This window comes from Exiguobacterium sp. UBA7533 (assembly GCF_002479335.1).
Lineage (GTDB): Bacteria > Bacillota > Bacilli > Exiguobacteriales > Exiguobacteriaceae > Exiguobacterium_A.
The window spans coordinates 57672-115342 of record NZ_DLMP01000011.1; the positions used below are offsets into that span (position 1 = coordinate 57672).

At 45.4% G+C, this 57671-nt stretch carries 59 protein-coding genes, 1 tRNA gene and 1 other annotated feature (2 of these 61 cut by a window edge); of the genes, 20 read left to right on the plus strand and 40 right to left on the minus strand.

Translation table 11 applies throughout. The features are described from left to right. On the plus strand, positions 1-537 hold the 3' portion of the coding sequence (gene pflA, locus B2U10_RS11815) for a pyruvate formate-lyase-activating protein (protein WP_290787922.1). It extends 183 nt beyond the left edge of the window; the window shows 537 of its 720 coding nt (coding positions 184-720); its start codon lies beyond the left edge, outside the window; its stop codon occupies positions 535-537. Positions 538-811: 274 nt separating this feature from the next. Continuing rightward, positions 812-2512 carry a ribosomal protection-like ABC-F family protein gene (gene abc-f / locus B2U10_RS11820; RefSeq protein ID WP_290787925.1) on the plus strand — a complete coding sequence of 567 codons (1701 nt, stop codon included), beginning with the start codon at positions 812-814 and terminating at the stop codon, positions 2510-2512. Between the two features lie 70 nt (positions 2513-2582). Here abc-f and rsgA read toward each other — a convergent pair whose 3' ends face one another. Further along, on the minus strand, positions 2583-3599 hold the full coding sequence (gene rsgA, locus B2U10_RS11825) for a ribosome small subunit-dependent GTPase A (protein ID WP_414655326.1): 1017 nt from the start codon (positions 3597-3599) through the stop codon (positions 2583-2585). Between the two features lie 306 nt (positions 3600-3905). Here rsgA and B2U10_RS11830 point away from each other — a divergent pair, with 306 nt between their 5' ends. Genes B2U10_RS11830 through B2U10_RS11850 form a run of 5 tightly spaced genes read left to right on the plus strand, consistent with a single transcriptional unit; the run spans position 3906 to position 7378 of the window. Beyond that, positions 3906-4283 (plus strand): hypothetical protein, encoded by a 378-nt coding sequence (locus tag B2U10_RS11830; RefSeq protein WP_290753948.1) that lies wholly within the window; start codon positions 3906-3908, stop codon positions 4281-4283. A gap of 50 nt (positions 4284-4333) precedes the next feature. After that, positions 4334-4951, plus strand: a complete 618-nt coding sequence (locus tag B2U10_RS11835) for a hypothetical protein (protein WP_023467259.1) — start codon at positions 4334-4336, stop codon at positions 4949-4951. A 59-nt stretch (positions 4952-5010) separates the two neighbouring features. Then, complete coding sequence (liaF, locus tag B2U10_RS11840; RefSeq protein ID WP_029340864.1) at positions 5011-5730, plus strand: cell wall-active antibiotics response protein LiaF; 720 nt, start codon at positions 5011-5013, stop codon at positions 5728-5730. Next, entirely contained in the window at positions 5727-6752 is a 1026-nt protein-coding gene (locus tag B2U10_RS11845) for a sensor histidine kinase (RefSeq protein ID WP_290775381.1), read from the plus strand. The genes liaF and B2U10_RS11845 overlap by 4 nt, the downstream gene beginning before the upstream one ends. Then, on the plus strand, positions 6749-7378 hold the full coding sequence (locus tag B2U10_RS11850; protein WP_023467256.1) for a response regulator: 630 nt from the start codon (positions 6749-6751) through the stop codon (positions 7376-7378). Before B2U10_RS11845 ends, B2U10_RS11850 begins: the two co-directional genes overlap by 4 nt. Positions 7379-7477: 99 nt before the next feature. Here the strand turns inward: B2U10_RS11850 and B2U10_RS11855 are convergent, their stop codons facing one another. From B2U10_RS11855 to B2U10_RS11905, 11 genes are all read right to left on the minus strand, one after another. Beyond that, a complete protein-coding gene (locus B2U10_RS11855; protein WP_290787932.1) occupies positions 7478-9169 on the minus strand; it encodes a b(o/a)3-type cytochrome-c oxidase subunit 1 in 1692 nt (563 codons plus the stop codon). A gap of 1 nt (position 9170) precedes the next feature. Continuing rightward, positions 9171-9641 carry a cytochrome c oxidase subunit II gene (locus tag B2U10_RS11860; RefSeq protein ID WP_035412613.1) on the minus strand — a complete coding sequence of 157 codons (471 nt, stop codon included), beginning with the start codon at positions 9639-9641 and terminating at the stop codon, positions 9171-9173. Between the two features lie 12 nt (positions 9642-9653). Beyond that, positions 9654-9767: a cytochrome C oxidase subunit II gene (locus B2U10_RS11865; protein WP_155960209.1), complete on the minus strand. Its 114-nt coding sequence runs from the start codon at positions 9765-9767 to the stop codon at positions 9654-9656. A gap of 232 nt (positions 9768-9999) precedes the next feature. Further along, on the minus strand, positions 10000-10713 hold the full coding sequence (locus B2U10_RS11870; RefSeq protein ID WP_251137623.1) for a Crp/Fnr family transcriptional regulator: 714 nt from the start codon (positions 10711-10713) through the stop codon (positions 10000-10002). Between the two features lie 157 nt (positions 10714-10870). Beyond that, entirely contained in the window at positions 10871-12025 is a 1155-nt protein-coding gene (locus B2U10_RS11875; protein WP_056063580.1) for a CDP-glycerol glycerophosphotransferase family protein, read from the minus strand. A gap of 52 nt (positions 12026-12077) precedes the next feature. Further along, positions 12078-12467 (minus strand): glycerol-3-phosphate cytidylyltransferase, encoded by a 390-nt coding sequence (gene tagD, locus B2U10_RS11880; RefSeq protein WP_035412608.1) that lies wholly within the window; start codon positions 12465-12467, stop codon positions 12078-12080. Positions 12468-12483: 16 nt separating this feature from the next. Continuing rightward, positions 12484-13653: a CDP-glycerol glycerophosphotransferase family protein gene (locus B2U10_RS11885; protein WP_290754235.1), complete on the minus strand. Its 1170-nt coding sequence runs from the start codon at positions 13651-13653 to the stop codon at positions 12484-12486. 62 nt (positions 13654-13715) lie between these two features. Further along, positions 13716-15098 (minus strand): aldehyde dehydrogenase, encoded by a 1383-nt coding sequence (locus tag B2U10_RS11890; RefSeq protein WP_290787935.1) that lies wholly within the window; start codon positions 15096-15098, stop codon positions 13716-13718. A 100-nt stretch (positions 15099-15198) separates the two neighbouring features. Beyond that, complete coding sequence (deoD, locus tag B2U10_RS11895) at positions 15199-15906, minus strand: purine-nucleoside phosphorylase (protein WP_035412602.1); 708 nt, start codon at positions 15904-15906, stop codon at positions 15199-15201. A gap of 24 nt (positions 15907-15930) precedes the next feature. Further along, positions 15931-16635 (minus strand): response regulator transcription factor, encoded by a 705-nt coding sequence (locus B2U10_RS11900; RefSeq protein WP_035412600.1) that lies wholly within the window; start codon positions 16633-16635, stop codon positions 15931-15933. Further along, on the minus strand, positions 16632-18395 hold the full coding sequence (locus tag B2U10_RS11905; RefSeq protein WP_035412597.1) for a sensor histidine kinase: 1764 nt from the start codon (positions 18393-18395) through the stop codon (positions 16632-16634). The genes B2U10_RS11900 and B2U10_RS11905 overlap by 4 nt, the downstream gene beginning before the upstream one ends. A gap of 197 nt (positions 18396-18592) precedes the next feature. On the opposite strand from B2U10_RS11905, the gene B2U10_RS11910 reads away from it, so the two are divergent. Then, positions 18593-19882, plus strand: a complete 1290-nt coding sequence (locus B2U10_RS11910; RefSeq protein ID WP_035412593.1) for an NCS2 family permease — start codon at positions 18593-18595, stop codon at positions 19880-19882. Between the two features lie 59 nt (positions 19883-19941). On the opposite strand, the gene B2U10_RS11915 is transcribed toward B2U10_RS11910, so the two are convergent. Further along, complete coding sequence (locus B2U10_RS11915; protein ID WP_035412590.1) at positions 19942-21222, minus strand: ABC transporter substrate-binding protein; 1281 nt, start codon at positions 21220-21222, stop codon at positions 19942-19944. Between the two features lie 190 nt (positions 21223-21412). On the opposite strand from B2U10_RS11915, the gene B2U10_RS11920 reads away from it, so the two are divergent. Further along, positions 21413-22873: a potassium/proton antiporter gene (locus B2U10_RS11920; protein WP_035412588.1), complete on the plus strand. Its 1461-nt coding sequence runs from the start codon at positions 21413-21415 to the stop codon at positions 22871-22873. Between the two features lie 152 nt (positions 22874-23025). On the opposite strand, the gene B2U10_RS11925 is transcribed toward B2U10_RS11920, so the two are convergent. From B2U10_RS11925 to B2U10_RS11945, 5 genes are all read right to left on the minus strand, one after another. Next, positions 23026-23661: a DedA family protein gene (locus B2U10_RS11925; RefSeq protein ID WP_056063558.1), complete on the minus strand. Its 636-nt coding sequence runs from the start codon at positions 23659-23661 to the stop codon at positions 23026-23028. A 16-nt stretch (positions 23662-23677) separates the two neighbouring features. After that, complete coding sequence (locus B2U10_RS11930; RefSeq protein ID WP_035412585.1) at positions 23678-23899, minus strand: hypothetical protein; 222 nt, start codon at positions 23897-23899, stop codon at positions 23678-23680. A 173-nt stretch (positions 23900-24072) separates the two neighbouring features. After that, positions 24073-25047 carry an aspartate--ammonia ligase gene (gene asnA, locus B2U10_RS11935; protein WP_035412582.1) on the minus strand — a complete coding sequence of 325 codons (975 nt, stop codon included), beginning with the start codon at positions 25045-25047 and terminating at the stop codon, positions 24073-24075. 66 nt (positions 25048-25113) lie between these two features. Further along, positions 25114-25361, minus strand: a binding site (T-box leader). A 144-nt stretch (positions 25362-25505) separates the two neighbouring features. Then, complete coding sequence (locus B2U10_RS11940) at positions 25506-26393, minus strand: carbohydrate ABC transporter permease (protein WP_035412579.1); 888 nt, start codon at positions 26391-26393, stop codon at positions 25506-25508. Beyond that, positions 26390-27277, minus strand: coding sequence for a carbohydrate ABC transporter permease (locus B2U10_RS11945; RefSeq protein WP_052019165.1), 888 nt, complete (start codon positions 27275-27277; stop codon positions 26390-26392). The genes B2U10_RS11940 and B2U10_RS11945 overlap by 4 nt, the downstream gene beginning before the upstream one ends. 166 nt (positions 27278-27443) lie before the next feature. On the opposite strand from B2U10_RS11945, the gene B2U10_RS11950 reads away from it, so the two are divergent. After that, positions 27444-29123, plus strand: coding sequence for a formate--tetrahydrofolate ligase (locus B2U10_RS11950; RefSeq protein ID WP_290787938.1), 1680 nt, complete (start codon positions 27444-27446; stop codon positions 29121-29123). A gap of 16 nt (positions 29124-29139) precedes the next feature. After that, positions 29140-30096 (plus strand): alpha/beta fold hydrolase, encoded by a 957-nt coding sequence (locus B2U10_RS11955; protein WP_290787941.1) that lies wholly within the window; start codon positions 29140-29142, stop codon positions 30094-30096. A gap of 71 nt (positions 30097-30167) precedes the next feature. Here B2U10_RS11955 and B2U10_RS11960 read toward each other — a convergent pair whose 3' ends face one another. Beyond that, positions 30168-30587, minus strand: coding sequence for a hypothetical protein (locus B2U10_RS11960; RefSeq protein WP_023467229.1), 420 nt, complete (start codon positions 30585-30587; stop codon positions 30168-30170). Further along, positions 30584-31129 carry an imm11 family protein gene (locus tag B2U10_RS11965; protein ID WP_231496925.1) on the minus strand — a complete coding sequence of 182 codons (546 nt, stop codon included), beginning with the start codon at positions 31127-31129 and terminating at the stop codon, positions 30584-30586. The genes B2U10_RS11960 and B2U10_RS11965 overlap by 4 nt, the downstream gene beginning before the upstream one ends. Before the next feature lie 169 nt (positions 31130-31298). Between B2U10_RS11965 and B2U10_RS11970 the strand changes: the two genes are divergently transcribed. Beyond that, positions 31299-31372, plus strand: a tRNA-Gly gene (locus B2U10_RS11970). Positions 31373-31524: 152 nt separating this feature from the next. Next, a complete protein-coding gene (locus B2U10_RS11975) occupies positions 31525-32334 on the plus strand; it encodes an MBL fold metallo-hydrolase (protein WP_035412567.1) in 810 nt (269 codons plus the stop codon). 53 nt (positions 32335-32387) lie between these two features. On the opposite strand, the gene argF is transcribed toward B2U10_RS11975, so the two are convergent. The 7 genes from argF to argC are packed head-to-tail and all read right to left on the minus strand — an operon-like array spanning position 32388 to position 41551. Further along, on the minus strand, positions 32388-33317 hold the full coding sequence (gene argF, locus B2U10_RS11980; protein ID WP_290787944.1) for an ornithine carbamoyltransferase: 930 nt from the start codon (positions 33315-33317) through the stop codon (positions 32388-32390). Then, on the minus strand, positions 33314-36346 hold the full coding sequence (gene carB / locus B2U10_RS11985) for a carbamoyl-phosphate synthase (glutamine-hydrolyzing) large subunit (protein ID WP_290787948.1): 3033 nt from the start codon (positions 36344-36346) through the stop codon (positions 33314-33316). Before carB ends, argF begins: the two co-directional genes overlap by 4 nt. After that, entirely contained in the window at positions 36336-37394 is a 1059-nt protein-coding gene (locus B2U10_RS11990) for a carbamoyl phosphate synthase small subunit (RefSeq protein WP_290787951.1), read from the minus strand. The genes carB and B2U10_RS11990 overlap by 11 nt, the downstream gene beginning before the upstream one ends. Beyond that, on the minus strand, positions 37391-38536 hold the full coding sequence (locus tag B2U10_RS11995) for an acetylornithine transaminase (protein ID WP_290753996.1): 1146 nt from the start codon (positions 38534-38536) through the stop codon (positions 37391-37393). The genes B2U10_RS11990 and B2U10_RS11995 overlap by 4 nt, the downstream gene beginning before the upstream one ends. Continuing rightward, positions 38502-39275 carry an acetylglutamate kinase gene (gene argB, locus B2U10_RS12000; protein WP_290787954.1) on the minus strand — a complete coding sequence of 258 codons (774 nt, stop codon included), beginning with the start codon at positions 39273-39275 and terminating at the stop codon, positions 38502-38504. Before argB ends, B2U10_RS11995 begins: the two co-directional genes overlap by 35 nt. Beyond that, on the minus strand, positions 39272-40489 hold the full coding sequence (gene argJ / locus B2U10_RS12005) for a bifunctional glutamate N-acetyltransferase/amino-acid acetyltransferase ArgJ (protein ID WP_290787955.1): 1218 nt from the start codon (positions 40487-40489) through the stop codon (positions 39272-39274). Before argJ ends, argB begins: the two co-directional genes overlap by 4 nt. Before the next feature lie 30 nt (positions 40490-40519). After that, a complete protein-coding gene (gene argC, locus B2U10_RS12010) occupies positions 40520-41551 on the minus strand; it encodes an N-acetyl-gamma-glutamyl-phosphate reductase (protein ID WP_290775359.1) in 1032 nt (343 codons plus the stop codon). Positions 41552-42058: 507 nt separating this feature from the next. On the opposite strand from argC, the gene nhaC reads away from it, so the two are divergent. Both nhaC and B2U10_RS12020 read left to right on the plus strand, forming a co-directional pair. Beyond that, positions 42059-43435, plus strand: coding sequence for a Na+/H+ antiporter NhaC (gene nhaC / locus B2U10_RS12015; protein ID WP_290775357.1), 1377 nt, complete (start codon positions 42059-42061; stop codon positions 43433-43435). Positions 43436-43692: 257 nt separating this feature from the next. Then, positions 43693-43902 (plus strand): DUF3006 domain-containing protein, encoded by a 210-nt coding sequence (locus B2U10_RS12020; RefSeq protein ID WP_290754005.1) that lies wholly within the window; start codon positions 43693-43695, stop codon positions 43900-43902. A gap of 90 nt (positions 43903-43992) precedes the next feature. Here the strand turns inward: B2U10_RS12020 and B2U10_RS12025 are convergent, their stop codons facing one another. The 5 genes from B2U10_RS12025 to nfsA all read right to left on the minus strand — a co-directional run bounded on the left by B2U10_RS12025 (position 43993) and on the right by nfsA (position 47969). Beyond that, the gene (locus tag B2U10_RS12025; protein WP_035412539.1) at positions 43993-44445 is read right to left on the minus strand and encodes a hypothetical protein; all 453 of its coding nucleotides are present in this window, start codon (positions 44443-44445) and stop codon (positions 43993-43995) included. A gap of 2 nt (positions 44446-44447) precedes the next feature. Beyond that, a complete protein-coding gene (locus tag B2U10_RS12030; protein ID WP_231496927.1) occupies positions 44448-44984 on the minus strand; it encodes a TlpA family protein disulfide reductase in 537 nt (178 codons plus the stop codon). 150 nt (positions 44985-45134) lie between these two features. Further along, entirely contained in the window at positions 45135-45845 is a 711-nt protein-coding gene (locus tag B2U10_RS12035) for an NAD(P)H-binding protein (RefSeq protein ID WP_035412533.1), read from the minus strand. A gap of 156 nt (positions 45846-46001) precedes the next feature. Next, entirely contained in the window at positions 46002-47207 is a 1206-nt protein-coding gene (locus tag B2U10_RS12040) for an LCP family protein (protein WP_290787961.1), read from the minus strand. A 15-nt stretch (positions 47208-47222) separates the two neighbouring features. Next, positions 47223-47969 carry an oxygen-insensitive NADPH nitroreductase gene (nfsA, locus tag B2U10_RS12045; protein WP_290787962.1) on the minus strand — a complete coding sequence of 249 codons (747 nt, stop codon included), beginning with the start codon at positions 47967-47969 and terminating at the stop codon, positions 47223-47225. Between the two features lie 143 nt (positions 47970-48112). Here nfsA and B2U10_RS12050 point away from each other — a divergent pair, with 143 nt between their 5' ends. Continuing rightward, positions 48113-49024, plus strand: coding sequence for a hypothetical protein (locus B2U10_RS12050; RefSeq protein WP_290787963.1), 912 nt, complete (start codon positions 48113-48115; stop codon positions 49022-49024). Between the two features lie 99 nt (positions 49025-49123). Here the strand turns inward: B2U10_RS12050 and B2U10_RS12055 are convergent, their stop codons facing one another. Continuing rightward, a complete protein-coding gene (locus B2U10_RS12055) occupies positions 49124-49387 on the minus strand; it encodes a hypothetical protein (RefSeq protein ID WP_035412522.1) in 264 nt (87 codons plus the stop codon). Positions 49388-49536: 149 nt separating this feature from the next. Here B2U10_RS12055 and B2U10_RS12060 point away from each other — a divergent pair, with 149 nt between their 5' ends. After that, the gene (locus tag B2U10_RS12060) at positions 49537-50367 is read left to right on the plus strand and encodes a GNAT family N-acetyltransferase (RefSeq protein WP_349680038.1); all 831 of its coding nucleotides are present in this window, start codon (positions 49537-49539) and stop codon (positions 50365-50367) included. Here B2U10_RS12060 and B2U10_RS12065 read toward each other — a convergent pair. The 4 genes from B2U10_RS12065 to B2U10_RS12080 form a co-directional block, all read right to left on the minus strand. Next, the gene (locus B2U10_RS12065) at positions 50356-51291 is read right to left on the minus strand and encodes a hypothetical protein (RefSeq protein ID WP_035412518.1); all 936 of its coding nucleotides are present in this window, start codon (positions 51289-51291) and stop codon (positions 50356-50358) included. The two genes, B2U10_RS12060 and B2U10_RS12065, sit on opposite strands and share 12 nt — an antisense overlap. A 113-nt stretch (positions 51292-51404) precedes the next feature. Beyond that, positions 51405-51764: a hypothetical protein gene (locus B2U10_RS12070; RefSeq protein WP_035412515.1), complete on the minus strand. Its 360-nt coding sequence runs from the start codon at positions 51762-51764 to the stop codon at positions 51405-51407. Between the two features lie 29 nt (positions 51765-51793). Next, positions 51794-52279 carry a GNAT family N-acetyltransferase gene (locus B2U10_RS12075; RefSeq protein ID WP_052019161.1) on the minus strand — a complete coding sequence of 162 codons (486 nt, stop codon included), beginning with the start codon at positions 52277-52279 and terminating at the stop codon, positions 51794-51796. Between the two features lie 14 nt (positions 52280-52293). Beyond that, complete coding sequence (locus tag B2U10_RS12080) at positions 52294-52809, minus strand: GNAT family N-acetyltransferase (protein WP_290787965.1); 516 nt, start codon at positions 52807-52809, stop codon at positions 52294-52296. Positions 52810-53054: 245 nt separating this feature from the next. On the opposite strand from B2U10_RS12080, the gene murB reads away from it, so the two are divergent. Beyond that, complete coding sequence (murB, locus tag B2U10_RS12085) at positions 53055-53969, plus strand: UDP-N-acetylmuramate dehydrogenase (protein ID WP_214856439.1); 915 nt, start codon at positions 53055-53057, stop codon at positions 53967-53969. 55 nt (positions 53970-54024) lie between these two features. Here the strand turns inward: murB and B2U10_RS12090 are convergent, their stop codons facing one another. Further along, positions 54025-55248, minus strand: a complete 1224-nt coding sequence (locus B2U10_RS12090; protein WP_290787968.1) for an aminopeptidase — start codon at positions 55246-55248, stop codon at positions 54025-54027. 98 nt (positions 55249-55346) lie between these two features. Between B2U10_RS12090 and B2U10_RS12095 the strand changes: the two genes are divergently transcribed. Next, positions 55347-55766, plus strand: a complete 420-nt coding sequence (locus B2U10_RS12095) for a YkvA family protein (RefSeq protein WP_035412504.1) — start codon at positions 55347-55349, stop codon at positions 55764-55766. A 35-nt stretch (positions 55767-55801) separates the two neighbouring features. Here the strand turns inward: B2U10_RS12095 and B2U10_RS12100 are convergent, their stop codons facing one another. Then, the gene (locus B2U10_RS12100) at positions 55802-56638 is read right to left on the minus strand and encodes a formate/nitrite transporter family protein (protein ID WP_035412502.1); all 837 of its coding nucleotides are present in this window, start codon (positions 56636-56638) and stop codon (positions 55802-55804) included. Between the two features lie 183 nt (positions 56639-56821). Further along, complete coding sequence (locus B2U10_RS12105; protein WP_035412499.1) at positions 56822-57424, minus strand: hypothetical protein; 603 nt, start codon at positions 57422-57424, stop codon at positions 56822-56824. Between the two features lie 136 nt (positions 57425-57560). On the opposite strand from B2U10_RS12105, the gene B2U10_RS12110 reads away from it, so the two are divergent. Next, on the plus strand, positions 57561-57671 hold the beginning of the coding sequence (locus tag B2U10_RS12110) for a YitT family protein (RefSeq protein WP_035412496.1). 756 nt of this gene lie beyond the right edge of the window; the window shows 111 of its 867 coding nt (coding positions 1-111); the start codon lies at positions 57561-57563; the stop codon falls past the right edge of the window.

Sequence of the window (57671 nt, forward strand, 5' to 3'; positions counted from 1 at the left end):
TATCGCTCCTTTTTCGAGGCGACGGGTGGCGGAATCACCTTCTCTGGAGGTGAACCGCTCGCTCAGCCAGAGTTCCTAGAGGCTGCTTTAACAGGAGCGAAGCGGCATGGACTGCATACGGTCATCGATACCGCTGGATCTGTCGTCCCAAAAAACATCGACGCCATTCTCGATGCGACGGATTTGGTTCTGCTCGATATCAAGCATATCGACGATGCTGCTTGTCGCGTCTTGACTGGACGGAGTAACGCCAATACACTCGCCTTCGCAAAACGCCTAGCCGAGCGAAACATTCCCGTCTGGATTCGCCACGTCCTCGTTCCAGGTATTACGATGTCGGAACATTTCCTCCGTCAGACCGGCGAGTTCATCCGGACGCTCGGAAACGTCGAGCGCGTCGAGGTACTGCCGTATCATCAACTCGGAGTCTATAAGTGGGAAAACCTTGGTCTTGCTTATCCGTTAACTGATTTGCTTCCCCCTTCACGAGAAGAAACAAACGCTGCGCAAACCCTACTTGAATCGTACTTGTGTTAACGTTTCCAATTTGTTACAATGACATCATAGATTATGAACAGGAGGTACAACACCGAAATGAAGCAATCACTCGTACAGGTCGCTTGATGAATGAAATCATCTCTTTCGCAATGCAGTTGCGGATGTCTGACGCTACGAGTCTGCTCTTTTTCGGTGTGACCATCCTCTGGTCATCGCCTTCTTTGAGTTACACTCCGGCACACCATCCGCTCGCTTCGGATGGTGTGTTTTTCATTTCATCTTATCGGAAATGAACACTAAAGGAGCTGCTTTTATGCCTACTGAAACACTTACGATCCAACACCTATCGATGGACTACGACGAACGACGCCTTTTCTCGGACGTTTCTTTTCATATTCATACCGGTGAACATGTCGCCTTAATCGGTCCGAACGGCATCGGAAAAACGACACTGTTACACTTGATCGCTGATCAACTTCAACCGACTGACGGTTCGATCAAGCGTCATTACAAAAAACTCGGTCTACTATCACAACACTTTGTGGCGGGCGATCACACCGTTCTTGATGTCGTCGAACGAGCGGATGAGGTTCGTTATCAACTTCGCGCTAATGCCATGAATGGTGACTTGACGATTTATCAACAAGCAATCGATCAGGACGCCTTCTCGCTGGAAGCAGATGCAGCACGCGTCTTAAAAGAAGTCAAATTAGAGGAAGCACTCTGGACACACAAAGCATCCAGTTTAAGCGGTGGTGAACAGACGCGCCTCCAACTTGCCTGTCTGCTTCTATCACGACCTGATTTCATCATTCTCGATGAACCGACGAATCATCTGGATCAAGAGACACTCGAGTGGCTCACGGAATGGGTCAACATGTCACGGACCTCGATTCTTTATGTCTCACACGAACGATTCTTCATCGACGCAACGGCTGATGCCGTCATTGAATTATCCGAATCAGGGGCAACGCGATACAGCGGAAACTATCAGTCCTATAAAGAACAAAAGGAACATCAAGCTCTGTCGCAACAACGAGCGTACGAAAAACAAGAACGCACCCGTAAAGAGCTGACACGCATGATTCAAGGATACCGGCAATGGCATCAAAAAGCTTCGGATCAAGCTAGTGAACGCGATCCATATGCGAAAAAGAAAGCCGCTAAACACGCAACAAAGGTCAAAGCAAAAGAACAACAGCTTGAGCGCTTACTGGAGAATCGTGTTAAAAAGCCAGAGGTTGCACCGACTGTTCACGTCGCATTTGAACATGAAGCGATTCATGCGAAGCGACTCGTTTCGTTCGAACACGTCACGTTTAGATATGAGACGAAAACCATTCTAAACGATGTCTCATTTTCAATCGATCGCGGTGACCGGATTGCTGTCATTGGACCGAATGGAAGTGGGAAAACGACCTTACTGCGTCTCATTGAGGGCGAATATGCTCCTAATCAAGGGACAGTCATCCGCCATCCTCGATTAAAAACCGGCTATTTTTCACAAGCTCTTTCCCATTTACCGACATCCGGTACGTTGTTAGAGGCATTGCTCGAGTTCGGCACGATGAGTGAAACGGATGCCCGGACACTACTCGCCTGTTTTTTATTTCGACGTGATGATGTTTACCGGTCGATTGCCGACGCCAGTATGGGTGAGAAATGTCGAATCGCCTTTTTACGCCTTTATTTCTCTGGTGCTCACTTGCTTATTCTCGACGAACCGACGAACTATTTGGATCTTGCGACTCGTGAACAAATCGAAGCCGCCCTCGATGTCTTCCCTGGTGAGCTCCTCTTCGTCTCTCACGATCGTTATTTTACCGATCGGCTATCGAACCGGACGTTTGACTTAACGACTGGATTCAACGATCATCCAGACGGAACTGCCGTGGTAAGAAATGCACGCCGAAGTGACCCTGAAGCGACTCAATCCGATCTACATCGTCTTGATGCTTTGACAGGTGATGTGCCGTTCGATACAGAAACAAATGAATCACTTTCAAAAGAATAACAAAAAAAGCATCTGCATAGAAAAAGAGACTCCTGTTTCCATTGCAGATGCTTTTCATATTTCAGTCGTATTACCGCTTTTGATACTTCAGTTTCGTATGCGCTTGTGCCTGCTTGTGGATTTTTTTCCACTTTTCTTTCTCCGCCGCCTGCAACGCCACGTTTTGCTTACGTTCCGTATAGGCGATTTCTCGTTTTAGCTTAACGAAGCTGTTCCAGCGCTCAGCAGATAGCGTTCCATCTTCTAAAGCTGTCCGAACGGCACATCCTGGTTCCTTCTCATGTTTACAGTCTCGAAAACGACAGTTTTCAGCAAGCTCTTCAATATCGGAAAACGTCGACGATAAACCGTCACTTCCATCCCATAAGGCCAATTCTCGCATCCCCGGTGTATCGACGAGTAATAAACCGTTCGCCAGTCGTTTCAGTTCGCGATGTGTCGTCGTGTGACGTCCGCGTTCATCGTCTTCCCGTACGCCACCCGTCTCCATTAACTGTTCTCCAGCTAAAGCGTTGACGAGCGTCGACTTCCCAACGCCGGACGATCCGACTAACACGATCGTTTGCTTGACTTGTAACTGGGCACGTAGTTCCTCTAATCCGTCACCCGTCAAAGAATCAACGGCAAGGATCGGTGTTCCGAACGCGACTGCTTCAACAGCCTGCAGTTCTATTTCGATCGACGGCATCAAACTTTTTTTCGTCAGGACGATGATTGGTATCACCCCTGCATCCCAAGCAACCGTTAAATAACGTTCCAGTCGACGGACGTTGAAGTCATGTCCAAAAGCCATGACGAGCAAGGCAACGTCGACATTCGCGCAGATAATTTGTTCCTCGGTCTCCGTCCCTGCCGCTTTTCGGGAAAATTGAGACGACCGTGGCAAGACCCGTTCGATTCGTCCTTTGCCTGGCTCTCGCTCTGTTTGAATGATCCAGTCTCCAACCGCTGGCAATTCAGCTTTCGTTCCTGATTGAAAACGCAGCTTACCAGACAGTTCGCTAAGTGATTCTCCTGTGTCCGTCATGACACGATAATGCGTTTGGTAGACGGCCGTGATTCGTCCCAGTTGTTCTGTTCCTGTCATTTCGTAGACAGGTGGTGTACCCCATTCGTTCAAATGGTTTCCTCCTCTGATTTAAGGGAGGGAAACCCCTCCCTGGTTTTCGACACATGTTACTTTTTTAGCGTTGATTGTTGCACTCATCAACATCACTCCTCTCGATTCGATTCCTTTATAGAATATCATATCAATCAATGTTTCTGGTAGCGCTTCCCTCAAAGTCAGACCTTCTCTCCGCCTTAAGCCCGAGAGCAAATACGGTCCAAAGAGCGTCGTACGAACAGAAGGACTTCCGTATTATAAAGGTATCAACACAAGGGAGGCTTCCTCATGAAGCAATCGAAAGGAAAACAATTGGTGATGATTCTTACCGGACTCGCATTACTCGCCGTTGTCATCGGAACATTACCACATATGATCGGACTTGGTTTAGGGGCATTACTTGCGTTCTATTCGATCAGTAAGTTCATGCAATCGAACAAATGGCCAGCGAAACTCGGTTTCGGATTTCTAGCAGCCATCGGAATCGGACTTGCCCTCTCAAACATCTGGGCAGTCATCGGAATCGCAGCAGCCATCGCATTGTACGTCGGTTACATGCGTATGAAACTACAGCGTGTCAATGTTCAAGATCTCTTTAACCGCCGCCGTACGTCAACAACACATTTTGAAGCTGACTGGAAAGACTTAGACGAAAAACGATTCTAAATTTAAAGATAATACCCATACTGTTTACCACTTTCAAGGAGGAATTTTTCATGAAAAACGTGTTTGATCAACTCAATGATTTTGCGACACAAATGATGACAGAAGTCAAAAAAGCCGCTGAACAGGGCGAAGTACCTGCTAAAAAGCTCGTTCGTCATATTCGATCTACAGAAGCTGATTTAAAAGAGATTGATCGACTACTTGAGCGTCAACGGACATTATTGCTGGAACTGACTCAAAAGCAGGAAGAAGCGAAGGATTTAGCCGATAAACGCTTCAAACAAGTTGAAATCGCAAACGAAGCCGGTGAACAGCAACTCGCCGAACGTGCTGCCATCGAATCGAAACATTACGGAGAGCAATACCGGTTCTTCGAAGAACTCGTCGCTGAAACGAAACGCGAGTTAAATGAGCTTGAACGTGAAGCCCTCGAATTGAAGTTGAAGCTCGAAGACCTACAGAACAAACGGTACGAATGGATGATGCGCGAAAACGTTTCGAACTTAAAAAACAAGATGAACCAGGTGCTAGATCGCGAACCAAATGCTACTATAAAAGAAGAAGCACATCCGTTCACGGCGGAAGAACCTGAAGCAAAACAACCAGCCGTTGATGAAGATGATATCGATGCGCGTATCGCTGAACTCGAACGCCGCATTCACCAATAAGCAGTTCATGACGAAGGAGGCGTATGCCTCCCTTTGTCATGTTAGAAAGGAGATTGATCGTGCGACGATTAAGTACGAAACAACTGGTCGGTTACGTATCGATCCTGTTCGCCCTTGGTCTATTCTATGACCTATTATCCGGTGCAGGAAATGTATTGTTCGGTGTCTTATTCCCTTTCCTGCTGTATTACGTCGGGATTCATTTCCGGCGGCGCAATCATGAAAAACTAGCGATCCTCTTTTATATCGTCGGTACGATCATTCTTGCTGGCGTCGTCCTCAGTTCGGCTGCCATCGGTTTTGTCATTGCCGGAATTTTGCTCTATCTTGGGATCATTCTTGTGACACGGCATTCTGTCCGTGAATTTTTGTTTTCACGGATTGCCCCCCATCAATATGAAGAGGAAGGCATCAAGATTCAACCAGCTTACTCCTTCTCGACCCAGGCCGATGCACCGTATGTCTTACAGGACTTAAGTGAACAGTTCATCGTCAAGGATTTAGAAATCGATTTGACGCATGCCTATGTCCCGGAAGGTGAAACATTGATCGTCGTCAGTGGCGTCGTCGGGGACGTCCGGATTCTTTTACCGTCCGGTTATGATTATACGCTCGACACGTCGATCGGCTTCGGAAGCGTCAAGACGGACATCCGCCGTATTCCGACCTTCTTCAATCGACGCATTCAATTCCGAGCACCAGAATATGGTGAAGCGACGCGGAAGGTTCGTATTCATGTCATGCTCGGTATTGGCAACGTGGAGGTGTCTTCGATATGAAGCGTGATCAATTTCCGCTTGGTGTCATCGCTCTGCAAGTCATGACGGGCTTCTTGACAGCCGTCATGACGACGTTGTTATTCTTAAGTACACGCCAAGTCGATTGGCATGTTCTCTTCGTCCGTCAGCAAGACTTTCCTGTCCTTTTACTCGTCATCGGACTCTCATTACTACTGCCGCTTGCTATCGGTAGCATGCATTATTTTTTCTTGCGTCGTGACTTCAAGCGTGTCACGACTGCCATCATCGAACTGGAGCAAGGAAAAGATGTCACAATTGTTCCCGGTCCCTATTTTCATACGTTGACACGCCTGTCACGAATTGGAAAACGTATTGACGAGCAAGTCGAGACCGTTCAAAAGATCAGCACGCGTCCGCAGCACGTCGAACAGGTACGGATTCAAGCTGTCACCGAAGAACGCAAGCGACTCGCACGTGATTTACACGACTCCGTTTCACAACAACTTTATGCCATCTCGATGATGACGACAGCAGCCAAACAGACGATTTTGTCTCAACCTGAAGCTGCTGCCAAACAAATCGAAATGGTCGAGACGATGGCACAAACGGCACAGTCTGAAATGCGTTCGCTCTTACTTCAACTTCGCCCCGTCGAACTCGAAGGGATGACGTTACAACAAGGACTTTCTCAACTGCTCGAAGAATTATCTAGAAAGCAGTCCACACAATTGAGTTGGAAGTTAGAAGAGATGTCACTCCCACGACAAATCGAAAACGAGTTGTTCCGGATCGTTCAAGAAGGATTAACGAATGCCTTACGTCACGCGAAAGCGTCCCATATGGATATCGAGCTCCGGCAATTCAACGAAACAATTATCCTGAGCATGAATGATGATGGTGTTGGATTTGTTGTGGATGAAAAAAAACTTGCCTCTTATGGCATCAATTCGATGCGAGAACGAACGGCTGAGATGGGTGGAACGATTCGTCTCGTCAGTGTTCCTGGACAAGGAACCCAAATCGAAGTAAAACTTAGAAAAGATCGGATGGTGCAAGTATGATACGCGTATTATTAGTAGATGACCACGAGATGGTCCGGGCCGGTGTGTCTGCTTTCCTTTCCACACAACCAGACATCGAGGTCGTCGCTGAAGCTTCGGATGGTCAAGCGGGAGCCTTGCTAGCGCTCGAACACCGACCGGATGTTATCTTGATGGATTTAGTGATGGAGCCAGTTGATGGCGTCGAAGGAACCCGGTTGATCCGCAAAGACTGGCCGGAAGCAAAAATTCTCGTCGTGACGAGTTTTCTTGATGACGAGAAAGTCTATCCTGTCATTGAAGCGGGTGCGATGAGTTACGTTTTAAAGACAGCTAGCGCCTTTGACATCGCAGAAGCGATTCGCAAAACAGCAAACGGTCAATCCGTCATGGCAGCACAAGTGACCGGTAAAATGATGGAACGTCTTCGTCGTCCTACGACACACTTACATGATGATTTAACGGAACGTGAGCAGGAAGTTCTTCAATTGATGGCTCGTGGTATGGCGAACCAAGAGATTGCGGACGAATTATTCATTTCCTTAAAAACCGTCAAAACACATGTCTCGAACATCTTATCAAAACTAGATGTCGTAGACCGTACACAAGCTGTCGTCTATGCCTTCAAGCATAATCTCGTCAAATAAGATTTAGCCCTTCATTACTTATTCTTTAAGCGCATGCCAAAAACCCCGAATCGTCTCTTAGTCAGAGACCGTTCGGGGTTTTGATGTTGTACGAAACGATTACCAAAGCTTCCATCCCGGAGCGCCTGGAGGGGCGTTTTCAATCATATGCCAAATCGGTACTGTGTACGCAAACGCAATCAAAGCGAACGTTACAAAAATCCATAGCTTCCAATTTTCAAAGAAGAGTGGCGTTGCCATCGCCTCTTCTTCCGTTTCAGCAATCGGAAATTCTTCCGTTCCTTTTGGTGTACGAAATGCAAGTTGGAACATCGCATACAAGAACAATAGAATCGATATGAATAAAATCGTCCCACCAATTGCCATGGCGACATGATATGGAATCCAGTCAGCGACGATCGAATCTTTGAAGTAGGCGGCAGGACCCGTCCGTCGTGGATTACCGAGTAGACCTGAGATATGCATTGCTGTCGACATGAAGAGCATTCCGATCGTCCAGGCAGCCGTTTGAATAAGCCCAAGACGATTCATTGCCGATGTTAACGTTCGACCACGTAAGAGCGGGACAAGCCAGTAAGCCGTTCCAAAGAACGTCAATGCCACAGCGGCACCGACCGTGATATGAAAGTGTCCTGTGACCCATAACGTATTGTGAACGATGATGTTTAGTTGATGGGATGCGTTGATGACACCACCTGCACCTGCAGGAATGAAGAACAACATCCCGATGAACGGTGCAAGAAAACGTACATCGCGATACGGCATTTTTTTCACCCAACCAAATACCCCGGTCGCCCCTTTCCGACGACCCGCCAACTCAAAAGTCGCAAACATCGAGAAGGCTGTCATCAATGATGGAATGATGACGAGGAACGTTAAGACGACTTGGACATACTTCCAAAAAGCAGAAATCCCCGGCTCTAACAATTGATGGTGAAAACCAACCGGGAACGAAAAGAGGAGGAACAATAAAAATGACATACGTGCTAACGCGTCGGAAAAAACCTTTCCACCAACGATTTTCGGGATGACTGTATACCAGACGATGTAGGCAGGTAACAACCAGAAATAGACGAGTGGATGACCAAAGTACCAAAATAGCGTCCGGGATAGCTCGATTCCGACCTTATCCGTCCAACCAAGGGATAAGGGAAGGAGCTGAAAGAGAATCGTCGCTGCTACTCCGAGTGTCGCAACCACCCATAATAAGGCAGTCATAATACTCATGTATGCTTGAAGTGGTGGATGAACGCCAGGGTGTTCCCGTTTATAATCAGCATACATACGGAACATGGCACCAGAAGCAATCCACGTTCCGACGACGAAGATGACGAGTCCAATATAAAATACTGGATGTGCCTTGAGTGGTGCATAGAATGTATAGAGGACGGAAGCTTCTCCTGCAAGTACCATCCATGTGACGAGGATGACACCAAGGATCATGAACCAGAATCCAACCCACCCGAGACGTCGAGGAAAGTCTTCGAAACGTCCAAAGGATTGACCTAAAAATGAAAACAGTAATCCAAATATGAATAATGTCGTAAAGACGATCGCAAGCATTAACCCGTGGGCAGTGAGAAGCTCATAGTAGCCGACTCCAGCAATTTCTGGAATGACACCTGTCCGCACCATCGTTTGCAACAATCCACATAAACCACCAATCAATAAGGCAACGAGTGAAAAACTAACATGTGCGAAAGCGAGCTTCGCTTCCTTAATTCCGATGACGGTAGCAGGCAGACCACGCTCCATCTCGAACTGTCTTAATTTTTTTGAAATGGCATTCATCTTATTCCACCACCTTGATTTTGGTTGCCATCATATGATGACCCGATCCACAGTATTCATTACAGACGACCAAATACTCGCCAGCTTCCTTGAATGTATATTCAATGGAATTGATATGACCAGGAACGACCATCATATTGACATTCGTCTTGACAATTTCAAAGCCATGGACGACATCTTTTGATGTCACCAAAAAATCAACCGTTGCCCCTTTGGGAATGACCATATCTTTTGGTGTGAATTGGAACGCTTGTGCGACGATGATCGCTTCGTATCGGTCGTCATCGATTTTTTTTAGTCCTGGCTTGTCGAATGGTTTCGTTTGATCAACTTTCGTCGGATCAATCAATGTTGCATCGGATGGCGGTTGATTTCCGGATGCAAAAGCGGATACGCCGATGATGGTTAAAAAGACGCCAAGCATCACTGCTCCAAAAATCAGCCAGATTTTTTCTAGACGATGAATATGCATTGTGACTCCCCCTTACCGTGATAAGAATAATAGAAAGATTGAGCTCCACATCCCAATGATGATACCTGCTACGATCAGGACGGCAATAAATGTTCCTTTGAGGTTTGATTCTGATTTTTGGTCCATGGTGATTACTCCTCTCCTGCTTTGAACTTGTCTTTATTGTAAGAATTCAGCAAGTTCGGAAACTGTGATATATATCACTTCAAATGTGAAAAATCCGCACTTTTCTTTCTAAAAACACACAAAAAGTTCACATCTGAACAAGAGAAGGAAGCACGACTCATCTACAAAAAAAACAATCCATACATGAGACAGAAAATTCTGCTTCACGTTTGAATTGTTTGTACACTATCTATTAAATTCGACAAACACCTGCTGGGCATCCTTCACAATGACACAGATCACGCAGATATTGTGCATCATGAATGATGATTTCTTTTGGCGTCATCGAAATGACACCTTCTTTTTTCCACTGGGAGAACATCCGATTGACCGTTTCACGCGGTGCGCCAATCAATTGACCAAACTCCCCATCGGATGGACGTTTTGCAAGACGGTAGGTTTCTCCTACTTGTTCCCCTTCCATCGCGATGAGACGAAGTAACGTCGAAGCTAACGCACCCGGTTTTCCGAACAATAGCAAGTCGCGCAATTTAGTCTCCGTCTGTTTCCGCATCAATGCTTGCCACCGCATGATCTCAAGCGCAAAAGTACCATCCTTTCTCATGAGTTCCTCTAATTTTTCTTTTGAGAGGAAACCGATGATACTATCCTCCATCGTCTCGATACTGTATGAACTCGGAAAAGCTTCTCCTACATCAAATTCACCAAATAGATCCCCTTTGAAATATAAGAACATGAGTAATGGACTGCCTTTTTTCGTCAACTTCGATAGTTTGACGCCTCCTTGTTTCACATAAAACAACTTGTCGTTCATTTCCCCTTCCCAACAGACGATGGAATCCTTTTTGAACGTCGTTTCCGTCATGAAGCTCTCTAGTAACGTTCTTGTCTCAGGTGATAAGATGAATGTATTCGCTTCAGTCGTTCCACAAGTCAGCATATCCATTTCTCCTCTCCTTTTCTTCTGCTTTTAGTATAGAACATCACAGTTCAAAAGAAAGGATTTTCAAAAGATTGTCAAACTTTGTTCAATGTTTCACATTATTTTTGAAAAAGTATCTGACGACCGCTTTCTAAAACTAAAGCAATCGTCAGATATAGTATTACATACCTGTTCCGTAATAATGATGAACGATTCGTTCAACTGCTTGACCTGGTGGGTGATCATACCAACTTGTTTGGAATTCTTGCATGTGCTGACGGCACTCTTCAAGTATCGCGTCAGACACGATCCACTCCATCAATTGCGCAATCTGCTCCGTCTGTCGCACCGGTAATGGTTTTGGATACTGATCGACAAGTCCTGGTAGTTGTCGATATGTATCGATGTCCGGTGTGTATAAGAACGTTGGAACCTCAAGAAGACAGCTTTCAAATGGAATCGACGAATAGTCGGTCACCAGAACATCCGTGATGAGCAAATAATCATTGATCTGATACGTGTCATCCACAAGATGTATATGGGCGGAACGATAGGTCGAAAGCGCTCGGATCGTCGGATGTAACTTAACAAGAATCGTCCAGCCTGTTTTAGCCAGTTGTTCAAATTGTTGAATCGTGTGATCTTCCGTTCCTTTATATTCGCGGTAAGTCGGGGCATACAATAGAATCCGGCGGTCGGGTTTTACATAACGTTCTTTTAAATCAAGCGCCCGATGTTCCCGCTGAACCTCATCATACCAATAATCCGTCCGCGGCATGCCGAACGGTTTAAAATGAGATCGTTTTAAATCATGCGGTGCCATGAATTGTGTCGCACAACGCATCCCCGGCACGATGAAATCACCATATTCCTGATAGACACGTCGGAACCGATTTCGTATCCGTTCCGATACGAACAGGCTTTTCGAAGAAGTTAGTCCAAACTGCTTTAACGTTCCGCCGGCATGCCATAGCTGGATACGTCGTGTTCCACGTCGCGTTTTAGCAACACTGAATTCCGCAACATAATTATCGACGAAAACCGTCCGGGAGGTCGCAAGTAAATATGCGAGTCTGACGAACCGTAATCGACGAAAGCGAAGCATTCGGTCCGACTTCCATAAATCCGGCTGCTTCATGAAATGGTGATCATATACAAGATACCGTTTCTCATTTGGCAATTCCTGCGCCAAGCGATCATTAACAGGTTTTGCGTTATCCCCGTATGTCATCCAAAATAAAGTGACGGGGCGAAGCGGTAACAACCGAAAGACACCATAACAAATACGAAACAACAATAAATAGACCCATACGATTCCTTCTCTAACCACTTTCATCCTGCCCTTCTACGAAGAAAGACCGCACGTCGTCGTGTGGTCTCCTCTTCAATCACTTCGAAGCTAATTCCGTTTTAATCTGACTCGTAGAAATACCCTCAGTTCGGCTAAGGTAAACGACTTCACAATGCTCTTTTAAGAAATCGAACTCGCCTTTCCAATCATCACCCATGACGAAGAGGTCGACGTTATGCTTCTTCACATCTTCTACTTTTTGATCCCAGCTGTTTTCCGGAATGACTTCATCCACATAACGGATGGCTTCAAGAATCATCTTTCGATTCTCGAAATTATGGTAGGACTGCTTATGTTTCAAACGGTTGAATTCGTCCGTTGAAATCGCAACGATAAGATAGTCTCCCATCGCTTTTGCGCGTTTTAAGATGTTGATATGACCCCAGTGTAATAAATCAAATGTTCCGTACGTAATAACCTTCTTCATGATTCTGCTCTCCCTTTTATCCGTGAATTCTCTTTATGATCGTCTTCATCGCCCGTTCTGAAGCCTGTCCATCATCCCATTGACAATACGTCTCTTGGAACGCTCGAAATGCTGACGCATACCGTGTGTGCCAATCATCTAACTGGTTCAGCTCTTCAAACAGTGCTGTTTCAGTCGACAACAATGGTCCCGGTGCCTCCTGCTCAAAATCGAAGTAAAATCCACGCAACTGATCTCGATAATGTTCTAAATCATACGTATAGAATAAAATCGGACGAGATAAGTGCGCAAAATCAAACATGACAGAAGAATAATCCGTGATCAAGGCGTCCGACGCCAGATAGAGCTCCGCGATATCCGGGTAGTCCGATGTATTTCGAACGGATGGATAAGCGGTGACGTCGAGACGACTTCCGACTAAATAGTGCATTCGGACAAGCAGAACGTATTCATCCCCAAATCGCTTTTCAAATTCATTTAGCGAAAAAGGTAGCTCAAATGAATATTTCCCTTGACCTTCGAATGCATTATCTCGCCAAGTTGGTGCATACAACAAGACTTTTTTTGAATGATCAATATCATAGTGGCGATATACTGCTTCTTTGATTTTAGCATGTCGCGCCTCTTGATAAAATATATCATTTCGAGGATACCCAATTTCTAGCATCTCACCTTCAAATGCAAATGCCCGTCTAAATATTGAACTGGAATAGGCATTGGGTGAAACTAAGCTAGACCATTTTGCTGCTTCCTGCTTAAATCCTTGTTTATATCGTTCGGTTGTCGTATTCGCCATTTGGACATCATCCATATCAAGCGCTAGTTTCTTGAGCGGTGTGCCATGCCAAGTTTGGAGATAAAACGTTTTTTCCGGTTTGATCAACCAACCCGGTAACCGACTGTTTGATACCCAGACCCGTGACGTCGCAAGTAAATAAATCCAGCGGAACGTCAACCGATCTACTGTCTTGACATTTGGTGGAAATGCAACACCTCGTTGCTTGCTGAAAATCAACTCACACTCCGGATGCATCGCGCGCATCAATTCGTAAATGGCACGCGGACTGTCACTATATTGTTTTCCGAGAAAACTCTCGAAAAGAATTCGCTTACGTTTTTGTGGCAACCATGTAAAGACTCTCATGACGGTACGAAGACCGCGTTCAATCAAGCCTGTTCGTTTCATCCACTGTTTTACTTGATCTTTCAAGTGAAGAGCTCCTTCTTAAGTCAATTAATCACAGCTCATCATAACAAAAAGCGCATCCATTTGGAATTGCTATTTGTTCGCATGTAGCGGAACGGTAAATCAAATGCCGTCGTATTTTTGACGATTCCTTTCCGATGACTGAACGTCTCGAAACTATATTTGCCATGATATCCACCCATTCCACTCGCTCCGACTCCACCAAATGGTAAGTGGTGCTGTGCGACATGCATCAATGTGTCATTGACGCATCCACCACCAAACGAAATTCGCTCAAGGACGCGATGCTCGATGGCTTTATTCTCTGTGAATAGATAAAGCGCAAGCGGCTTATCACGATCATTGACGAATGTAATAACTTCTTCGATTTCACGGTATGTTAACACCGGTAGGATCGGTCCGAAGATTTCGTCTTGCATCAATGGAGCATCCGTTGCTACACCAGTCATGACGGTCGGCGCCATCTTGCGTGTTTCCGGATCCACTTGTCCACCGAATTCGATCGTTCCTTGCGTTAAATAATTGCTTAAACGATTCAAATGATCGTCCGATACGATTTTAACGTATGAAGAGACGCCTACGCCGTTTCCGTACTGTTTGAAGGCTTCTTCTTCTATCAGTTGTAAGAAGCGTTCTTTGACGTCTTCATGAATCAATACATAATCCGGAGCGATACATGTCTGTCCCGCATTCAACCATTTTCCCCATGCGATCCGCTTCGCTGCTAGACGAAGGTCTGCATCCTTGTGCACGATCGTCGGAGATTTTCCACCTAGTTCAAGCGTGACAGGCGTCAGGTGCTTCGCCGCAGCTTGATGTACGATTTTTCCGACGCGTGTGGAACCCGTAAAGAAGATATAGTCAAAACGCTCGTTTAATAAGGCACTGCTGACTTCAGCATCCCCTTCTATGACGATTCCGAATCGTTCATGGAATGCCGTTTCAAAGACTTCTCGTAATACGCGAGAAACATTCGGTGTCAACTCGGATGGTTTAAGGACGACCGTATTCCCGGCTGCAATCGCACCAATGACAGGAGCAAGTGCGAGCTGGAAGGGATAGTTCCATGGTGCAATCACAAGCACATTGCCATAAGGTTCGTATTGGATTTCACTTTTCGACCCGATATGCAGAAGCGGTGTTGCGACACGTTTTGGTCTTGCCAGTCGACGGAGTTGTCTCTCCATCCGTTGAATCTCTCCGTAAACGAATCCGATTTCCGTCGTGAACGCATCATGCTGTCCTTTATTGAGATCTTGTTTTAATGCCTCATAAATCGCCACTTCATGTGTTTCGATTGCTTGGCGTAAGAACGTTAACATACTTAAGCGGAAGGCTAGACTGCGTGTTGCCCCTGTCCGGAAAAAGTGCCGTTGTAATTGCAAGCGTTCTGAAAGAACTGTCTCTGTCATCGTTGTTTCCATCCGAGAATCTCTCCTTTAACTGGTCTATAACACTGCCTTCATCTTACCATATCTCTTTTTCGATATGAAAAAAGACGGAGAGGATTCTCCGTCTTGCTCTTTATAATTGAATCGCTGTCTCGAGCGCGACTTTCATCATGTCGTTGAATGTCGTTTGACGCTCTTCCGATGTCGTTTCTTCCCCTGTCAACAGATGATCCGAAATCGTCAAAATCGTCAATGCATTTACCTTATGTTTCGCAGCGAGCGTATACAGTCCTGCTGCTTCCATCTCGATTGCGAGGCATCCGAAATCTGCCCATTTTTTGAAATGATGAAAATCATCTTGATAGAACTGATCCGTCGTGAAGATTTGACCGACTTTTGCATCGATGCCTTGTTCTTTTGCGGCTGTATAGGCTTTATGCAACAGATCAAAAGACGCTGTCGGTGCGTAGTCTAATCCGTTAAAACGAGCGCGGTTTTGTGCCATGTCATGTGAAGCACTCATTGCGATAACGACATCGCGGACTTTAACGTCTGGAGTAATGCCACCAGCAGTACCGACACGAATCAAGTTTTTCGCACCATACGACTGAACGAGTTCGTTCGCATAGATTGACATCGATGGTACACCCATACCTGTTCCTTGAACAGAAACTTTTTTACCCTTATAAGTACCTGTAAAACCATACATTCCTCGAACTTCATTGTAGAGAACAACATCCTCTAAAAACGTCTCGGCGATGTATTTAGCCCGTAACGGATCTCCTGGAAGTAAGACCGTTTCGGCGATTTGTCCTTCAGCTGCGTTAATGTGTACACTCATGTACGATTCCTCCTCGATAGTCGTTTAAATCGACAACAATTCACGAAACTCGTTCGGTGTGACACCGAATTGTTTTTTGAACACTTTCCGAAAATACTTATCGTCCTGATATCCGACTTCAAGCGCAATTTCATAAATACGCGCTTCCGTCTCGCTCAACAATTCCTTCGCCCGATTCAAACGAATTGTTTGAATGTAATCAGATAAGTTAACAGAAAAACGCTGTTTGAAACGCCGTGATATATACTCTCGGCTCAAGTAAAACCGTTCGCTCATGAATTGTAGTGTCAATTCTTCCGCATAATGCGTTTCGATGTATTTTGCGATTTGATCAATCGCTTCCCCTGATTCCACTACCGGATGGATACATTCCATCGCGCGGGACAAGGCATCATTGAGTACATCTGGATCAACTGGCTTCAATAAATAATCAAAGGATTGATGCAAAATGGCACGCCGCATATACGTATAATCATCATACCCTGTCAGCACGATCGTGACGACCTTTGGATGATGATTTTTTGTCCATTCCAGTAACGTTAATCCGTCCAGTCCAGGCATTTCGACGTCGGTCAGCATTAAATCGATCGTTCCGGTATCCAGTAAACGTTTTGCCTCTTCCCCATGTTCCGCCTCGTATAGGTTTGAAACACGCCATCTGTCCCATTCTCCGAGCAGTTTGACCGCTTCTCGTACATGTCGTTCATCATCTACGATCAATACGTTCATGCCAAATCCCCCTTTTCATATGGAATCCGAATCACGATTTTGAATCCTCCCTCTGTCACTGGAGAAGAGAGGGTCATACTTGCTTCCTCCCCGTAAAATATCAAGAGACGTTCGTAGATATTGTGGAGACCGATCCCGCTCGTCTCGAGATCCTCTGGACTACGATGCATACGCATTTTTCGATCAATTTCTTCAAGTCGTCCTGTTTCAAGGACGGCACCGCTATTCTCGATTTGAATGATGAGACGTCCACCATCCGTCCGTACTTTGTAGGCAAGATAGTTTTCTGTCGCCGCTAATTGTTGACGGAAGCCGTGTTTGAAATAGTTTTCAGCAAACGGTTGTAAGATCATCTTTGGTACTTCAATGTCATTGAGGTGCCAAGGGACGTCGACGATATAACGGAATCGCTCAGGAAAACGTTGCTGTTGCAGACGGATGTATGCTTGAAGATGATCGACTTCTTGTTTTAACGTTACGATCGTTTGTTCATTGTTCATCGAGTAACGCATCATTTGCGATAATCCGGTGATGGAGCGGTACGCGATCTTCCGGTCCCCTTGTAACGTCGTCGTTCCGATCGATTGCAAGGCGTTGAATAAAAAGTGAGGATTGAGTTGAGATTGTAAGGCTCGAAGCTCATTCGTCCGATTTTCGAGCGCCAATCGATATTCCCGTTTAATCAAACGATCGATCCGTTGAATCATGCGTTGGAACTGACGATTGAGTAATCCAATCTCGTCATTCGTCGTGGCAACGAACGGTGCCGATAAATCACCCTGTTCGACTCGCCAGACGTTTGCCGTCAACTGTTTAATCGGTTTCGTGATTTGCATGGCAACCAGACTCGCGGCAATAATCATGACGATAAGAGAAGCGAGACCAATCAGTACGAGAATCAATGCCGTCTCGTTTGCCCCTTGGATGACGGATGCATAAGGAATCCGTTTGATCAGTGTCAACGGGATTCCGTTCGTCATCGTTTTCGAGTAGACGATGAACGATTTTCCGACACGTAGACTTCCGCTCTGTCCAGTGAATTGGTCGGTAGGTAGGTCCATCTTTGCTCCAGTCTGTGCCAGAACACGTTGATCGGTCATCAGCCACAGCGACTCATCCGGATCATTCTCGAACAATTTTAATTGCTGTTCAAATACCCGAACCGGAATATCGACTGAGAGGAACCCAAGCGGCTCATCCGTCTCGACACGATCAATCCGATAACGAAAACTGACGACTTGTTTCTCATCGAGAATCATCGTATGCACATTGTACGGTTCGATCGGGTGAGCTCCGTCAATCAACCAACTGTTTTTTTGTTTCATTAATCGAAAATAATCCGTTTCTTGCATCCAATCAAATGTTCCTCGACTCGTCGTTTTCATATTGTAAACCGAATACTCTGAATAGCCATTCAAGATGACGAAATGTAACTGCTCAATATCCTGTCGGGATAAAAATAGACCTAACATCGCCCGCGAGACGACTCCATCGGATTCGTCTAGTTCCTGATCCGCTCCGACACGCATGATGTTCATCAACGAGCGATTCGCATATAAACTCGTTGATAGACGTCGAATATCCTCTATATAATGAGTCACCTGTGTATTTCCCCGAGTCAACACGTTCAGGCTAGAATGTTCTGCCTGTTCGATGTTCTGGTGTCGTACATAAAGATAGGAAATCGAAGTCGCGAGGGCTGTCGGAATTAAGATCGCTAAGACAACGAGACGAATCAAACGTGTCCGGATACTTTTCATAAAAGGCGCCCCCATCCTTTTTCTTGTAATCAATCGTATCATAACCTTGAATTCGCTTACATCATTTCCTGATATTCTCTTTCAGGATTGCAATAATAAATTATTTTTTGTTTCGACTTGATTCCGAATGAATTTTACTATAATATCATCAATGTTCGTCTTTTAATCAATTTGTTATGAAGGTGGTTCTTTTATCCATGTTTAAACTTGCCGCACACCAAACAACCGTAAAACGTGAAATTCAAGCCGGATTTGTAACGTTTATTACGATGGCATACATTTTGCTCGTCAATCCGACGATTTTAGCAGATGCCGGTATCCCTCAAGCCCAAGCTTTTTCTGCGACGATCATCGCTACATTGATCGGTACACTTTTAATGGGGTTCTATGCGAATCTACCGATCGCAGTCGCACCCGGAATGGGACTCAACGCGTACTTCACATATACACTTGTCGTCGGTGAAAAAATTCCATATCAAACAGCACTTTCAGTCGTGTTCGTCGCTGGTGTCATCTTCTTATTGTTGTCACTCTCGCCGATCCGTACGAAACTGATCGAAATCATTCCGATGACCTTAAAGCTTGCCATCACGGGTGGAATCGGTCTCTTCATCGCTTCACTTGGTCTCAAGATGTCAGGAATTCTCATTGGTAGTGAAGATACACTGGTCACGATTGGTGCCTTGACGTCACCAGAAGCGCTGATCACACTCATCGGGTTATTAGTTGCTGCGATCTTGACGATCAAACGGGTACCAGGAGCTATCCTTTACGCCATGATCCTTTCTGGTGTGATCGCATTTTTGACAGGTGAATTAAAGTTCTCAGATTCCTTCGTCGCGTTACCAACGTTACCGGAAGGATTGATCATCACTAATCCGTTCAACGCCATTCAGGACGTATTTCAGTACGGGCTATTCAGCGGTGTCCTCTCCTTCGTGCTCGTAACGATGTTTGACACGACAGGTACGATGGTCGCTGTCGGTGAACAAGCTGGATTGATTGAAGAAGATGGATCATTGAAAAATAGTGAACGCGCACTATTATCTGATTCGACTGCGATGGTTGCCGGTTCCTTGTTCGGAACAAGTCCAACAACTGCTTATGTAGAATCTGCAGCAGGTGTTGCTGCGGGTGGTCGGACTGGACTCACGTCCGTGACGGTCGGGATACTCTTCGCATTATCTGCCATCTTTGGACCGTTCGTTCAATCGATTTCAAGTGTTCCCGCGATTACCGCACCCGCGTTGATTCTAGTCGGTGCCTTTATGATTCAAAACATCAAACAGATTCCATGGGATGATTTCAGTGAAGCTTTCACAGCTTTCCTTGTCATCTTGATCATGCCGTTATCCGGTAGCATCGCAACCGGTATCGCATTCGGCTTCATCGTTTATCCGATCATGAAAGCCATCCAAAAAGAGCGCGTCCATCCACTCATCTATGTATTTGCGCTTCTCTTCTTCATCCAATTATTTTTCCTATAATAAAAAACATGCCTGTTCCGTCAGTTGATCGGAACAGGCATGTTTTTTTGAATCACTTCTTATTTCTTCATTTTGTCCCATGTTTTCGTGAAATCTTGTAGCATCTCGTCAGCTGTTTTTTGCTTACCGACGTATGCCTGCATGATCGCACCAAACTCGTTTACTGCACCATCCGGATACTTGAACCAGTTCCATGAGATCGTTTTACCAGCTTTCGAGTACGCTTGGATATCATCCGCAAGCGGTCCTAAATCTTTTGCTTCGATTGATTTGAAGGCCGGAATAAACTTGAATTTGTTGACCATGTAGTCTTTTCCTGTATCAGATGTCGCCATCCACTCGAGGAATTTTTTCGCTTCTGCTTTATTCTTCGAGTTTTTATTGACGACCCAGTTATTTGGTACGCCAACAGGGAGACGATCCATTTTTTCTTTATCGTCATTGATTGGCATCGGGATGAAGCCCATATTGATATCCGGATTCACATCTGTGATCAATTGCTGTGCCCAGTTCCCTTGTTGAATCATCGCTGTCTTACCTTCAGCGAACTGGGAAACTTGTGTGTTGTAATCCGTCGTTAACGGATTTTTATTCCCGTACTTAATCGTCAAATCAAACAGATTCATGAATTCCTTGAACTGTTTGTTATCTTCGAATTTAGCTTTTCCAGCATTCAAGTCCGCGATGAACTGATCTGGATCATCCTGCTGTGCGACCGGAATGTTCATTAGGTGGTTTCCAAGAATCCACCACTCTCCATATCCGATCGAAAACGGCGTCACACCATCTGCTTTCAACTTTTTAGATGCATCCGTTAATTCCGTTAATGTTTTTGGAAGCTCTGTGATGCCTGCTTTTTTGAAGATATCTTTGTTGTAGATGAAGCCGTATCCTTCAAGGTTCATCGGCATGCCGTATAACTTTCCATCAATCGTCATCGGCTCTTTTGATAGGTCCGTTAGATCACCGACCCATTTTTCGTCTGACAAATCTTCTAATTTATCCTGCCATGTTTTTGCTTCCGTAAAGCCACCGTTGTTAAAGACATCCGGTTCATTCCCAGAGGCAAACTGCGACTTCAAGGCAGCACCATAATCCGATCCACCACCAACTGTTTGTACGACGACTTTCGTCCCCGTCTCCTTCTCATACGCTTTTGCCATTTTTTCCATGTCTTTTGCGATTTCAGCCTTGAATTGGAATACGTTGAGCGTCTTACCATCTTTTGAACCACTATCTTTCGAGTCATCGCTATTCAATGTACCGCCACCACATGCTGCCAAAGCGACGACCATCGCCGTTGTGACGACAGGTAATGCTGCCCATCTTCTTTTACGCATTCGGATTCCCTCCCTGATTTCGTTTCATTTACGTGCTACACCTTCACAATAAATGAAAACGCTTGCAATGAAGAGAGAGAAAGTTGTCCGGTGTGGTGGAAAATATTGAACAATCGTTATCCGAGTCTTTTCATCGGGATTGTTGTATCATGAAACTAGAAGATTCTTTACTGAATAGGAGCTTGATGCCATGTCCTTACAATTCACGATTTTATTGATTGGTATACTATTGTTCGCCGCTGTGTGGACGACGAAGTTATCAAGTCGTCTGAATATTCCTGCTCTATTGATTTTTATCGCTCTTGGTATGATTGCCGGAAGTGATATTACGGGTTTCATTCGCTTTGACGATGCGGAACTTGCCCAGCTTCTTGGAACTGTCGCTCTGATCATCATTCTGTTTGAAGGTGGTCTGCAAACAGCGTGGAAAGAAGTGCGACACGAGCTCGCACCTTCGCTTTCTCTTGCAACGTTCGGAGTCTTCATTGCTACTTCCATCGTTGCAGTTGCCTCCCATTACATTCTTGGCTTCAGTTGGGCGAATGCCTTTTTACTTGGCGCAATCGTAGGATCGACGGATGCTGCTGCCATCTTTTCTGTCTTAAGTGGACAACCGATCCGACGTAAGGTAGGGTCAACACTCGAAGTTGAATCTGGAACGAATGACCCCATGGCTGTCTTTTTGACCGTCTTATTCCTTGAATTCGTGACGAATCCTGAAGAAGCATCACTCTTGATGGGACTCGGTTCACTCGTTTGGGAAATGTCGATGGGGCTTTTAATCGGTCTATTCATTGGATGGACAGCTTCAACCTTGATCAATCGGATTGACTTATCTTCCTCGAGCTTTTATCCGATTTTACTCATGTCGTTTGCTTTCTTGTCTTTTGGGTTAGCTGATACATTTCATGCTAGTGGATTTCTCGCCGTTTATGTGACAGCAATCTATATCAGTAATCATGAACTCGTCTACCGTCAGACGCTCGTCCGCTTTACGATGAGTATGGCGCACCTAGCTCAAATCGGAATGTTCATTGTTCTCGGGTTGCTCGTCTTCCCGAAACAATTGCTCGATATCCGGGTTATCCTGTCTTCCGTTGCCCTTGCGTTGATTTTGATTTTCATTGCTCGACCGCTGTCCGTTTGGATTAGCTTATTGCCGTTTCGTTATTCGTGGCAAGAGAAGGTCTTTATTTCTTTTGCTGGTCTAAAAGGAGCGGTACCGATCATTCTTGCGACATACCCACTTGTTGCCGACATCGAGAATGCATCGATGATTTTCAATATCGTGTTCTTTACAGTTCTACTATCGACACTGATTCAAGGGAGTATGTTGACATTCCTTTCCGAACGGTTACGTCTCAACGAGACACAGACTTCTGCTATCCATACGGTCATTGAGTTCATGTCGATCGGTAAACCGAACGCAGAAATCATTGAATTGACGTTACCGATGTCCCATCCGTTCATCGGAACGACGATTTCAGAAATCGATTTACCGCAAGAGTTTTTGATTACCGCCATCATTCGCGATGATCATATCATTACTCCCCGTGGCGACACTGCTCTTGAAGGCAATGATCAACTGTTACTGCTGACGCCTAAACATCGTATTAAGTCGCTGAAGCGATTCTTGTTTCCTCCTGCTTGAATCCCGGGCTTACTCAAAAAAAGAAGGACTCGTCTTTTCACGCCCTTTCCTGTAGGTGTCGCGTGTGACGAGTCCTTTTTTATGAGATAAGGGTGGCAGATCATCATTCTGCCACCCTTATCTTTGTAGAGACTGACTTTTTGTCGACCCCTTCATTTATTCTGTTGCTTCGTTTTTACGTCTTGCGTCTGTCCGTGTTGTTTCGCTTTAGAGCGACGATACAGGATGTACCCGCCGAGGATTACGACGATTCCGCCTAAAATCCACCATAACTCCTGCTCTAGCCCTTTAAGCATTGACTCCGCTCGCTTTACTCCGAATCGCTCCCCGACCCAGATGTAAAAGAAAGAGACCGGAAATAATCCAATACTTGAAGCGAGTAGATAGCGCTTGAATGAAAGACCAAACAGACCACAGGGAATCGAGACGACTGAACGAACGACAGGGAAGAATCGTCCAAATAACGCGGACCATGTTCCATACTTTCCGACGATTCGCTCACCCTGCTCAATTTCTTTTTCTTTGATCAGTAACCATTTTCCGTATCGTACAAGGATTGGACGACCTGCGTAACGCCCTAAGAGATAAAAGACTGTCGCCCCCATCAAACTCCCTAGAAAGCCGACGAGAACAGCAATTGTCCAACTGACTGTTCCGTTCGATACATATAAACCGAGTAGCGGTAATCCGACTTCTGCTGGAATCAATTCTGTTCCAAGACCAATGATCATGATTCCTAAAAACAGCCAGAGATTGGATTCTCCGGCCGAAAATAACCATTCCAACATACGAGTAACCCTCCGTTCATCCTCTCGCTGGACGGAGGAGATAATAAATGATGACGACTAGAGTTGTCCAGACACCTGTGAAAATTCCGATGACCCCGACAATGAAAAAGCCGAGTGCAACGATTGAGCCTGTCCGTTTATAATCCCGCCACATTGTCCGTAAACCTTTAATGTTGAACCAAAGAAACGCAATGAACAAAATGGGGATGAGTATTCCGACGATTAATAGAGAAGACATGCTTTCACCTCTTTCTTATTTATTGTTATCCCCATTCTATCAAGAATTGACACGCTTTTCCTCCGCCTGAGGTCTTATGACCTTTAAAAAAAGAGCACACTTCCGAATGGAAGTGTGCTCTTCGTTACTTAAAATATCATTCCTTTGACGCTTTCTTACTATATATATATATGTTAGAGCAAGTGAATACCTTCAGCTTGAAGACTTTTACGAGTCTCTTCCGACCAGACAGAAGCTTGGACTTCGCCGATATGACGTTTCTTCAATAAGAACATCGCCATACGTGATTGACCAATCCCTCCACCCATCGTTAACGGCAGACGCTCTTCGAGCACACCTTGATGGAACGGGAAAGCCAATTTATCCTCTTCTTGAGCGATGGACGTCTGTTTTAATAGCGCTTCACGGTCAACACGAATTCCCATTGAAGACAATTCAAATGCTCCGATTTCTGGGTGATGTACTAAGATGTCACCGTTGAGTGTCCAATCGTCGTAATCTGCCGCTCGACCATCATGCTTCTCTCCCGAAGCAAGCGCGCCACCAATCTGCATCAAGAAAACAGCACCGTATGCCTTCGTGACCTCTGTTTCACGTTCTTTTGTTGAAAGCGTTGGATAGGCATCCTCTAGTTCTTGTGTTGTCATGAAATGAATCGTTTCCGGTAAGATCGCTGAAATGCCATACTCTGCTTCCACTTCTTGCTCGACTTGGCGAATCGTTGCATAAATCGCTTGTACCGTTTCTTTTAGATAGGCACTCGTCCGTTGTTCTTTCGTAATGACCCGTTCCCAATCCCACTGGTCGACGTGGATGGAATGTGTCGCATCAAGTATCTCATCACGACGAATCGCATGCATCAATGTGTATAATCCTTCTCCAGCTTCGAATCCGTATGTGTGAAGCGCTTGACGTTTCCATTTCGCAAGGGATTGGACGATTTCAAGATCTGTCGTGTGATCTAGTGCATCAAAGCGGATGATGCGCTCTACGCCGTTGAGATGGTCGTTGACGCCGAGTGTGCTCTCTACGAACAATGGTGCTTCAACACGTGTTAATCCGAGTGTCGTCGAAAAGCGTTCCTCAAAGCGTTTCTTTACGAGTGTGATTGCTTCCTGTGTGTGTTTCATCGATACGAGTGTTGTCATGGTGGTGTTCCTCCTCAATTGTGTTTTGAAAAAGAAGCCATAAAAAAGAGCCCTTCTTTCCCAAGAATATGGGACGAAAGACTCGGTTCCGCGGTACCACCCATGTTAGCAACGATGTTGCTCACTCAAAAGACGAATCACTTCATCTTCGGCCATATGATAACGGACAGGCAACTCCGGCTACGCCTACTGACATTCGGGTTCGGGTAGCGACTCCGGGAGGTTCTTCGCATCTTGCTTCCGACTGGGCTCTCACCATCCCCAGCTCGCTATACGGTCGTACAAGGTGTTACTCTTCCCTTCAACGTCGTTGTTACAATTGAATTGAGAACATCGTACAACAGGTCGCAAGTGTTTGAAAAGCCTTTTTTTCAAAAAAAATAAAAGTTATCAGATTAATCTGATGCATGAAACATAAAAAAAGCGTTCTCCTAGAATCGAGAACGCGCTTACAAAAATTATTTGATTGATCCACTTGTAATCCCTTGAATGATCTGTTTTTGCAGGGCGAAGAAGAATAGCAACAACGGAATGATCCCAAGCACGAGTCCGGCAAGAGCCAAGTCCCATTGTTTTGTATACTGTCCGAAGAAGTAAAACGTCGCGAGAGGAATCGTCCGTAAATCGACATCTCGTAACATGAGCGAGGGTAATAAGAAATCGTTCCAAATCCACAGCGTGTTCAAGATGATGATCGTCACTGTAATCGGCTTGAGCAATGGGAAGACGATGCGCCAGAACACACCCCATTGTGAACAACCATCAATGATTGCTGCCTCCTCGATTTCTTCAGGAATCGACTTCATGAAACCATGATACAGGAAGATCGATAGTCCAGAACCAAAACCAAGGTACATCAAAATCAGTCCCCAATAACTATTCTGTAATCCAAGATCCCCAGACAGTTTCGATAAAGGAATCATGATTGATTGGAATGGAATGATCATCGCGGCAACGAACAAGAAGAAGATGATCGTCGACAAACGTGTTTTCGTCCGGACAAGCTTCCAGGCTGCCATCGAACAAAAGATGATGATGACCGCATTAGCACCGACTGTAATGATGACGGAGTTTAAAAAGACTTTTCCGAAGTTCATGGCTTCCCATGCTTCTGAATAGTTGGAAGTCATCCATTCCTTTGGTAGACCCGATGTGTTCGTAAAGATATCTCCCTGCGTCTTGAATGAATTCGAGACGACGTAATAAAACGGAATCATATACAGAAGCCCCATCAATAAGGCTGCTAGTTCGACTGTTCCAAGACGGAGTGAATAACGACCTCTCGCCTTTTTAGAGCGCTTTGGTTTCTCCTCTTGCGGAGTAGGTAACGGTTGTGCCGTACTCATGCTTCCACCTCCCGTTTTTTCGTCAGATAGACTTGAGTGACTGTAATCGCCGCAACAACAACGAAGAAGATGATTGCTTTCGCTGAACCGAGTCCAAGATTATTATTCGTAAACGATTCCTTGTAAATGTTTAAAGCAAGCATTTCGGTCGATTTGAAGGGTCCACCATTCGTTAGTGACAAGTTCGTATCGAATAACTTGAAGGACCACGAAATCGTTAAGAACAGACAAATCGTGACGGACGGCATAATCAGTGGCAACGTAATGTTCCGTAATGTCGATAGACGATTGGCACCATCGATTTTTGCTGCTTCAATCAGCTCTTGAGGAACGTTTTGTAGAGCCGCGATATAGATGACCATGATGTAACCGCCACCTTGCCAAATTGAAACGATGACGATACCCCAGAACCCTGTTCGGGCATCTCCTAACCATGGAAGTTCAAATATGCTCCACCCTGTCAATTCACCGATTGATGCAAAGCCTTTGACATAGATGAACTGCCAGACGAATCCGAGAATCAATCCACCGATTAAGTTCGGCATAAAGAATATTGTCCGTAAGAAATTACGTGTGCGAATATTTTGTGTCAATAAAAACGCCAAGATGAAACCGACGACATTCGTTAAGACGACGGCGACGACCGTATATTTCGTCGTCAACCAAAATGACTGCTGAAACTGCTCGTCACTCGTAAAGAGACGGACATAGTTATCAAAGCCGATCCAATTTAATTCTCCTGTTACACCATTCCAGTCCGTGAACGAATACATGACGCCATTGAAAAACGGTACAAGCACGATCACTGCGAATACAAGAAAGACCGGTCCGACGAAGAGCCAAAAATCAAGACCGCGTTTCCACTTCTTTTGTCCAGATGTCATTGTTTCATCCCTCCTCCACTCTACAGTACGTCTTTCACTTACACTTGAACACGTCACCATTTGACCCATTGGGTGGAAAATATTGAACGTTTTCTTTTGGCGCGTTCACACTAGATAGGCTACTATTAGAAAAAAGAGAGATCCAATCAAAGAGGGAGTCGATACCATGGAAAAGACCATTCGTTCTGACTTAGAAATCGCACAACAAACTGTCTTACGCCCGATTCGAGAAATCGCGGATCGGATTGGTTTGCAAGAAGAAGATTTTGATACGTACGGAAAGTATAAAGCGAAGTTGACAGACGGGCTGCTGAACCGGTTGGCAACGAAATCTGACGGCAAACTGATTCTTGTCACTGCTATCAATCCAACGGCTGCCGGTGAAGGGAAATCAACCGTCACTGTCGGACTCGGACAAGCACTACACCGAGCAAACCATAAGACGATGATTTGTTTACGGGAACCCTCACTTGGTCCGACGATGGGATTAAAAGGTGGTGCGTGTGGTGGTGGCTATAGCCAAGTCCTGCCGATGGAGGAGATCAATCTCCATTTCACAGGTGATATGCATGCGATCACATCTGCTCATAATACAATCAGTGCCTTGCTCGACAATCACCTGCATCAAGGCAACATTCTTGGCATTGATCCACGCCGTATCGTCTGGAAACGTGTGCTTGATTTAAACGACCGTGCCTTGCGCCAAGTTACGATTGGTCTCGGCGGTCCTGCACATGGCGTTCCGCGTCAAGATGGCTTCGATATCACGGTCGCTTCCGAAATCATGGCTGTCCTCTGTCTATCAGACTCTATCACGGATCTCGAACGACGCCTGAGCCGCATTGTCGTTGCGTATACGTACGATCAACAGCCGGTTACGGTCAAGGATATTCAAGCATCAGGAGCTGCAACGTTACTTCTAAAAGATGCGTTCCGCCCAAACCTCGTTCAGACCGTCGAAGGAACACCGGCATTGATTCATGGCGGACCGTTCGCGAACATCGCACACGGCTGCAACTCTTTGATTGCTACACAAACCGCGTTGAAGTTAAGTGACTACGTTGTCACAGAAGCAGGATTCGGCGCTGACTTAGGAGCTGAGAAATTCTTCAATATCAAATCTCGGATTGGCGAACTCCATCCGGATGCCGTCGTCATCGTCGCTACGGTTCGTGCCTTGAAGATGCATGGTGGTGTAGACAGAACACAACTCAGCGAAGAAAACCTCGCTGCCTTAACGGATGGTCTTGCTTTACTTGAAAAACACGTTGAGACGATGAACTTGTTCGGTGTCCCTGCCGTCGTTGCCTTGAACCGTTTCTTCACCGATACGGAAGCCGAGCGGAACATGATTTTGACATGGTGCCAGGAACGAAATATTCGTGTGGCGGAAAGCGAAGTCTTCAGTAAAGGCGGTGCCGGCGGTGAAGCACTCGTCGCGGAAGTCATGCAAGCACTTGAGGAACCAAGCCAGTTCCGTCCACTGTACCCTGACGAGTTGCCGCTTCGTCAAAAGATCGAACGTATCGCAAAACGTGTCTATGGCGCAGCCGACGTTCATTTTGAAGACAAAGCCCTCCGCGAACTCGAACGGTGTACGGAGATGGGATTGAATCATTTACCGATTTGTATGGCAAAAACGCCATTTTCTTTAACCGATGACCCCGCTCGGTATGGTCGTGTCGAAGACTTCACGATTACAGTTCGTGAAATCCGACCATCGATTGGTGCAGGATTCATCGTTGCATTGACTGGGAATGTATTAACGATGCCGGGATTACCCGCGGTTCCTGCTGCCTTCCATATGGGCGTTTCGGAAGACGGACAGGTATTCGGACTTTCTTAATGAGAGGATGAGTTACATGACGATTGATCATTCACACTGGATAGCCTCTGACGGCTATACTACGACATTGCATAGCCTCGAAGCACATGATTCGAAAGGAGTCGTGATCGTCTTTCACGGGATGATGGAGCATGGCGCACGGTATGAGGAATTCGCAGAATTCCTCTATGCTCATCATTACCACACGATCATCGCAGATTTGCGCTGTTTCGGAACTCAAGCTGCACAGCGCGGGACACTCGGTCATCTTGAACCGAATCAAGGTTTTAATCAATTGATGCAGGACGCAGAAGAACTCGTCTCTGACATCAAAGAACGTTACCCGACGTTACCAGTATTCATTTTCGGTCACAGTTTTGGTTCGTTGATCGCTCGCCGGATTGGTCAAACACTCGGTCACACGGTAGCAGGAATCATCGCGAGCGGCCCTCCGACGAGCACAGGTTTACTCGGTAACATCAGCGAAAAGCTCGTCGAACGCCAAATCAATCAGCTTTCTTCTACACATCTTGCTGAACGTTTCGGACAACTGGTCTTCGGACGCTATAATCTACATTTCTTCCCGGCACTATCGAAAAATGCCTGGCTCTCTTCGGATCCACAATCCGTCATGCGCTATGATGAAGATCCGTTATCCGGTCAAACGGTCACACTCGGGTTCTTCCATGAACTCTTGCACGCAACGAAACTCGTCAACGCACTTGCCTCCATCTATCAGCATCCGCGTCACTTACCACTGTTGCTCATTGCGGGTGGCGATGACCCGGTCGCATTTGACGGCAAAGGTATCCATCATCTGTTCGATATGTATAACCGTGTCCGTGTCGATGCCGTACAGCTGACGATTTATAAAGGGTTACGCCACGAGCTCTTCCATGAGTTCGAACGTATCCGCGTTTTCGCAGATATCGCGAGCTGGTTGAATAAACAAGTCAACCCTGCAGCTACACGCTCATCTTCTCGTTCTTCTTAAGTCATATCGATCGATACAAAAAGGCAGCAGATCCTTGGATCTGCTGCCTTTTGAACAATCTATTGTGTACTTCATTGAATCCAAGTTAGTGAAGAAATCATCGCTTCGATTTCCTCGATTTCAAGCGTCTCGCGTTCTGCGGAGTATGTCAATAGGACTAGCCGTTCCCCGTCTGAATACGCATAGATGCGTAAGAAGATATCTTCTTCTTTCCCGTCTACTGCTAGCAATGCTTCTTTTGTTGAATTACGGCGGACTTCAAGTGCTCCCGTTAGTTCGATGCCGAACTCTTCTACCAACAGATTGATTTCTTGTTCTGCCGCTTCATACGGTGTCAGTTCTTCTGAATCGGACTCATAAATGGATAATTGTAGCGTGCCCATTGCATTTTCGTCTGTTGAATAAAAACTGACGTATGTTTCTTCTTCTTGATATTCAAATACCTTTGGATATTCTAGCGTGATCCAATGATCGACTGTGTACTGTTTCATTTGAATTCCTCCATTCGTTGTATCTCTTCAAAGCGAATACCCGTCACAGCCATACGCTCGAATTGTCGAGCGAGTTGAGCAGAGACGAACATGCGATGTGTTCGCTCATCTCGCATAAGATGATGCGGACATATCGAATCGCTGATTCGTCGCTCTGTCAAAAAATAGACGCGCCGTCTCGGAATCGGACGGAATACATCCGTCGTATGTAAATGTTCGATCCGACTGACAGATAAGAGATTGAGAAGATAGTACGGAACCACTCCGTCCTTCGTCTCAAGATGTACCTTGAGACATTGTACAGAAAAGGGCGCATATGCTGCAATGACTCGCTGCACACGTTCCGAGACGAGCGGCAGATCGAATGTGTTCGGAAGGACATCCGGTAGCAAATCCGCATCTTGATTGATGGAAAAAGCAAGTACACCTACGTTATGGAACCACTCTCCTATCAATAAGCGATGACGATCGAATTGGTGATGACAAATTGCTTCCCATCCTTTTCCCATCGGCTGTTCGCTCCAAACTCTTACTTCATTCACCAGACACTCTCTCCTCTACCCAACTTTACCCATATTACAAATCAAGATTACCAGTGTAAACGATTAACTAGTATTATTGTACACTGAATCTCAAAAGAAATTGCCTTTTTTCATAAAAGTTATGGAAATGCTCTCTTTGCTATGCTACTATATTTCATGTAGCCAATACGCGGGTGTAGTTTAATGGTAAAACCTCAGCCTTCCAAGCTGATGACGAGAGTTCGATTCTCTTCACCCGCTCCAATTATGACATAACATAGGTCTAGGACCATTTCCCTCTAGAGGGCAGACGACTCGCGGCGTGCGAGTCGTCTTTTTTATTGGTTCTGCTGATGATTCCAACGAATTTATGGGTATACAACGATATAGATAGAGATTCGTAAAGGAGGATTCGTATGATTCAGATGAAAATGCCTGGCGTGACGATTTATCAAAGTACACTTATGAAAACGACCTCAACATTGATCGAGACGCCTGATTGTCTGATTGTCGTCGATCCTGGCTGGCTTCCTGATGAGATTGCAACGATTCGTCGAGACGTTGAAATCGTGCGTCGTGAACGACCATTATATGTCGTCTATACGCATGCTCATTTTGATCATATTTTAGGTGCTTACGCCTTTACGGATGCCATCGTCATCGCTTCTAAACCGTTCATCGATGTCGATCGACAAGAAGCGCTCAAAGCCGTTCAAGACTTTAACGATGAATTTTACATCGACTCCCCCGTGCTATTTCCAGATGTGACGCATGTGATCCATGAGTCTGAAACGATTTTGACGATTGGACAGACGAAGCTAATCTTCTTTATGACGCCCGGTCATGAAGCGACTCACCTTTCCTTCATCGTCATGCCACTTCACTTGTTAGTCTGCGGTGATTATGCTTCCGATGTTGAAATCCCTTTGATTGAACACGATTCCTCTGAATATTTGACGACACTCGAACTACTCGAGTCGTTCATTTATGAATATGAAGTCAAACTCTTGATTCCCGGACACGGTCACATTTGCGATGTCCGAACAGAGATGATTGAACGACTTCATCAGAGCTATGATTATATCCTCGCGCTCCGTGCCGGAAAAGAATCTGACTGGGCACCATCCTGGCAAACGACTCCGTTCATGAAACGTCTGCACGAAAAAAATAAGCGACAAGTCAAACAAGAACACGAGGAACGATTAGCACGGCGTCACTACGATTAACTTTCATCAACCAAAAGACTCGGTCGCTAAATCGGCGACCGAGTCTTTTATGATTATCCAAGTAATGTGACGAGTAACGCTTTTTGTGCATGGAGACGATTCTCGGCTTGATCGAAGATGACAGATTGCTTGCCATCGATGACGTCTGCCGTGACTTCCTCCCCACGGTGTGCCGGCAGGCAGTGCAAGAAAATGGCTTCATCATTCGCTTGATTCATGATATCGTCATTGACCTGATATCCTTCAAATGCTTGCAGACGTATCGTCGCTTCTTCCTCTTGTCCCATGCTTGCGAAGACATCCGTATACACGACATCCGCACCACTCGCTGCTTCCTTAGGGTCCGTCATGACGATGATATTTCCACCGGTTTCTTTCGCAATGGCTTGTGCCTCATGAACGACTTGTGGATCAGGAGCATAGGCTGCTGGCGCACAAATCCGGACTTCCATTCCACTGAGCGCTCCACCAATCATTAGCGAATGCGCCATATTGTTCCCGTCCCCGATATATGTCAAAATCTTTCCAGCCCGGGTTCCGAATGTCTCTTCGATCGTCAGCAAGTCAGCAAGGACTTGGCACGGATGATGCAAATCCGTCAGTCCGTTAATGATTGGAATCGTGCCATGTGCCGCAAGTGTATCGACGATCTCATGACCGAACGTCCGGATCATGAGGGCATCGACGTAACGGCTCATGACTTGAATCGTATCAGAAAGCGGCTCCCCCCGACCGATTTGCATATCTGCTCCACTCAGTACGATTGGATGCCCGCCGAGTTCGACAACACCCACTTCAAATGATAGGCGTGTCCGCGTCGATGCCTTTTCAAACAATAAGGCAACTTTTTTATGGCTTAATACGTTTTGGTAAACGCTTGGTTGATGCTTGATATCTTTCGCGAGTGCCAATAGCTCCGTCAATGCTTCCGGCGTCAGTTCCGCCATCGTCAAGAAATGTTGCAGTTGTTGCATCGTCTTCATTTTACTTCCTCCTTGATCGGCTCTGTCCATGTATGAAGTGGCTTAATAGCATAAGAGGACTTTTCTACCGCTTGTAGATGATACTGTGCTAGTTCAGGTTCTGTCAGAACTTGTACTCCGGCAGCAAGCGCTGCTTCGCGACTGGTTTTTTCTTCTGTCACGTGTGAATAGAAAATCGCACATTGTGCCCAGTCGATCGTTTCATCTAACGCTACACCTGTTCCGAATGCCTCGGTATCTGCTCCAGCAACGATGATGTCTCTTGCGGTCAAATGTCGTTTCGTCGTCTCGTCGAAAATGAAACGCTCCAGTGCCAGTCCGTCTGTCGTCCATTGCAACGTTTCACCTGTCGAACGCATGACAGGGCCTGTTTTCGGATCGACTCCTTGTAGTTTCAGCGTTGAAAAAACAGGGGTCTTGACGGCATGGAAATTAAGTTTCGTCTGTTCTGTTGGTAGTGCGACCGCTTGACCGACAGCAGCTTGGACTGCCCACTGCAAGATTGGTTGACCCGTTACTTTGGCGACGATCGGTAACGTGCGGGAGGCACGCGGATTGATTTCTAGCACGTAGACCTGATCGTCATGCAAGACGAATTGGATATTGTACGCTCCTTTATAATCCATCCGTTGCCCGATCATCTGTGCAATTCGTTCTACTTCGCTCTGAACGGTAGCGCTGAGCGATACAGGTGGTAGAATCATCGTCGAATCCCCAGAGTGAACTCCTGCCCGTTCCAATTGCTCCATCAAAATCGGAACGTACGTCGTTGTTCCATCCGTAATGCAATCGACTTCGATTTCCTTTCCTTGGAGGTAGGCATCCACGAGGACAGGGAATGCTAATTCGGAAACGATCGTATCTAATTGCTCTTGATCGTGGATGATATGCATCCCCTTACCTCCGATGACATAGGAAGGACGAATCATGACCGGGTAACCAATCGTTGTTGCGACTTCTATCATTTGTTCGTGTGTCGCCACTTCTTGTCCTGGAATACGATCGATCCCGATGTCATCTAAAAATTGATAGAACCGCTCACGGTCTTCCATTTGATCGATGACAGCTGCCGTCGTTCCAAGAAGATGATAACCGGCTGTCTCTAAACCTGATGCAAGCGCAATCCCCGTTTGTCCTCCGAACTGGACTAATACATCTTGGCAATCCTCTGCTTCTAGGACATGCATGACGTCTTCGAGTGTCAGCGGCTCGACATATAGGCGATCTGCGACTTCGAAGTCGGTCGAGACGGTCTCCGGATTATTGTTGATCATGATCGTTTCATAACCGGATGCTTGTAGTGCACGTACCGCGTGAACGGAACAATAATCAAATTCGATTCCTTGACCGATCCGAATGGGTCCCGCACCGATGACAGCGACTTTCTTTTTCGTCGATGCAGTGACTTCCGTTTGACCACTCCAGTTTCCGTAGAAGTAAGGAGTTGCACTCTTGAACTCTCCTGCACATGTATCAATCATATGATAGACAGGAAGGATGCCTTTCTTTTTACGTAAGTGCTCGATGTCTACAGCACCGACACCCGTCAGAAAGGCAATTTGTTCGTCCGTGAAGCCCATCATTTTTGTCTGTTTTAAAGAACTTTCATTCGATAAATCAATTTTTTGTTGCTGATCGACGAGGCGCTGGAGTACTTTGACGAATAAAGCTTGTACTTTCGTCTGTTCGACGAGTTCTTCGACGGTCGTTTCCTGACGATCTAGTAGTGCTAACATCGCGAGCAGACGACGGTCCGTCGGCACTTTTATTTCTTTCCACAATACGCCAGCCTCCGCTGTTTTCATCCATGTCGGATAAAGAGGCGATTGCTCGACTCCTGCACCACGCCACGCCTTTTGTAACGCTTCTTCCAGCGTCTTCCCCATCGCCATACTTTCACCGGTCGCCTTCATTTGTGTACCAAGTGTCCGGTTACTGTCAGTAAATAGATCGAACGGGAAACAAGGCACTTTTGCCGTGATATAATCCATCGTCGGTTCGAAGCTCGCCATCGTCTCCTTCGTGACAGGATTGATACAGTCGTCGAGTCGCTCACCGAGTGCAAGACGCGTCGCTAATTTCGCAATCGGGTACCCCGTCGCTTTGGAAGCAAGTGCTGAAGAGCGACTGACACGCGGATTGACTTCAATGACGAAGTAGCGTTCTTCCGTCGGGTGGATCGCAAACTGGATGTTGCATCCACCGATGACACCGAGGTGCGACACGATTTTACGCGCTTCCGTCCGCAATTGCTGATTCATTCGATCCGAAATCGATTGAATCGGTGCAAAGACGACAGAGTCTCCGGTATGGACACCGACGGGATCAATGTTTTCCATGTTACAGACGATGATCGTCGTATCTGCACTGTCACGCATGACTTCATATTCGACTTCTTTATAACCAGCAATACTCACTTCAACCAAACACTGTGAAATCGGACTTGCTTGTAAGCCGTTTTGCGCTAGCAGACGTGCTTCGTCCTTTGTCAGCGCAATTCCACCGCCCGTTCCCCCGAGCGTAAAGGCTGGTCGGATGACGAGTGGGACACCATGTACTGCCATGAATTCTTCAAGCTCTGCTAACGATTCGATCGTTTGACTTTCCGGGAGCGGTTGCGCGAGCTCGATCATCTTTTGCTTGAATCGTTCGCGATCTTCTCCGTCTCGGATCGTCTCAAGCGATGTCCCTAGGAGTTCGACACCGTATTGCTCAAGTACTCCTGCTTCTTCGAGTGACATTGCAAGATTGAGTGCCGTTTGTCCGCCGACCGTCGCTAGGAGATGGGACGGTCGATCTTGTTTGATGATAGCTGTTGCTTTTTCAAGAGTCATCGCCTCAATGTAGACATGATCTGCCGTGCTCGGATCCGTCATGATAGTAGCCGGATTCGAATTCATTAAGATGACCTCGCATCCCGCTTCTCGAAGCGACTGACAGGCTTGTGTGCCGGAATAATCAAATTCTGCTGCTTGTCCGATGACGATCGGACCCGAACCGATGACGAGTACTTTCTGTTTATCCCACATATGCTACCTCCTGATGTAATACGGTATTTACGAATTGATCGAAGACGACCATCGCCTCTGTCGGTCCTGGACTCGCTTCTGGGTGAAACTGGACTGTCATGATCGGTAGAGCCGGATGAATCAATCCTTCAACGGATCCATCATTGATGTGTTCATACGCAAGTTCCATCTCAGACGCTTCGATGCTTTTAACATCAACGGCATAACCATGATTCTGAGACGTCATGAATACTTGTCCGGATGCTAGATGACGTACAGGATGATTCGCTCCTCGGTGTCCATGATGTTGTTTTAATAAGGTACAACCGAACGCATGAGCGAGAACTTGGTGTCCCATACAAATACCAAGTGTCGGATAGCTCGTCGCCAGTTCACGGATTTCTGAAAGGAATGGATCTAGTTGCGTCGGATCACCAGGTCCATTGGAAAACAGCAGACCGTCTGGTGCCAGTGCTTGAATCCGTTCCGGTGTCGTATCGTATGGCACGACCGTCACACGCATATGCCGTTCAAGCAAAGCATCAATCATCGATTGTTTCACACCGTAATCGATACAGACGACATGACCATCTTCGACTTCCGGAACGTATTCAACGTTTGAAGTCGTCGACACAGAAGCGATGTATGCTGCGTCTACTGACTCCGGTACTGTCATATTCTCCTGCATCATGTCTCCAAATTGGTCGCCCTCTGTCCGTAATAGATGTACAAGGGAACGCGTATCTACTCCCGACAAAACCGGAACATTCGCTTCGCCTAGCCAGCTTGCGAGTGATGTTCCTTGCCCATCCTCAGCCAAAGTTTGAACGATGACACCAGCGACTTGAATCTGGTTGCTTTCTGACGCCTCCGCTTGAATACCGTATTGACCGATCAACGGATATGTGAAGACAAGAATTTGCCCCTGATAAGATGGATCCGTTAAGACTTCCTGATATCCTGTCATCCCAGTAAAAAAGACGACTTCTCCTTTGACTGGAACTGTTCCTTGCCACGAACCGGTAAACGTCGTTCCGTTCGCAAGCGTTAGTTTTCCGGATTGTTTCATACGATGACCTCCTGTTGACAAACGAGTTGTATTTTTTCGATGGCTTGCGTGAGCTCTTGTTCCGTCACGAACAACGATGGCAACAAGCGAATGACATGAGGACCAGCCGAAACGACAAGAAGACCATTCTCACGTAAGGCATCAATCAGCGGTGCAACAGGCATCGTACATTCCATACCAATCATCAAGCCACGACCACGAATAGAACTCACGATCGACTTGGGTAATTTTTTTTCTAATTGTTGACGTAAATATTCACCTTTTTCTTGAATGTCTGCCATGACAGTGTCACTTAACAAGAGGTCAAGTGTTGCTTCTGCAGCTGTCATCGCGAGTGGATTTCCACCAAATGTCGAACCATGCGATCCGGGCGTGAATACTTCTGCTGCCTCTTCCGTTGCGAGTAGCGCACCAACCGCGAGTCCACTTCCAAGTCCTTTCGCAAGGGTGATGATATCCGGTACGAGTGGTGTCTGCTCAAATGCAAAACGTGAACCCGTCCGACCAATTCCGGTTTGCACTTCATCGACGATGATTTTGACATCGTATTGCTGCGCCTTCTTCATCAACGCTTCTAGCCACGCATCGTCAGCGACGACGACCCCACCCTCTCCTTGAATGATTTCGAGCCATACAGCAGCAGTTTGATCCGTAATTGCTGATAGGCTTTCCATCTCGTTAAACGGTAGATGTTTGAATCCATTCACCATCTCCCCGTATCCCGCTTTGATTTTTTCCTGTCCTGTTGCGCCCATCATCGCAAATGTCCGACCATGGAAAGATTGTTTAAACGTGACAACTTCTGTTTTCCCTGTCCATTTTCGAACGAGTTTGTACGCCGCCTCGTTTGCTTCAGCACCACTGTTACAAAAGAAAGCATGACTGAGATGACTGTCTTCCGTCAGTCGCTCGGCGACCCGCTCTTGTGCCGCGATTTGAAACAGATTCGACGTATGCCAAATTCGGTTCAACTGTTCCTCTAGCCGTTGCTGAACATAAGGATGACGGTGCCCTGTGTTGCATACAGCGATTCCCATGATGAAATCAAGATACGTCTTTCCTGTCGCATCTTCTACGATCGATCCTTGTCCTTTGACCAATTCCACATCAGTACGTTGATAAGTGGGTAGTAGTGCACTCATGTAATTCCTCCTTGATTCGTGTCCCTGCATCTAACGCATTTTTTCCCGATCGAATGACGACCTCTGAAATACCATGCTGAGTGGCCTGCATCATCGCTTCGACCTTCGGAATCATTCCCCCGTAAATTTCTCCCGACGCGATCGCAGCTTCGATAGCTGCAGACGTGATTTCTGATTGATAGTCACCGTTTACTTTTACACCTTCGACATCCGTCAACAATTCAAATCGGTCGACGGACCAAGCCTTCGCGACAGCAATGGCACACGCATCCCCGTTACTGTTCAACACACCTTGTTCCCCTGTGACAAGGGATGTGACGACCGGCACATAACCATTCGTACTCAACACTGTGAACAATCGTGGATGAATGTGCGTAATTTGACCAACTGCCCCGAGTCCTTTGACTTTTTTACCATGGACGCTCGCACCGTCTAACCCGCTCATCCCGACCGCTGGAATTCCTGCCTGATTCAATTGCTGGACGATCCCGGATTGGACTTCCCCTGCTAAGATCCGTCGCGCCCCGAGTAACACACCATCCGTCGTCACACGGACACCATCTCGAAACACGGGTTTGATTCCCTCTTGTTCACAGTAACTCGATAGAAGTGGGCCACCCCCATGGACGATCAATAGTTCGTTACCGGTTTCGACCCACGCTTTCCATTCCTCGAAATACCGCGCATCCAATTGCTCCCATACACTACCACCCAGTTTGATAACTTTTCGTTTCGTCATGTCCGATAACTCGCATTGATTTTGACGTAATCGTACGTCAGGTCACAACCATAGGCGTGTCCTTGTCCTACTCCATCATTCAAATTGATATGAATTCGGACGTCTTGTTGCGCAAGGTCCTGCGATGCGATTGTTTCATCAAATAAAATAGGCATGCTCTGTTGTAACACCCACTGCGAACCAATTTTAATATCAACGTTTGATACATCAAGCGGCTCCTTGATACTTCCGACAGCAGCGATGATTCGTCCCCAGTTCGCATCTTCCCCAAAGATTGCTGTTTTGACGAGAGACGATCCGACGACTTGTTTAGCGACCATCCGCGCTACTTCATCGGTTTGTGTTCCCTTTACCGTCACTTCGATTAACTTCGTCGCACCTTCCCCGTCCCGCGCAATTTGTTTCGCTAAATCTTGACAAACCGTTTCGATGGCCTGTTCGAATGCGAATGCTTCGTCCGTACCTTCAACGATCGGCGCTCCCCCTGCAGCTCCACTCGCTAAAATCATGACCATGTCATTTGTCGAACTGTCTCCATCTACGGTAATGCAGTTAAACGTCCGATGAATCGTCCGGCGCAATAGTGTCTGTAAGACATCCGGTTCAATCGTTGCATCGGTCGTCAAGAACCCAAGCATCGTCGCCATGTTCGGATGAATCATCCCTGATCCTTTCGCTACACCACATACTGAAATTTGGACATCCCCTTGCATGTATTGTTGACCAGCTGATTTCGTACCGGTATCGGTCGTCAGGATCGCATGGGCGAAATCACTCGCGGCATCCTTTTCATTTGTAGGGATCAGCTGTGGAATACCTGCCAGTAACGTATCAATGGCTAACGGTTGACCGATGATTCCAGTCGAAGCGATGACAACTTGTTCAGGAGCGATCCCGAAATGTGTCGCTAACGCTTGTTGTGATGTATACGCATGTGATAGACCAAGTTCTCCCGTACAGGCATTCGCGTTCCCGCTGTTGACGAGGACGGCATGAATGCGTCCTTGTGACGCCTGAATCGCTTGCTTCGTCACAGTAATCGGTGCTGCTTGCACCTGATTCGTCGTATAGACAGCTGCGGCACTTGCTCCTTCCTCACACCAAATCAAACCAAGATCCTTTCGCTTTCGCTTTAGCCCCACGTGTACCCCTGATGCTTGAAATCCCTTCGGTGTCGTGATCGTCAATGGGGTCTCTACTTGTACTTGCCACACAGGCGTTCCTCCTCTTTCGTCTCCAAGTGTTTAAATAAAGATCGGTTGTTGGGTCAAACCAGACATTTCATCAAATCCTGCTAGAATGTTGGCATTTTGAACGGCCTGTCCGGCAGCACCTTTTTGCATATTATCGATGACCGAAACGATGGTAACGCGCCCTGTCCGTTCATCCTTATAGACGGTCAAATCACAGTGGTTGCTACCCACGACGGACTTAATCTCCGGATCGCTGTGTTGTACACGTATAAACGGTTCCGTTGCATACTGTTCCGTCAACCAGGATCGCCATTCTGCTTCTGATTGATCAAGGAACGGCTGGACCGTCATGATCGCCATGATGCCTCGATTGATCGGTAATAGTTGCGTCGAGAACGTGATCGGATACGATGAACCGGTCCATTCCAAAAGTGCCTGTTCAATTTCTGGAATATGTTGGTGTTGATTTACTTTATATAGACGAACGTTTTCACTGGAATGGACATGATGAGTCTGTGTTGTCAACGTCTTTCCTGCTCCCGTTAGACCAGAAGATGCTTGGATGATGATTTGAGAGGGATCGATTTTTTTCTCTTTTACGAATGGTGCTAATCCAAGAAGGACCGCTGTCGCATAACAACCGGGATTCGCAATCCATCTGCTCGTTTTGATTGCTTGACGATTCCATTCCGGTAAACCATACGTCGCTTTTTGTTGTAACTGGGCATCAATTGGTTCCTTATCATACCAAGCTTCATACGATTCAGACGGTAGTCGTAAATCACCACTTAAATCGATAACGTAACCGGACCAATTTTGAAGTTGTTCTAAGTATTGTTTCGAGACTCCACTCGGTGTCGCTAAGAACACTATGTCTGTCTCTGTTTCCGTTAAATGTTCTACGGAAAAGGAAGATAATAATGAATACGTTTTTTTATTCATGAATGGGAATAACTCATTCATCGATTGTCCTGCCATCGAATCACTCATCAAACAAACGATTTCAAATGAAGGATGTGCTTCTAATAGCCTTAATAGTTCAATTCCGGTGTATCCTGTTACTCCGATGATGGTACATTTCATAACTGTACGCTCCCCTTCAAAGAATGTTATACCGATTTAAACATATGTATATTTATACTGTCAATTGAATTTTTATTAGTTTTTATGCAAAAAAGAAGCGTTGAAGTGATTGTCTTCTATAAGACAGCCCCTTCAACACTTCTTTTATATCCACTCATTTAACGCTTTTCAGCACGTTGTGCTACGAGATGATCGATCCCAAATACGCCTGCACCCATGATCGCAACGACTACCACAAAAATCATTGTAAACATATGTATCCTCCTCATCGTTCACAAAAATGTCATCTGATACTTCCTATTGTGCAAGATTTAAAGAAAAAAAGAAAGCGTTTACGACAAAAAATCGTCACATTTATACTCTTTTCTAATTCATTGGCGAATCTCTTATAGTTGACGCCAACGTTATTATTCGTTAAGATTACGTTTGTTCATTGCTTTCATGCATAAAAGCGTGTTAGCAACAGAGGACTATCATCTATCCATATTCTTTTAAGGAGGTGGAAGCATGCGCATGTCATTCCGTGAATCCGCAGCTATCCTAGGAATCAGCATCATCATCTTATTGTCCGCGTTATTCGGTGCTAAAGCCGAACCGCATCTTGCCATCTTATCCAGTCTTATTTTCGTCTCAGGATATGCTGTTTATCGTGGATTTAAGTTCGAAGACGTTGAACATCATATGATTCAAGGTATTCGGGAAGCGATTAAACCAATCTTAATCATGTTACTCGTCGGCATAACGATCGCAGTCTGGATGATGAGTGGCGCAGTGCCGACCCTTCTTCATTTTGGTTTATCCACTCTTTCGGCGACTTGGTTCGCACCGAGCGCCCTTCTCATTGCGATGGTCGTTTCGACCTTTACAGGCAGTTCATTTACGACGATCGGTACGGTTGGTGTTGCCTTAATGGGAATCGCAATCGCGTTAGGTGTCAATCCCGCACTTGCAGCAGGTGCTATCATCAGTGGCGCATGTTTTGGAGATAAGATGTCACCTTTGTCAGATACGACGAACTTTGCACCGGGAATCGTCAACGTTACCGTATTTGATCATATTCGTTTCATGATGGGAACGACGATTCCTGCCATCACGATCACATTTATTTTGTTCTTCATCTTTGGACGTAGCAGTGGCACGGTCGATTCGACTGTTGTGAAAACGACACAAGAGGAATTAGCCCGCTTGTTCCATCTATCACCATGGACGCTACTTTCTCCTTTACTTGTCATGGTTCTAGCATTGCGTAAGATGCCGGTCATCCCGACACTTGTAGCTGGTGTCTTAAGTGGTCTATTGTTAACAGGTCTCGTTCAAGGAAATTGGGACGTTTCAAATTGGATGGCCGTCATTCAAAACGGTTTAAAACTAGAATCTTCTAGTAAAACCGTCGCAGCAATCATCAGTAAGGGTGGCTTGCAATCAATGATGTGGTCCGTTTCCCTCGTCATGCTCGCACTCGCTTTCGGTGGTGTTTTACGCGGCATCGGTGTCATCGATGTCATCATTGAACGGACCGTTTCACGACTCAAACGCGATGGAAGTATCATCTCTGCTGTTGCCTTATCTTCCATCGGTGTCAACGTGATGGCTGGAGAACAGTACTTGTCGATTTTATTGCCAGGACAAGCATTTAAACGGGTTTTTGAAGAACGTCAGATTGATCCACGTTTCCTTTCTCGTTCACTAGAGGATGGAGGAACACTCGTCAATCCACTCATTCCGTGGGGAGTTTCCGGAGCATTCTTCGCTTCAACACTAGGTGTTCCGGTAACGGAATACATCCCGTTCGCATTCTTTTTACTTCTTTCACCATTGTTTACGTTCTTACTTGCTTTTCTTCGTCCGACTAAAGTCGAAACGAAACAGTCCCTCGCTTCTTAAGTCTATTTCATATTAGAGGTCCGATATGACATATCGGATCTTTTTTTCTGCCACTATCGCTTTTATTTCCAGTTAATTACGTCCGAATTACGACGAAAACGGCTTGGAATCACGTTTTTTTAAAGAATTATGTGTAAAGATGAAACGAACTGGGAATATACCAAACATAAGAATAAAAATTACAGAGAATGATAGAGAAAGAGTACGTTCCTGTTCGATCGAGGAACGACTTCGATGTAATTGTGGGAGGAGTTAATATGATCAAACGTGGTACGCTGGAGCGACTTGATGGTAAATATGCCGTTCTACTGTGGGAAAATGGTTCAAGCTTCATTCCACGACGTTATTTACCACCTGAAGCAAGATTAGGCGATACAATTATTTTTGACGGTACGACTTATACGATAGATGTCAGCAATTCATCACCCTCTTCCTTTCAAACGTTTTCGTTTCGGCAAATGGGCTGATGATCGATAAAAAGCCATTCGGTATCATGCATCGACTATAGAGAAAAATTTCTCTCATCAGTCCTTCATGAAACGAATGGCTTTTTCGCTTTAACGACGAACATATAGGGAATGGTGACTACACGACGGACAAGGGTACTGATGGACATCAGATATTTCGATTCGTTCTAATATTGTTTGATCGTTTGGACACACATACTGTGGCTGTACGACATCCAATTGCAAAAATAAAGCACACCAAAATCGATTTGAAAACTGGTGACATGTTGGACAATGATATAAGTCTAATTGGTACGGTACCCAATCATCCGCTACTTCTGCTTGATGTAGCTGATAGTATTGGATTAAACGAAAACGATTCCAGTCGTCCACATACGTCCGCTGTAAGACCGGTTCATGCATCGACGGTACGAACCAAAGCGGCAGACCTGTCATGAACGCTTCAACTCCTTGCGTCAAGACAGCAGGAAACGTCGGCCACCCATCTAGTTGACCGAGTTGAAATGTTTGTTGAAAGGAGCAGTTGTCGCATAGGAGTTCCATTGTCATCCTCCTGTTCGTTTCACCATCTCTTTTAACATCTGTTCCGTCACAGGACCGACATGTTTTGCAAGAATCGTTCCTTTACGATCTAATACGTAGGTTGCGGGCATTGCTACGAGACGATAAGCGTCTTCTGAATTTCCTGTTCGATCATACAACACGGAATATTCAACAGGTGTCTGCTTCAGAAAATCGGCAACATCTGAAACACGCCGCTCCGATGTCGTGACGTTGATGCCATAAACAGGTATATTCGTATGTCGTGCAAAGGCATTTAGTTCTGGAATTTCTTGTTTGCAAGGTGGACACCACGTCGCCCAAAAATTAATAACAAAGACATCATGATTAATTTCGTCTAGATCGATTGTTTTTCCTTCTTGACGCAAGGATAGATTCGGGGCTTTCATCCCTACCTCTAGACCACCTTGTGATGCTTGTTTTTGTTGTTGTTCTACTTTCTTTTGCTTCGCATCGTATGTTTGATAACCTTGATAGGCAATGCCGATGATAGCGATCGCTAGGATCAGATAGATCAACATTTTTTTCACATCTAATCCCCTCCTTCTTCGTTAAGTGTAGCAGACTTCCTCTTTTCGACCGTCTTCTTTTATCAACAAAAAAGCGAACTCTTCTGTTTTGTAAACAGAAAAGAGTTCGCCTCATTTTATTTAGATACGCTCTTTAAATGATTAGTTAAAACGTGGTAATTGTTTTTTGACTTGACGGTTATCTTTGACGCTACCGACTGCCTCGGTTCCGCCTAAGGCCTCATTCAAGGATGTCTTCCCTTCCTTGACTTCTAGACGTCGGTTGAATACTGACCGATTATCAACGGAAGCAACGAGAATCGATGCGACATCTGTTTCCGAAATCGTTGCATCCTTTGTATCTTTCAAATCTTCATCTGCCTCAATCAAACCGCGCCCTTCACCAGTCGTGATGGCAACGGGACAAATGATCGTATACGTCAAACCGCTATGTTCAATCTGCTCTTCAGCCGCATTCTTAGCAGCATAGAACGGATAGACATCCTTTTTAAATTGCTCAGGTCGATCTGCACCGTACGCACTTAATAGTACGAAATGACGTACACGCGCTTTTTTAGCTGCATCGATCGTTTTTAAGGCAACTGTCCGATCCAGCAGTTCAATTTCCGTTGCTTCGCCGTCTACTCCTGCGGTCGCCGCACAAATGACTGCATCCTGTCCTGCGACTCCATGTTCAATGACTTTTTCGAGTTCTGTTTCAATATCGACGTAATGTGCCTTGACACCGAGTTTTTCGAATCGTTCCACCAGATGTTCGTGACGAACGATGACCGTGACCTGATGACCCTTGGCAAGCGATTTGACGACGCGCGCTCCAATCGTACCGGATGCACCTACAACTAGTACTTTCATATGGGGGGTCCCTCCTCGATAAGTTAGTCACCTTCGTGGAATGTCATGATGTCATGTCCAAAAATCGTTACTTTCGGAGATGACCTAACACGATCCACCAAAGGAGCAACGTACATCAATTTATACCCGCAATGACCGGAAGGAAACCCCTCCCCTTTAGTTCTTCAAGGTACCATAAAACGTCGTATCGAGACGATCACGTAGTTCTTGCAGTGCCTTCTCATTCGGTAAGTCATAGAAAATACCATTCAATCGCTGACTGACGGCTTCAATTTCATAGTGTTTCCGTTCTGACATCAAGGCGATCGATAAACCTGCTGTTGCCATCTCACGAACACTTAAATCGAGGTTCATCTCTTCTTTCATATACGTGTGCGCTGCCGGAATTTTCGACCATCCAGTTGGCTTCAACAAGTCCGTCGCGACGGCTTGGATGACTTCCGACTGACGATTGGCGCGTGCCCCGTCATTGTCCGTTTTACGGTGTCTCGAATAGGCAAGTGCCATTGCACCATCCATATGGTATTCCTTTCCTTTCTGGAATGAATACTGATTTGCTTTCCCACTCGCATCCTGCTCGGAGAACGTTCCTGTCGATACAAGATCGATTCCGCCGATTTGATCAACTAATCCGATGAAACTATCGAAGGAGATGACGATCTTTCCATCGATGTCTTCATCGAGTAGACCAGAAACGGCATCTTGTGTACATTCTTCTCCACCGAAGGCAAAAGCATGTGTGATTTTATCTTTCTTTCCATTCTCACAGGAAATCGGTGTATACGTGTCCCGAGGAATCGATGTCAACTGAATCGTTCGAGAAAGTGGAATGAATTGCATAACCGACAGGGAGTCTGAACGTGACCCGCGTAACGATTCTCCAGGTCGTGCGTCACTACCGATCAACAAAAACGTGAAGGGTTGTGAGGCAAAAAGAACGAATACGATGAGCAACAGCAAAAACAATCCAAGAAGCTTTCGTTTAAAACGACGTTTTTTCTTGATTTTTTTAGGATAAGCTTCTTTTGAAGATACGTCAGGTTTTTTTTGCACGGATTGCTCTGATCGCCCAGTCTTTCTCGAACGTCTCGAGCGTTCTTGATTAGAAAACAATCGCGAGCCTGCGCTCCCGATCATCTGTACGACCTGTTTCAGTACGCTGTTTTTAGAACGACGCGATGTACTTTTTGGGTCCCGTCGTTGCTCTTCAACATATCGATGGTACGTTTCTGTTCCCTGCTGTCCCTCAAGTGGTTCATGAGCAATCGACTCTTCCGACGAAAATGCCTCTTCTTTTGCTTGCTCTTCTAGTTCTAAGCGTCGTCGCTCCAAGCGGGAGCGCTGTGGTTGATGTTCTGCCATTCAGATACCTCCGTATCAATCTTTTGCGATTTGTTTCTCTTTCAAGAATTCGCGGAGATACGTCCGTTTCGGTTCGTGCATCGAGGCAGCCATCTGTTTGACCCACCCTTCTGTCCGTTGACCACCGGTCCGTTCTCCGTAATACGATGACGTCGACTCTTCGTATTGTGCCAGTAAGTCACGCATCGTATCGTCATCAGTATACGTATTCCGGTGGAAGACCGCATCCATCGGAAGGCGGGGTTTTTTACCAGGTTGCTGATCCGGAAGACCAACTGCGACTCCGAATAATGGTACGACGTGATCAGGAAGTTGTAAGAGCTCGCTGACACGACGGGCATCATTACGCAGTGAACCGATATAGACTGTTCCATATCCGAGCGACTCGGCAGCTACGACTAAATTTTGAGCAGCGAGTCCCGCATCAACAGCCCCCACAACAAGTGCTTCTGTCGTCTCGATCGTCCGACTTACATCCCCCCTTGCTAGTTCTGCTGCTAACATGTGTTTGTGGTAATCCATACAAAATACAAAGAAATAACTATTTTCTGCCACGTATTGTTGACCACTTGCAACGTCGACTAGTTGTCGTTTCAATTCTTCATCTTCGACACCGATAATCGCATAGGCTTGCTGATAAGAAGATGTCGATGCAGCCTGCGCTGCTTTAACAAGTGTCTCGATTGTCTTTTCGTCTAATTGATGTTGTTTAAATTTCCGGACTGACCGGTGGTTGAGTAAATGTTGAATGGTTTCATTCATGAGTAATTGTCCCCTTCTGTAATAGTCTTCTTATTTAAGATAGTCGTCTCTGACTAAAAAGCGCAAATGAAGAGGTTCGGTTTATGAAAAAAGCGGGAAATGAATAGTGTTGTACTGTGCTTTTTTGGCGAAGGAGGTCGATCATGAGAATACGGAAACTACGTCTTTTATTGGAACAGTATGGCGATACGACCCTTCGCGATATCATCGTCGAAATCTATCGTCAACTTCCGAAACAAGTCATCGAAGAGAAAGAGTTTGACGCCATGTTGACACAGTTCGTGAAGTATAAGGATTTGCAAAAAGAACAGGAACAACCGACCGTCGAACAAACCATCGCACAGACAGATCGGTTCATCCAATTGGCATACGACTTACAGTACCTTGAGCCAAACCCAATCGTACCGCTTCGCGAACAAAAGAATTGGTATATTACCGCAAAACGTTTGCTGAAGCATTTACGACATTATGCACATCGCAAAAATGGAACCCAGATTGCCTTTGAGGAGTTTTTCTTTCTTCTTTCGTCAGCTGCCGGAGAAGAACCTTTATTTTTAAGTAACGATCCTTTTCGACTATTAAAAGTCTCACAAGTCGATTTTTTTCAAGAATTAGTCGGTTATTATAAAAATGATAATCATGGCATCGAGTGGATGGAACGCGCGCTCTATACTGCCTTGAAAGTTCCAATGGACGTTGATACCGAACGCAGTGATCTTTTACTTGCCGTACTTGCCCACTGTGAGACAGCAGAACACCAAGAAGCCTATATCAATTGCTTGAACGTGCATGCAAAAAAACTACAGTCACATGTCCGAATCGATGCAGATGCTTTATCCACTTATCAAGAAATTCGCTTTGCAGAGTTGCATGCCCTGATTTCACTACGAGCCTTAGAACGAGCGGAGACAATGCTGTTCACAGAATATATTCCTTACTTTTCGCATCGTTCGACTCCTTTTCGTTATTATCTCGACCTCCTCGAGCGCGCTGGACTAGAACAAGAGCATGATCGTATAGAGCGCGTCGGACGTAAAAAACGTATTCATTTTTAAGGATCCTTCTCTTCCTAACCACTCATACTATACAAAAAAGCAAGTGACGGACAGCGTCACTTGCTTTTTTGTATTCTCGTGGCTCAGAGCAGATTCATCTCAATCAGAAGCATTAACGATTCCAAGTCCAACCGTTGCCAGTAAAGCAATACAGGCAAATAAAAATGCCATATCGTTTGGTGAATCGAATCCTTCATAAATTGGTTCTTTTCGATCAACGATGATATGGTCTTCCGTTCCATAATTACCATACGTCGTCGAACTACTCACGCCCGGTTCATCGTAATCACGTGCTTCTACTGTCAATGTATCCGCACTGATTAGAAATCCTGATAACCCAATGATGATCCAAAAATACTTCATGATATTTTTGCCTCGATTCTTTCTTATCTTCAGGAATCCATCTACTTTTTATTTGAAACAAAAGATATAAATACCTTTTATTTCCTGTAAAATAAAAGTGAGATGCAACCATCTTCACTTTCTTAAAGGAGGAATTTAATTTGCCTATCGTGTATTACGGTCAATTGTCTCATGTTCAAAGACGACACGTCCATCAACTTCTACATTCTCATCAACAGCCGTATGATGTTTCATTTTTTCAGCCTCTTGAAGAGTGTCAATGGATTTACCTCGAGTCTGATCAGATCCAGGCGACACTTGGCTATCATGTCGTACATGATGTCGTTCGTTTAACGAACGGAGCTTTTCATGATATTCAAGCCTTCCGTCGTCTCGCCATTTCATTACACACACATGCCCTTCGGCAAGGGTGTCGACAAATTCACGTACAAGTTTCTCCACCACATGACCTTTCTGTAACCTCGATTTGGAAAGAGCTTGGCTACAGTTTATATGCCGAACAATTTCGTTTGATCGGATTATCAGACGGACAACCTGCCACATTGCGTTTGAAAGCTGTTCATGAACGCAATCAAGATACGTATTTGGCTCTTCGTAACGATGCCCTCAAAGGATCCACCCACTTCTTCCCTCACAGTGTTGCTGATTTAGAAAAGTTAATCAGACGAAAAGCTGTTCCTTATTTAGTCTATGATAAGCAATTGATCGTTGGTACACTCTTATTTCAAAAACTCGGTCCGAACATTCGTCTTCTTGAAATCACCTGTCTACCTGGGCTGAGACGTCAAGGCTACGGAAGTCGCATACTCCATACGTTTCAGGAAAAACTACGACGTTCGAACATTCAAACGTTTGAAGTCTTTTTTCTTTCAACACAGCAAGACGTATTACGACTATATCGTCCCACGATGTTTTGCGATATCCAGTTAACCTCTTATTGGCATACATTTAGCACAGATCATCCCCCGTTAATCGTTTAACCGATCGACGACCTCTCTGTATTCAGGTAACACATACTCCGCATCCATTTTTCTAAAATCAACGTGCCCCACGTCACGAAGCACCAGACCCATCCCGAATAACTGTTCGATATAGACGTCTCCCATTGTCATAGCAAGTCCAGGATGATGGTTATGGAAAGCAAGCAAGGCATCCTTACAGATTTCAGATGCAACAGGCTCTTGCATCACACGTTTTAATAAAGATGGAAAGAGCGTCGTTTGCCGTCCAATCAACGCATAGAATGGAAAGTAATGTTTCGCATAAACGAACGTCGGAAGATAGGCATTTGCCTCAATTGTTTTGAACAACAACGGTGAAGTCGGGCGCTGTAATCGTTCTGCTAGCCCAACGGTCGCTTTGCATTCGCTCAGCTGATCCAGCACTCGAATCGTCAATTCTTCTTCGATATCAAGTAATAAGACGAGATCAAGCAGATTTAATTCATGCGTCTCCATGAATTGATCACTGCGTTGAAGATGCATTGTGTAGGTAACGTCCAATTTTGTAGCGACAAGTGTCCATAGCTCTGGATGACGCGCCGCATAAAGACCTACAGGAAAGTGAAGCGGCTGCCGGACGATGGAGCGATGACCCTCAAGTGTGTAGACTTGATTGACGTCAAGACCGTGCGCTAATAGCATCTCGAGTAACTGCTGACGATTTTGACACGCGACAAGCGTTTGGAACAGACGATCGATTTCGCTGAACGGTTGTTTCATCTCCAGTGCTAGTTCTAAATGAGCAGGTGAATCCTGCTCTAGCGATCGTTTAATGAATTGTAAGGCACGTTGTTCCGCATCGTTCAGTTGAGCAACGTGCGTCCGAAACATCTCAACGTCAAGTTCCCGAAAGGCTTGCAACGCCGGAGCAATTGATTGATTTTTCGTAAAGGGTTTCCACATAATTCCCTCGACCTCCTCATTCCAGTATCTCTTCGTAGTGTACGCAATATCCGATCGTCTTAAAAGCAAAAAATGGAGGATCTTCCGTTGTTTCCGGAAGATCCTCCATTTTTTTATTTTTCCCCGACTTTTAGATGAGCATTTCGAAAGACGTCATCGTGCTTCCCTGTCTTTTCAACACTTGTTCCGACAGATCCATAATATTCGATTTCATCCTTTGGTTGGATGAATTCGTATGTGATGGCAGGCTCGCCACGAAGGCGGACGTGTATGATTTGCCGATGCTGTAAAGAAAAGGAGGCATGCACTTCAAGAAAGGAGGAAGCCGATAAATCATGTTGTCGCTCTAAAATCGTCATCAATTCTTGCTCAGAATCACGGTAATTCCCTTGCAATTGAGCATACGAAATACCGACTCCTAAAGAGAGGATACCGATTAAACTAAGCGCGCAAATGACCAGCACTTTCTTCATGACTGATCCACCTCCGAGAAAAGTTCATTCTACTTATTCATCGGTTTATCCTTCGACGACGTGAAGTCTTTTTTAGAATCCTTTGCGTAAAACTGCATATCTACATGTGGAATATCATCCTCTAAATAAGGTTCGGATACAGTTTCGAAACCAAATGACCCGTAAAACCCTTCTAAGTGCGCTTGCGCTTGTAAGTAGATCGTAGCTTTTTCCTGCAAATAATCCATCGCTTTCTCCATCATTTGTTTTGCCAATCCAACTGATCGGTGAGTACGATGAACGGCAACCCGGCCAATCGCTAATCCTTTTGTCGGATGGTTGTATATCCGAAGACATCCAACGATTTGACCGCTTTCGTTACGTACGATCAGGTGTGTGGCTTGTTGATCTTGATCATCTAGTTCCGGATATGCACACTCCTGCTCAACGACGAAAATATCCATTCGTAATTTCAACAATGCATATAACGTATCGGGTGTCATGTGATGAAAAGACTCAAATGCGAATGCGTACATAAAAACTCTCCTCTTTAGTTACGACAAAGTCGTGATAATTGTCCAGCATAGATCGTGACCGGAATGTCTTTAAAAATCGTATCTTTTTCCCAGTTCAGACCGTTTTCGCGAGCGACATTTTGAGAAGAACGATTATCGGGATGAATGATCGAGATGATTCGATCATGCCCTCGATTAAACGCTTCCATCATTAGACGTTTCGCTGCTTCACGACCATAACCGACTTTCCAGTGCTTCGGTTCGAGCCAATAACCGACTTCTAATTCTTCTTTTCCATCCACTTCCTGCATCAATAATCCAGCGAAACCGATTGGTTCATTCGTTTCTTTTTTGAATAACAGCAAAAAACCAGTTTGTCGTTCATCCGAGTATCGTTCCAATTGTCGATCAAACCATTCTCGTGCCTCATCTTCACTCAGAGCAACGCCACCATTGATATAGCGCATGACTTGCTCATTTTGAACAAGTGACTTGTAAAAGCTGAAATCCGCTTCTTCGAATGGTCGCATCCATAATCGTTCACTTTCCATCCTCATCGCCTCCTTCTATATGTTTCTTTTCCCGAGTTCTTTTCCCTTCATTCCTCTTCCCTATTATTCTACCTGTGCGATGTTTTTCATTACTAATCGATGACATTCACTCCCTAGTACTTGCAATTCCCGGCATAAGTCGGTATTTTGGGAACAGTATGTTGAACAACGACTGCACAATTAATGTTAAAATATATTTTGAGCGCATAAGCGCTGGATAGGAATTTATGAAAAGGACTGAGACCATGATGACTGAACAAGTAATGACAGGGCTATATGAAGGCATTTCAAAAGAATCTGTACTGATCAATGAACCTTTAAAATATCATACGTATACAAAAATGGGAGGAATCGCTGATCTCTTCATCATCCCAACGTCTTATGAAGAAACGGCTTTTGTCGTAAGATATGCTTACGAACGAGGCATCCCTTTGACATTGCTCGGGAACGGATCGAATCTCGTCGTACGTGATGGCGGTATTCGCGGTATCGTTCTTTCGTTTGAAAAGTTAACCGACATTTCGGTCGAAGGACATGAACTCGTCGCTCAAAGTGGCGCAGCAATCATCGAGGCGTCTCGTGTTGCGTATGCGCATCAACTGAGTGGTCTTGAATTCGCTTGCGGGATTCCGGGAACGATTGGTGGCGCGTTGATCATGAATGCAGGCGCCTACGGTGGAGAAGTCAAAGATTGCCTTCATAGCGCCACTGTTTTGACACGACAAGGGGATCTGTTGAACATTTCGCATGATGAACTCGAACTGGGATACCGGACGAGTTGTTTCTCAAAGAAAGAATACATCATTCTCGAAGGACGATTTGCTTTGACGGAGGGTGATCCAGCATTGATCAAGGAAGTCATGGATGATCTAACGCATAAAAGAGAAACAAAGCAGCCTCTCGAATATCCTTCTTGTGGTAGTGTCTTCAAACGTCCAGAAGGCTATTTTGCGGGTAAATTGATTCAAGATAGTGAACTCCAAGGAACACGCATCGGTGGTGCTGAAGTATCAAAGAAACACGCCGGTTTTATCGTCAACGTCGAAAACGCATCAGCATCTGACTACATTGCACTCATTCGCCATGTACAAGAAACCGTCCAAGAAAAATTCGGTATTTTACTTGAGACAGAAGTAAAAATCATTGGGGAAGAAGCATGATAATAATCTAATCAGAAAAGGTGAGCCCAGTATTCGGACTCACCTTTTTATTCGTTTAGATCGACCAGTTTCCGTCACGCATGACTGATTCACGCGTCCCGTCTGCAAGTTCTCCCTCAATTGATAGATCCGCGGATCCAATCATGAAGTCGACATGCGTCATCGAGTCGTTCGCACCTTGTGCTTCTAGTTCTTCCGCTGAAAGACTGGGACCATTTTCAAGACACGTCGAGTACGCACGACCAATCGCTAAGTGGCACGAAGCATTCTCATCAAACAACGTATTGTAGAATAAAATACCTGAATCAGAAATCGGAGAACGATGTGGTACAAGCGCGACTTCTCCGAGATACCGGGCACCTTCATCGAGGGAAATTAAATCATCCAATGCTTCTTGCCCCTGTTTCGCTTCCGCTTTGACGATTTTTCCGTCCTCGAACCAAAGAGTAAATTCATCAATCAAGTTACCACTGTAGCTGAGTGGTTTCGTACTCGAGACATGACCGTTAACACCTGTCTTCTTCGGTAATGTGAACACTTCTTCAGTCGGCAGATTCGCGATAAAATCAACACCATCTGCATTCGGACCACCGCCACCTAACCAAACGTGACGTTCTGGTAATTCAATTGATAACTCTGTTCCTGGCGCTTTATAATGCAATGTTTTGTATTTCTTCTCTGTCAGGAATTTCGCTTTTGAACGCAGATTATGATCATGATCCGCCCATGCAGCAACCGGATCCGCTTGATCAGCACGTGTTGCCTTCAAAATAGCTGCCCACAGTTCCTCAATCGATTCCTCTGCATCAGGGAATACTTTCTTCGCCCAGCTTTCAGAAGGTGCTGCTACGACACACCAGCTGACATTGTCACTCATGACGAACTTTCGCCAATTGGCGAGAGCAATACCAGCTGCTTTATTCGCACGCGCGATTCGACTTGAATCAACACCATTTAATAAATCTGGATCTTCGCTGACGACCGATAAGAATGCTGTTTTTTCTTCTGCAAGCTGATCGTAACGTGCTTTTAACCAATCCGGGAATGTATCAAACGAGTCTTCTGGTGCATCAAAATAACGGATTTTCGTCATCTCATCATCTGACCATTGTACATATACTTGCGTAGCACCTACTTCATATGCTACACGTGTGATTTCGCGAACAAGTGGTAAGTTCTCGATTCCCGCTCGCACCTCAAGTTGTTGTCCTGGCTGTAGATTGATCCCGGTACGCACTGCTAAAGACGCGTACTGTTGTAATTCTGCTTGTGTCGGCATTATGTAATCCCCTTTCTTGTATCTTTATTTTCACGAAATAGTTGCAATTTTGCAAGAAATAAGGCGAAACTAGAAAGAGAAGAGAAGGAGGCATCATCATGGAATTCACACCCGGAGATTTTAAATCAGCTTATACGTATTTTCACCGACAGGCACTCGATCTCGTCGGTGATGAAAAAGCACAACAAGAATTGTTGATTCGAGCAGAAATCGGACTCGCACATCTGACACAAGATATCGCGTCTACGGAAAGTTCTGATATCGAACGCGAGGCAGAACTCGTCCTTTATTTCCAATTAAAACAACTACTCGAAATGCTTCGTGCCCTCTATCAGAAAAAATTCGAGATGCATGCGGAGCAAGAACAATTATTGCTAACGGCAGTTCTGTACTTTACGTCTCCTGTTGACGCCTTACCGGACGATAACGTCCTCGGACTCTTTGATGACGCACAAATCGTCGAGACGATTTACGAAGAACTCGCCGCAGATGTTGATCGCTTTCAACATATGGAATGAATGAAAAAGCAGCTGTCGCGACAGCTGCTTTTTCATTATGCATTTTGTTTAGAAGCGATATGAACCGGTGCCGTAGATTGACGTGATTCATCTATTTCTAGTTTTTCTTTATTCAACCACGTATAAATCATTCCCATGAAGACTGCTCCACCGATGATATTCCCAGCTAAAGCCGGTAAAAGATTGTGCATGGCTCCTGCAAACGTAATCGTATCCGGATGTGGCACGATTAATGCGATAGAGAACAATGCCATATTTGCGATGACATGATCAAATCCTGATGCGAAGAAGACTGCGACAAGTACCATCATCATCATGATTTGCGCTAACTCATTCTTCATGTTCTTCGGAATGAAAATTGCTAAACAGACCATCCAGTTACAGAAGATTGCCCGAGTAAAGATTTCCCACGTCGAATGATGAATTTTTGTTTCCGATACAGCAAACAACCAATTGTTCATTCCAAGTTCCTGTAAGATACCTGTTTGAGAGAAGAGTAGTGCGAATGCTAATCCTCCAAGACCATTTCCGATCAGACAAATCAACCAGACTTTCATCGTATCCATCTTCGTTGTATAGCCGCGCATCGTTGCCGTCGTGAAATACATCGTATTCCCTGTAAACAGTTCTGCACCGCCATAAACGATCAAGACGAGTGCCACTCCGAACGTCAATCCACCGACAAGTGTCGCGACAGGTGATTCTGCCATATACAGCCCATTAATTGCTTTTAAGGTAAAAATTATTGCAAATCCAATGAATATCCCCGCTAACATGGCACGAACTAAGTATTCGAGAGGACGCAGTTGTAGCATACGTGTCGACTTGATTGCTTTATTCCGTAATCCTTCTAATGCTTCTACCTCGTTCATTGTAGAAACCTCTCTTTCTTTTGTTCAACACTTCACAATGTTTATTCATTTATTATGATACTTCCATCTTAAGAGATGTTCAAGTCTTGAATCGACCTGTTTTATCGTTTTCATAAAAGAACGAGATGTAAACGATATCATTGTGTCGAGATTGTGAAAAATGCCTTTTCTTGCTTTATACAATTAATTAGTTTGAATTGAAAATCCTGATGCGAAACGCTCGAAAAAGGTTTGTCGTCTGGAGGCATCAAGCACATATCCATCGATGACGACACGATTAAAACGTCCAGACGATGACGTAGCGCGTTCGATGTCAGATGGTGTATAGATATCGAACGCGCTACGATCTATCTTAAAATCAGCTTTCGAATAGGGATCGGTATAGTGAATTTCAAGATTGGTCAAGTCAGGAATCGTCGAAAATAAAACGAGCGTATGATGCATAAGTACTTTTGATAAGCGAGCGTTCAAGAAATCCTGATTCATTTGTAATGTACCAGTATCGGTCCCGATCCAAGCACGCCGTTCTTTGCCTGTGACGTCATAAGCGAGCCGTAACGACTCTCCTTCGACATCTACCTGTTTTAATTCTGATGAAAACGGGAGTTGTTCAGCTAATTGGCGAACAGCTACCGTATTCATCATGGAAGCACCGACTTGTCTCGCTACGAGATCACCATCATGCCAAATAGATCGTTGGTTTTCTTCGTCTGGTTGTTGAAAAAGACGAATCCCCACCAATACGCCTAAACAAATACAGCCTATAATCAAGAATGTTTTCTTCATTTTCATCACCTTCCTAAAAAAACTTACCCTTTTTCATCTTTTTTCATAAGAAGGGTTGAAATTTTATGCATATGGGCGTACTCTTGCAGGCAGATACTCACAGAAGGAGGAGCATGAGGTCACTCATCATAATGCCATGACTACAACACACCCACAGAAAAAGAGAGTTGAAAAAATCAGTTTTTTAATCATAGGTACGTTGCTGTATTCCCTGTACATCAGCTTACTACTATCTCCAAATGATATC

Bases quoted from the DNA above. Each gene is read 5' to 3' on its own strand.
- abc-f (WP_290787925.1), top strand. From the start codon at position 812: ATGCCTACTGAAACACTTACGATCCAACACCTATCGATGGACTACGAC.
- rsgA (WP_414655326.1), bottom strand. From the start codon at position 3,599: ATGACAGGAACAGAACAACTGGGACGAATCACGGCCGTCTACCAAACG.
- B2U10_RS11830 (WP_290753948.1), top strand. From the start codon at position 3,906: ATGAAGCAATCGAAAGGAAAACAATTGGTGATGATTCTTACCGGACTC.
- B2U10_RS11835 (WP_023467259.1), top strand. From the start codon at position 4,334: ATGAAAAACGTGTTTGATCAACTCAATGATTTTGCGACACAAATGATG.
- B2U10_RS11845 (WP_290775381.1), top strand. From the start codon at position 5,727: ATGAAGCGTGATCAATTTCCGCTTGGTGTCATCGCTCTGCAAGTCATG.
- B2U10_RS11850 (WP_023467256.1), top strand. From the start codon at position 6,749: ATGATACGCGTATTATTAGTAGATGACCACGAGATGGTCCGGGCCGGT.
- B2U10_RS11855 (WP_290787932.1), bottom strand. From the start codon at position 9,169: ATGAATGCCATTTCAAAAAAATTAAGACAGTTCGAGATGGAGCGTGGT.
- B2U10_RS11860 (WP_035412613.1), bottom strand. From the start codon at position 9,641: ATGCATATTCATCGTCTAGAAAAAATCTGGCTGATTTTTGGAGCAGTG.
- B2U10_RS11865 (WP_155960209.1), bottom strand. From the start codon at position 9,767: ATGGACCAAAAATCAGAATCAAACCTCAAAGGAACATTTATTGCCGTC.
- B2U10_RS11870 (WP_251137623.1), bottom strand. From the start codon at position 10,713: ATGGATATGCTGACTTGTGGAACGACTGAAGCGAATACATTCATCTTA.
- B2U10_RS11875 (WP_056063580.1), bottom strand. From the start codon at position 12,025: ATGAAAGTGGTTAGAGAAGGAATCGTATGGGTCTATTTATTGTTGTTT.
- tagD (WP_035412608.1), bottom strand. From the start codon at position 12,467: ATGAAGAAGGTTATTACGTACGGAACATTTGATTTATTACACTGGGGT.
- B2U10_RS11885 (WP_290754235.1), bottom strand. From the start codon at position 13,653: ATGAAACGAACAGGCTTGATTGAACGCGGTCTTCGTACCGTCATGAGA.
- B2U10_RS11890 (WP_290787935.1), bottom strand. From the start codon at position 15,098: ATGGAAACAACGATGACAGAGACAGTTCTTTCAGAACGCTTGCAATTA.
- deoD (WP_035412602.1), bottom strand. From the start codon at position 15,906: ATGAGTGTACACATTAACGCAGCTGAAGGACAAATCGCCGAAACGGTC.
- B2U10_RS11900 (WP_035412600.1), bottom strand. From the start codon at position 16,635: ATGAACGTATTGATCGTAGATGATGAACGACATGTACGAGAAGCGGTC.
- B2U10_RS11905 (WP_035412597.1), bottom strand. From the start codon at position 18,395: ATGAAAAGTATCCGGACACGTTTGATTCGTCTCGTTGTCTTAGCGATC.
- B2U10_RS11910 (WP_035412593.1), top strand. From the start codon at position 18,593: ATGTTTAAACTTGCCGCACACCAAACAACCGTAAAACGTGAAATTCAA.
- B2U10_RS11915 (WP_035412590.1), bottom strand. From the start codon at position 21,222: ATGCGTAAAAGAAGATGGGCAGCATTACCTGTCGTCACAACGGCGATG.
- B2U10_RS11920 (WP_035412588.1), top strand. From the start codon at position 21,413: ATGTCCTTACAATTCACGATTTTATTGATTGGTATACTATTGTTCGCC.
- B2U10_RS11925 (WP_056063558.1), bottom strand. From the start codon at position 23,661: ATGTTGGAATGGTTATTTTCGGCCGGAGAATCCAATCTCTGGCTGTTT.
- B2U10_RS11930 (WP_035412585.1), bottom strand. From the start codon at position 23,899: ATGTCTTCTCTATTAATCGTCGGAATACTCATCCCCATTTTGTTCATT.
- asnA (WP_035412582.1), bottom strand. From the start codon at position 25,047: ATGACAACACTCGTATCGATGAAACACACACAGGAAGCAATCACACTC.
- B2U10_RS11940 (WP_035412579.1), bottom strand. From the start codon at position 26,393: ATGAGTACGGCACAACCGTTACCTACTCCGCAAGAGGAGAAACCAAAG.
- B2U10_RS11945 (WP_052019165.1), bottom strand. From the start codon at position 27,277: ATGACATCTGGACAAAAGAAGTGGAAACGCGGTCTTGATTTTTGGCTC.
- B2U10_RS11950 (WP_290787938.1), top strand. From the start codon at position 27,444: ATGGAAAAGACCATTCGTTCTGACTTAGAAATCGCACAACAAACTGTC.
- B2U10_RS11955 (WP_290787941.1), top strand. From the start codon at position 29,140: ATGACGATTGATCATTCACACTGGATAGCCTCTGACGGCTATACTACG.
- B2U10_RS11960 (WP_023467229.1), bottom strand. From the start codon at position 30,587: ATGAAACAGTACACAGTCGATCATTGGATCACGCTAGAATATCCAAAG.
- B2U10_RS11975 (WP_035412567.1), top strand. From the start codon at position 31,525: ATGATTCAGATGAAAATGCCTGGCGTGACGATTTATCAAAGTACACTT.
- argF (WP_290787944.1), bottom strand. From the start codon at position 33,317: ATGAAGACGATGCAACAACTGCAACATTTCTTGACGATGGCGGAACTG.
- carB (WP_290787948.1), bottom strand. From the start codon at position 36,346: ATGTGGGATAAACAGAAAGTACTCGTCATCGGTTCGGGTCCGATCGTC.
- B2U10_RS11990 (WP_290787951.1), bottom strand. From the start codon at position 37,394: ATGAAACAATCCGGAAAACTAACGCTTGCGAACGGAACGACGTTTACC.
- B2U10_RS11995 (WP_290753996.1), bottom strand. From the start codon at position 38,536: ATGAGTGCACTACTACCCACTTATCAACGTACTGATGTGGAATTGGTC.
- argB (WP_290787954.1), bottom strand. From the start codon at position 39,275: ATGACGAAACGAAAAGTTATCAAACTGGGTGGTAGTGTATGGGAGCAA.
- argC (WP_290775359.1), bottom strand. From the start codon at position 41,551: ATGAAATGTACCATCATCGGAGTAACAGGATACACCGGAATTGAACTA.
- nhaC (WP_290775357.1), top strand. From the start codon at position 42,059: ATGCGCATGTCATTCCGTGAATCCGCAGCTATCCTAGGAATCAGCATC.
- B2U10_RS12020 (WP_290754005.1), top strand. From the start codon at position 43,693: ATGATCAAACGTGGTACGCTGGAGCGACTTGATGGTAAATATGCCGTT.
- B2U10_RS12025 (WP_035412539.1), bottom strand. From the start codon at position 44,445: ATGGAACTCCTATGCGACAACTGCTCCTTTCAACAAACATTTCAACTC.
- B2U10_RS12030 (WP_231496927.1), bottom strand. From the start codon at position 44,984: ATGTTGATCTATCTGATCCTAGCGATCGCTATCATCGGCATTGCCTAT.
- B2U10_RS12035 (WP_035412533.1), bottom strand. From the start codon at position 45,845: ATGAAAGTACTAGTTGTAGGTGCATCCGGTACGATTGGAGCGCGCGTC.
- B2U10_RS12040 (WP_290787961.1), bottom strand. From the start codon at position 47,207: ATGGCAGAACATCAACCACAGCGCTCCCGCTTGGAGCGACGACGCTTA.
- nfsA (WP_290787962.1), bottom strand. From the start codon at position 47,969: ATGAATGAAACCATTCAACATTTACTCAACCACCGGTCAGTCCGGAAA.
- B2U10_RS12050 (WP_290787963.1), top strand. From the start codon at position 48,113: ATGAGAATACGGAAACTACGTCTTTTATTGGAACAGTATGGCGATACG.
- B2U10_RS12055 (WP_035412522.1), bottom strand. From the start codon at position 49,387: ATGAAGTATTTTTGGATCATCATTGGGTTATCAGGATTTCTAATCAGT.
- B2U10_RS12065 (WP_035412518.1), bottom strand. From the start codon at position 51,291: ATGTGGAAACCCTTTACGAAAAATCAATCAATTGCTCCGGCGTTGCAA.
- B2U10_RS12070 (WP_035412515.1), bottom strand. From the start codon at position 51,764: ATGAAGAAAGTGCTGGTCATTTGCGCGCTTAGTTTAATCGGTATCCTC.
- B2U10_RS12075 (WP_052019161.1), bottom strand. From the start codon at position 52,279: ATGTACGCATTCGCATTTGAGTCTTTTCATCACATGACACCCGATACG.
- B2U10_RS12080 (WP_290787965.1), bottom strand. From the start codon at position 52,809: ATGGAAAGTGAACGATTATGGATGCGACCATTCGAAGAAGCGGATTTC.
- murB (WP_214856439.1), top strand. From the start codon at position 53,055: ATGATGACTGAACAAGTAATGACAGGGCTATATGAAGGCATTTCAAAA.
- B2U10_RS12090 (WP_290787968.1), bottom strand. From the start codon at position 55,248: ATGCCGACACAAGCAGAATTACAACAGTACGCGTCTTTAGCAGTGCGT.
- B2U10_RS12095 (WP_035412504.1), top strand. From the start codon at position 55,347: ATGGAATTCACACCCGGAGATTTTAAATCAGCTTATACGTATTTTCAC.
- B2U10_RS12100 (WP_035412502.1), bottom strand. From the start codon at position 56,638: ATGAACGAGGTAGAAGCATTAGAAGGATTACGGAATAAAGCAATCAAG.
- B2U10_RS12105 (WP_035412499.1), bottom strand. From the start codon at position 57,424: ATGAAGAAAACATTCTTGATTATAGGCTGTATTTGTTTAGGCGTATTG.